This is a genomic window from Streptomyces sp. NPDC052052, from assembly GCF_040680455.1.
Classification (GTDB): domain Bacteria; phylum Actinomycetota; class Actinomycetes; order Streptomycetales; family Streptomycetaceae; genus Streptomyces.
This window is the reverse complement of sequence record NZ_JBFAWU010000013.1, coordinates 170,680-214,133: the sequence shown is the minus strand read 5'-3', so window position 1 is coordinate 214,133 and position 43,454 is coordinate 170,680. Positions and strand designations below refer to the sequence as shown.

General features: G+C 70.1%; 38 protein-coding genes, 2 pseudogenes and 3 CRISPR repeat arrays (1 of these 43 running past the window's edge). Of the genes and pseudogenes, 25 read left to right on the top strand and 15 right to left on the bottom strand.

The window, feature by feature from the left end:
* The 3 genes and pseudogenes from AB0L71_RS18165 to AB0L71_RS18155 form a co-directional block, all read left to right on the top strand.
* Nucleotides 1-127 (top strand): annotated as a pseudogene (locus tag AB0L71_RS18165) (purine nucleoside phosphorylase); the annotation flags it as partial.
* 127 nt (nt 128-254) lie between these two features.
* A complete protein-coding gene (locus AB0L71_RS18160) occupies nt 255-1,895 on the top strand; it encodes a phospho-sugar mutase (RefSeq protein ID WP_365243665.1) in 1,641 nt (546 codons plus the stop codon).
* Nucleotides 1,896-2,388: 493 nt separating this feature from the next.
* A complete protein-coding gene (locus AB0L71_RS18155; RefSeq protein ID WP_365243663.1) occupies nt 2,389-3,027 on the top strand; it encodes a hypothetical protein in 639 nt (212 codons plus the stop codon).
* Nucleotides 3,028-3,237: 210 nt separating this feature from the next.
* Here the strand turns inward: AB0L71_RS18155 and AB0L71_RS18150 are convergent, their stop codons facing one another.
* Complete coding sequence (locus AB0L71_RS18150; RefSeq protein ID WP_365243661.1) at nt 3,238-4,230, bottom strand: LacI family DNA-binding transcriptional regulator; 993 nt, start codon at nt 4,228-4,230, stop codon at nt 3,238-3,240.
* Nucleotides 4,231-4,496: 266 nt separating this feature from the next.
* Here AB0L71_RS18150 and AB0L71_RS18145 point away from each other — a divergent pair, with 266 nt between their 5' ends.
* Entirely contained in the window at nt 4,497-5,150 is a 654-nt protein-coding gene (locus tag AB0L71_RS18145) for a GNAT family N-acetyltransferase (protein ID WP_365243659.1), read from the top strand.
* A 61-nt stretch (nt 5,151-5,211) separates the two neighbouring features.
* Here AB0L71_RS18145 and AB0L71_RS18140 read toward each other — a convergent pair whose 3' ends face one another.
* Nucleotides 5,212-5,865, bottom strand: coding sequence for a PH domain-containing protein (locus AB0L71_RS18140; RefSeq protein ID WP_365243657.1), 654 nt, complete (start codon nt 5,863-5,865; stop codon nt 5,212-5,214).
* Nucleotides 5,866-5,989: 124 nt separating this feature from the next.
* On the opposite strand from AB0L71_RS18140, the gene deoC reads away from it, so the two are divergent.
* The 3 genes from deoC to AB0L71_RS18125 are packed head-to-tail and all read left to right on the top strand — an operon-like array spanning nt 5,990 to nt 9,283.
* On the top strand, nt 5,990-6,952 hold the full coding sequence (deoC, locus tag AB0L71_RS18135) for a deoxyribose-phosphate aldolase (protein ID WP_365243686.1): 963 nt from the start codon (nt 5,990-5,992) through the stop codon (nt 6,950-6,952).
* A gap of 5 nt (nt 6,953-6,957) precedes the next feature.
* Nucleotides 6,958-8,397 carry an aldehyde dehydrogenase family protein gene (locus AB0L71_RS18130; RefSeq protein WP_365243655.1) on the top strand — a complete coding sequence of 480 codons (1,440 nt, stop codon included), beginning with the start codon at nt 6,958-6,960 and terminating at the stop codon, nt 8,395-8,397.
* The gene (locus AB0L71_RS18125; protein WP_365243653.1) at nt 8,387-9,283 is read left to right on the top strand and encodes an aldehyde dehydrogenase family protein; all 897 of its coding nucleotides are present in this window, start codon (nt 8,387-8,389) and stop codon (nt 9,281-9,283) included. Before AB0L71_RS18130 ends, AB0L71_RS18125 begins: the two co-directional genes overlap by 11 nt.
* 70 nt (nt 9,284-9,353) lie before the next feature.
* On the opposite strand, the gene AB0L71_RS18120 is transcribed toward AB0L71_RS18125, so the two are convergent.
* Nucleotides 9,354-9,770: a hypothetical protein gene (locus AB0L71_RS18120; RefSeq protein WP_365243651.1), complete on the bottom strand. Its 417-nt coding sequence runs from the start codon at nt 9,768-9,770 to the stop codon at nt 9,354-9,356.
* Between the two features lie 63 nt (nt 9,771-9,833).
* Between AB0L71_RS18120 and AB0L71_RS18115 the strand changes: the two genes are divergently transcribed.
* Entirely contained in the window at nt 9,834-10,544 is a 711-nt protein-coding gene (locus AB0L71_RS18115; RefSeq protein ID WP_365243684.1) for a uridine kinase, read from the top strand.
* Nucleotides 10,545-10,618: 74 nt separating this feature from the next.
* Here AB0L71_RS18115 and AB0L71_RS18110 read toward each other — a convergent pair whose 3' ends face one another.
* A complete protein-coding gene (locus tag AB0L71_RS18110) occupies nt 10,619-11,674 on the bottom strand; it encodes a hypothetical protein (RefSeq protein ID WP_365243649.1) in 1,056 nt (351 codons plus the stop codon).
* 440 nt (nt 11,675-12,114) lie between these two features.
* The gene (locus AB0L71_RS18105) at nt 12,115-12,915 is read right to left on the bottom strand and encodes a SigE family RNA polymerase sigma factor (protein ID WP_365243647.1); all 801 of its coding nucleotides are present in this window, start codon (nt 12,913-12,915) and stop codon (nt 12,115-12,117) included.
* 192 nt (nt 12,916-13,107) lie between these two features.
* On the opposite strand from AB0L71_RS18105, the gene afsQ1 reads away from it, so the two are divergent.
* The 5 genes from afsQ1 (at nt 13,108) to AB0L71_RS18080 (ending at nt 16,863) form a co-directional block, all read left to right on the top strand.
* Nucleotides 13,108-13,785 (top strand): two-component system response regulator AfsQ1, encoded by a 678-nt coding sequence (afsQ1, locus tag AB0L71_RS18100; RefSeq protein ID WP_176729344.1) that lies wholly within the window; start codon nt 13,108-13,110, stop codon nt 13,783-13,785.
* Entirely contained in the window at nt 13,782-15,320 is a 1,539-nt protein-coding gene (locus tag AB0L71_RS18095; RefSeq protein WP_365243645.1) for a HAMP domain-containing sensor histidine kinase, read from the top strand. Before afsQ1 ends, AB0L71_RS18095 begins: the two co-directional genes overlap by 4 nt.
* Nucleotides 15,317-15,940, top strand: coding sequence for a hypothetical protein (locus AB0L71_RS18090; RefSeq protein WP_365243643.1), 624 nt, complete (start codon nt 15,317-15,319; stop codon nt 15,938-15,940). The genes AB0L71_RS18095 and AB0L71_RS18090 overlap by 4 nt, the downstream gene beginning before the upstream one ends.
* Before the next feature lie 80 nt (nt 15,941-16,020).
* A complete protein-coding gene (locus AB0L71_RS18085; protein WP_365243641.1) occupies nt 16,021-16,569 on the top strand; it encodes a VanZ family protein in 549 nt (182 codons plus the stop codon).
* A gap of 93 nt (nt 16,570-16,662) precedes the next feature.
* Nucleotides 16,663-16,863, top strand: coding sequence for a PspC domain-containing protein (locus AB0L71_RS18080; RefSeq protein ID WP_365243639.1), 201 nt, complete (start codon nt 16,663-16,665; stop codon nt 16,861-16,863).
* Between the two features lie 74 nt (nt 16,864-16,937).
* On the opposite strand, the gene AB0L71_RS18075 is transcribed toward AB0L71_RS18080, so the two are convergent.
* Nucleotides 16,938-17,255: a hypothetical protein gene (locus AB0L71_RS18075; protein ID WP_365243637.1), complete on the bottom strand. Its 318-nt coding sequence runs from the start codon at nt 17,253-17,255 to the stop codon at nt 16,938-16,940.
* A gap of 136 nt (nt 17,256-17,391) precedes the next feature.
* Nucleotides 17,392-18,546, bottom strand: coding sequence for an adenosine deaminase (locus AB0L71_RS18070; protein WP_365243635.1), 1,155 nt, complete (start codon nt 18,544-18,546; stop codon nt 17,392-17,394).
* 102 nt (nt 18,547-18,648) lie between these two features.
* On the opposite strand from AB0L71_RS18070, the gene AB0L71_RS18065 reads away from it, so the two are divergent.
* The 6 genes from AB0L71_RS18065 (at nt 18,649) to AB0L71_RS18040 (ending at nt 24,564) form a co-directional block, all read left to right on the top strand.
* Nucleotides 18,649-19,410, top strand: coding sequence for an alpha/beta hydrolase (locus AB0L71_RS18065; RefSeq protein ID WP_365243633.1), 762 nt, complete (start codon nt 18,649-18,651; stop codon nt 19,408-19,410).
* Between the two features lie 258 nt (nt 19,411-19,668).
* Complete coding sequence (locus AB0L71_RS18060; RefSeq protein WP_365243631.1) at nt 19,669-20,340, top strand: urease subunit gamma; 672 nt, start codon at nt 19,669-19,671, stop codon at nt 20,338-20,340.
* A complete protein-coding gene (locus tag AB0L71_RS18055; RefSeq protein WP_365243629.1) occupies nt 20,324-22,153 on the top strand; it encodes an urease subunit alpha in 1,830 nt (609 codons plus the stop codon). The genes AB0L71_RS18060 and AB0L71_RS18055 overlap by 17 nt, the downstream gene beginning before the upstream one ends.
* Nucleotides 22,154-22,254: 101 nt before the next feature.
* A complete protein-coding gene (locus AB0L71_RS18050; protein ID WP_365243628.1) occupies nt 22,255-22,929 on the top strand; it encodes an urease accessory UreF family protein in 675 nt (224 codons plus the stop codon).
* Between the two features lie 19 nt (nt 22,930-22,948).
* Nucleotides 22,949-23,659, top strand: a complete 711-nt coding sequence (ureG, locus tag AB0L71_RS18045) for an urease accessory protein UreG (RefSeq protein ID WP_365243626.1) — start codon at nt 22,949-22,951, stop codon at nt 23,657-23,659.
* A 284-nt stretch (nt 23,660-23,943) separates the two neighbouring features.
* The gene (locus AB0L71_RS18040) at nt 23,944-24,564 is read left to right on the top strand and encodes an urease accessory protein UreD (RefSeq protein WP_365243624.1); all 621 of its coding nucleotides are present in this window, start codon (nt 23,944-23,946) and stop codon (nt 24,562-24,564) included.
* A 167-nt stretch (nt 24,565-24,731) separates the two neighbouring features.
* Nucleotides 24,732-24,943: a CRISPR direct-repeat array (repeat unit 29 nt; unit sequence GGGACCATCCCCGCGGGCGCGGGGAGCAG).
* 92 nt (nt 24,944-25,035) lie between these two features.
* Here the strand turns inward: AB0L71_RS18040 and cas2e are convergent.
* The 3 genes and pseudogenes from cas2e to AB0L71_RS18025 all read right to left on the bottom strand — a co-directional run bounded on the left by cas2e (nt 25,036) and on the right by AB0L71_RS18025 (nt 28,840).
* Nucleotides 25,036-25,392: a type I-E CRISPR-associated endoribonuclease Cas2e gene (gene cas2e, locus AB0L71_RS18035; protein WP_365243622.1), complete on the bottom strand. Its 357-nt coding sequence runs from the start codon at nt 25,390-25,392 to the stop codon at nt 25,036-25,038.
* A 133-nt stretch (nt 25,393-25,525) separates the two neighbouring features.
* A pseudogene (locus AB0L71_RS18030) lies at nt 25,526-27,418 on the bottom strand (CRISPR-associated endonuclease Cas3''); the annotation flags it as partial.
* Between the two features lie 252 nt (nt 27,419-27,670).
* Nucleotides 27,671-28,553: direct repeats of the CRISPR family, unit length 29 nt; unit sequence CTGCTCCCCGCACACGCGGGGATGGTCCC.
* 107 nt (nt 28,554-28,660) lie between these two features.
* A complete protein-coding gene (locus AB0L71_RS18025) occupies nt 28,661-28,840 on the bottom strand; it encodes a hypothetical protein (protein ID WP_365243620.1) in 180 nt (59 codons plus the stop codon).
* A gap of 461 nt (nt 28,841-29,301) precedes the next feature.
* Between AB0L71_RS18025 and AB0L71_RS18020 the strand changes: the two genes are divergently transcribed.
* Together AB0L71_RS18020 and AB0L71_RS18015 are read left to right on the top strand one after the other, a co-directional pair.
* A complete protein-coding gene (locus AB0L71_RS18020) occupies nt 29,302-30,546 on the top strand; it encodes a Twin-arginine translocation pathway signal (protein ID WP_365243618.1) in 1,245 nt (414 codons plus the stop codon).
* Nucleotides 30,547-30,551: 5 nt separating this feature from the next.
* Nucleotides 30,552-30,866: a 4a-hydroxytetrahydrobiopterin dehydratase gene (locus AB0L71_RS18015; protein WP_365243616.1), complete on the top strand. Its 315-nt coding sequence runs from the start codon at nt 30,552-30,554 to the stop codon at nt 30,864-30,866.
* A 341-nt stretch (nt 30,867-31,207) separates the two neighbouring features.
* Nucleotides 31,208-32,090: direct repeats of the CRISPR family, unit length 29 nt; unit sequence CTGCTCCCCGCACACGCGGGGATGGTCCC.
* A 96-nt stretch (nt 32,091-32,186) separates the two neighbouring features.
* Here AB0L71_RS18015 and AB0L71_RS18010 read toward each other — a convergent pair.
* Nucleotides 32,187-33,140 (bottom strand): LysR family transcriptional regulator, encoded by a 954-nt coding sequence (locus AB0L71_RS18010; RefSeq protein WP_365243614.1) that lies wholly within the window; start codon nt 33,138-33,140, stop codon nt 32,187-32,189.
* A gap of 63 nt (nt 33,141-33,203) precedes the next feature.
* On the opposite strand from AB0L71_RS18010, the gene AB0L71_RS18005 reads away from it, so the two are divergent.
* From AB0L71_RS18005 to AB0L71_RS17990, 4 genes are all read left to right on the top strand, one after another.
* Nucleotides 33,204-34,523, top strand: coding sequence for an MFS transporter (locus tag AB0L71_RS18005; RefSeq protein ID WP_365243612.1), 1,320 nt, complete (start codon nt 33,204-33,206; stop codon nt 34,521-34,523).
* A gap of 117 nt (nt 34,524-34,640) precedes the next feature.
* Nucleotides 34,641-35,357 (top strand): L,D-transpeptidase family protein, encoded by a 717-nt coding sequence (locus tag AB0L71_RS18000; protein ID WP_365243611.1) that lies wholly within the window; start codon nt 34,641-34,643, stop codon nt 35,355-35,357.
* A gap of 106 nt (nt 35,358-35,463) precedes the next feature.
* Complete coding sequence (locus tag AB0L71_RS17995) at nt 35,464-36,483, top strand: sigma-70 family RNA polymerase sigma factor (protein ID WP_365243609.1); 1,020 nt, start codon at nt 35,464-35,466, stop codon at nt 36,481-36,483.
* A gap of 346 nt (nt 36,484-36,829) precedes the next feature.
* Complete coding sequence (locus AB0L71_RS17990) at nt 36,830-40,135, top strand: S8 family serine peptidase (RefSeq protein WP_365243608.1); 3,306 nt, start codon at nt 36,830-36,832, stop codon at nt 40,133-40,135.
* Between the two features lie 87 nt (nt 40,136-40,222).
* Here AB0L71_RS17990 and AB0L71_RS17985 read toward each other — a convergent pair whose 3' ends face one another.
* The 4 genes from AB0L71_RS17985 to AB0L71_RS17970 all read right to left on the bottom strand — a co-directional run.
* Nucleotides 40,223-40,813: a Uma2 family endonuclease gene (locus AB0L71_RS17985; protein WP_365243606.1), complete on the bottom strand. Its 591-nt coding sequence runs from the start codon at nt 40,811-40,813 to the stop codon at nt 40,223-40,225.
* Nucleotides 40,814-40,923: 110 nt separating this feature from the next.
* Nucleotides 40,924-42,201, bottom strand: coding sequence for a thymidine phosphorylase (locus AB0L71_RS17980; protein WP_365243604.1), 1,278 nt, complete (start codon nt 42,199-42,201; stop codon nt 40,924-40,926).
* 114 nt (nt 42,202-42,315) lie between these two features.
* A complete protein-coding gene (locus AB0L71_RS17975; protein ID WP_365243602.1) occupies nt 42,316-42,714 on the bottom strand; it encodes a cytidine deaminase in 399 nt (132 codons plus the stop codon).
* On the bottom strand, nt 42,711-43,454 hold the 3' portion of the coding sequence (locus tag AB0L71_RS17970; RefSeq protein WP_365243600.1) for an ABC transporter permease. 546 nt of this gene lie beyond the right edge of the window; only the last 744 of its 1,290 coding nucleotides appear in the window; the start codon falls outside the window, past its right edge; the stop codon is at nt 42,711-42,713. Before AB0L71_RS17970 ends, AB0L71_RS17975 begins: the two co-directional genes overlap by 4 nt.

Below are 43,454 nucleotides of genomic sequence, written 5' to 3'. Positions count from 1 at the left end.
GCTGGTCACCAACCTGGCGGCGGGGCTGAGCGGGGAACCGCTCAACCACGAGGAGGTGCTGCGGGCCGGCCGGGAGTCCGCCACCCGCATGGGCGCCCTGCTGGCACAGGTGCTCGAGCGGATCTGAGTCGGGGTCCGGGCCCCGCCCCTTTCGGATCGGGGCACCGGCCCGCACCCCCACACCGGCGAGGCCCCATCCCCGGGCCCCGGCCCCGCAGAGCGGTCGGGCCCGATCCCGCAGAAAGGCGGACACCGTGCAGCAGGACCTCATCACGCAGGCCAGGACATGGCTCGCGGAGGACCCCGATCCGGAGACCCGTGCCGAGCTCGCCGGGCTCATCGACGCCGAGGACCTCGACGAGCTCGCCGCACGGTTCGCCGGCACCCTCCAGTTCGGCACGGCCGGACTCCGCGGCGAGCTGGGGGCCGGGCCGATGCGGATGAACCGTGCGGTCGTCATCCGCGCCGCGGCGGGCCTCGCCGCCTATCTCAAAGCCACCGGGCACGGCGGCGGACTCGTCGTCATCGGGTACGACGCCCGGTACAAGTCCGCCGACTTCGCCCGTGACACCGCGGCCGTGATGACCGGCGCGGGCCTGCGCGCGGCGGTGCTCCCCCGCCCGCTGCCGACTCCCGTCCTGGCGTACGCCATCCGGCACCTGGGCGCCGTGGCGGGCGTGGAGGTGACCGCCAGCCACAATCCGCCGCGCGACAACGGCTACAAGGTGTACCTGGGCGACGGCTCCCAGATCGTCCCCCCGGCGGACGGCGAGATCGCCGCCGAGATCGCCGCGGTCGGCCCGCTCGACACGGTGGCCCGCCCGGACGAGGGCTGGGACGTCCTCGGCGACGAGGTCCTGGCGTCCTACCTGGCCCGTACCGACGCCGTGCTCGACGCCGGATCGCCGCGTACCGCCCGCGTCGTGTACACCGCGATGCACGGCGTCGGCACCTCCGTGCTGACCGCCGCCTTCGCCCGCGCCGGGTTCCCGGAGCCGGTACTCGTCGCCGAGCAGGCGGAGCCCGACCCGGCCTTCCCCACCGTCGCCTTCCCCAACCCGGAAGAGCCGGGCGCGATGGATCTCGCTTTCGCCACCGCACGGCGCACCGACCCGGACCTCGTCATCGCCAACGACCCGGACGCCGACCGCTGCGCCGTCGCCGTCCCGGACCCGGCCGCCGACGGCGGCTGGCGGATGCTGCGCGGCGACGAGGTCGGGGCGCTGCTGGCCGCCCATCTGGTGAACCGCGGTGCGACCGGGGTCCTCGCCGAGTCGATCGTGTCGTCCTCGCTGCTCGGCCGGATCGCAGAGAAGGCGGGCCTGGACCACCAGGAGACGCTGACCGGCTTCAAGTGGATCGCCCGCGTGGACGGCCTCCGGTACGGGTACGAGGAGGCGCTCGGCTACTGCGTGGACCCGGACGGCGTGCGCGACAAGGACGGCATCACGGCCGCGCTGCTCGTCGCCGAGCTGGCCTCCGTGCTGAAGGAGCAGGGGCGTACGCTCCTCGACCTCCTCGACGACCTCGCCCTCACCCACGGACTGCACGCCACCGACCAGTTGTCGGTCCGGGTGGAGGACCTCACGGTCATCGCGGATGCCATGCGGCGGCTGCGTGAGCACCCTCCGACCGCGCTCGCCGGGCTGGCCGTCACCTCGGCCGAGGACCTGTCCCGGGGCACCGGCCAGCTGCCGCCCACCGACGGGCTGCGCTACCACCTGCGGGGCGCCCGGGTGATCGTCCGCCCCAGCGGCACCGAGCCGAAGCTCAAGTGCTACCTGGAGGTCGTGGTGCCGGTCGGTTCGGCGGACGAACTGCCCGCCGCCCGTGCGAAGGGCGCCGAGCTGCTCGCCGGAATCAAGCATGACCTGGCGGCGGCGGCCGGGATCTGACCGGCAGCCGTCACCGGGGACATCCGGGTCCTGCCGGTCACGGCAGGACCCGCGGCCCCCGTACGACGCGGCCACGAGCCCTGCCAGGACCGTCGACCGCCTGACGGTCGGACAGCCGGTAGTCGTCAAGGACTGAGGGACGGACGCGGAGCGGACGGCTCGTGGCCGGCGTCCGCGGGCGACACGGCCGCATCCCGGCCATCGAGGACTTCCGACGCTTCAAGGAATGACACGCCTCCGCCCGGGTGAGGGCGTGTCGGAAAGTCGCCCAGTCAGCCGAACACCACGCCAATTCACCTGCTCGCGCAGGTTCTCGACGGGGCGTCAGATCGCGCGAGCGTGCCGTACGGCTGGCGTACGGGTGACTGTCGCCCCACCCGGAACCCCTGCGGTCACCTTCCCTCAGGGTCCGATATGACAGGAATGATGACCCTACGTACCTTCGGTCACGAGTCGACTGCGCAGCCGACCTCTCTGAGACAGGAGAAGTGACATGGCTACACGTACCACCGTCATTGCCGCCACCATCGCAGCTGCCGCAGCCCTGTTCGCCACCAGCAACAGCTTCACCTCGGCCGCCCCTACCGAGACGTCCCGGACCACTCCGGTCGCCCAGCCCGCCGCGCCCGCCGCCGCGCCCGCGGTGGCCGTCACCAGCGGGGGCGGCAGCGGCAAGGGCAACGACAACGGTGACCAGGGCAACGGAGGCAAGGGCAACGGCGACAACCGCGGCTACGGCGACAACGGCAACAACGGAGGCAGGGACAACGGCGAGGACCGGGACAACGGAGGAAGGGACAACGACGAAGGCCGGGACCGCGGGGACAGGGACCGCGACGAGGGCTGGATCCACTTCAACGACCGCGTGTACCCCGCCTACCCGAGCGGCTGCGTCACCGCGGCCAGCGGCCTGGGCGCGACGAGCTTCAACATCTTCAACGACAGTCGCCGGACCGTGGAGGTCTTCAGCGGGTCGACCTGTGACAACGGTGGCCCGGTGGCCGTCGTCGGACCCCACGGCGCCACCGACGGCGTGTTCCCGCAGCGTGTGGGCGGCGGCGTCTTCGTCAACGACGGAGTGGGAGCGAGTTTCCGGGTGATCGGGTACGACTACGACTACGACTACGAGTGACCGCCTGCATGGTCCGCACCGGACCTCGGCCCGCCGGAATCGGGCCGGGGTCCGGAACACCGGCACCCCCGGGAGACCGTGCGGGCAGGGTGCCGGACGCCGGCCCTCACCCCCGGAAGCGGCCGGTCGCCGAAGGCGCGCCTGCGCGCCACTTCGCCGCATCCGCCCCCGGACGGACCGGCCCCCGCGGCCGGGCCGTGACGGACCGCCTCAGGCCGACTCCCGGAGGACCAGCCTCATCGGGGTGATGACGGACGGCGCCGGGCGGTCGCCCCCGTCGTGGTCCCCTTCGGCGTGGATCTGCTTCATCAGGAGCCGCGTCATCTCCCGCCCCATCGCCTCGATGTCCTGATGGACCGTGGTGAGCCGCGGCCTCGTGGACTCCCCGACGGGCAGGTCGTCGAAGCCCACGACCGCCACCTCCTCCGGGACGCGGAGCCCTCTGGCCGTCAGCTCCCCCAGGGCGCCCGCGGCCATGAGATCGGACGCCACGAACACCGCGTCGAGATCGGGGCACCGGTCCAGCAGGGCCGCCATGGCCTGCGCTCCGCCGGGCTGGGTGAAGTCGCCCTCGGCGATCAGTGACGCCGGGCCGGCCGGAACGACGTCCCGGTAGCCGTCCAGACGGGCGACCGACGCCGTCTGGTCGAGCGGGCCCGTGATGGTCGCGATGCGGCGCCGCCCCAGGGACACCAGATGGCGGACGGCCAGCCGCGCCCCGCCACGGTTGTCGGCGTCGACAAAGACGGAGCGGTCTTCGGGGTGGTCCGTGCGACCACCGAACACCACCGGAAGGCCCATGTGTTCGAGAGCCGCCGGAAGCGGGTCGTCCGATTGCAGCGCGAAGACCAGCGCCCCATCGACGTGACCACCGCTCAGGAACTTCACGACGCGCGGGTAGTCCGTCGGCTCGTCCACCAGCAGGACCACGGGCTGCACGCCCTGCTGGGCGAGCGCCTTGCGGATCGCCCGCAGCTGGCAGTCGAAGTACGCGTCCGAGTACAGACGCTTCTGCGGCTCGGTCACGACGATCGCCACGGCGTCGTTGTGGCGGGTCACCAGGCTGCGCGCGGCCTGGTGGGGAACGTAGCCCAGTTCGCCCACGGCCCTGCGTACGCGCTCGGCGACTGCGGCACGCACCCTCGGCTCACCGTTGATCACCCGTGAGACCGTCGACTTCGAGACACCGGATCGGATCGCCACGTCGTCGAGCGTCGGGCGTCGCCCCTTGGGCCGTTGCTCCACCGTCCCCCTCTTCACTGTGCTGCGGCCACGTACACGGGCCGGCCGTACACCACCCCGCGGCGACGCTCCCGGCCTCCGGCCGACGGACCACGCGAACCGCCGCGTGCCTGCGTACACCAGGGATCAGCTGGTGCGCTCCACTATTCCACGGCCGAACAGCCGGTCAGGAAGTCGGACCGAGGACTCCGTTTGGGAGCGTTCCCACCGTGCCATGATCCGCGGTCATGGACGCTGAGCCCTTCATCCGCCCCTACCAGCCGTCGGACCGGTCGGACGTGGCGGACATCTGCGTAAGAACCGCGCACAACGGTCAGGATTCGACCTCGCTGTACCCGGACATCGAGCTGATGCCGTCGATCTTCAGCCACCCCTATCTGCACCTGGAGCCGGACCTGGCCCGGGTGCTGGACGACGGACGGGGCCGCGCGGTCGGATACATCATCGGCACCGCCGACACCGCACGCTTCGTCCGGCGGTTCCGTGCGGAGTGGCTGCCCGAGGTGGCCGACCGGTACCCGCGCCCGACGCAGGAACCGCGCGACCCGACCGAGGAGATGACCGTCCTGCTGCACGACCCGGAGCGGATGGTGCGACCCGAACTGGACCCGTTCCCCGCCCATCTGCACATCGATCTGCTTCCGCAGTGGCAGCGGCGGGGTTTCGGGCGCGCACTGATGGACTCGTTCCTCGCCGTCCTGCGCGCCAAGGACGTCCCCGCGGTGCACCTGTGCATGGTGCGGGCCAACACCAGGGCCAGGGCCTTCTACGACCGGCTGGGGTTCCGGGAGATAGCCGTGCCCGACCCCGGACCCGTCTGGTACCTGGGGCGCTCGACGGCACCCGGCGTTCCCGTCCCGGCGGCCGGGAACACACGATGAGTCCGGGGCGGCACGCTCCCTCTCCCCGGCCCGATCGCACCTCCGGCCCCCGCGGCCCGGCTCAGCCGATCGCGAACAGCACCACCAGCAGCACCAGGCCGACCACCGCCGGTGCGATCACCTCGTACGCCCAGCGCACCGAGACCGTGGTCGCCGCAGGGGACGGAGAGGACTTCCCCACACCCGCCTTCGCCCGCTCCGCCAGCTCCCGCATGTCCGCCATGGCCTGATCGGCCGCCGCCAACCGGGACTGGCTGTCGCGGACGTCGGCATGCACGGAGGTCCGGTTGTACGGGTCGTCCAGCGACTTCCGGGACTGATGCCTGGCCGCCTTCTTCCGCTGCCGCAGCGACACCGGCACCGCCCACATCTGGTACTTCGCACCGTTCTCGGCGAACAGCTCGCTCGAGTACCCGGCCCGCACATCCGCGACCGCGGTCCACGGCATGGCGATCGTCCGGAACGGGTTGCGGATCTTGATGCGCCGCTCACTGACGGACACGACGGGCCGCAGCGTGAAGGCCACGATCAGCGGCACCACGGTCAGCAGCCCGGCCAGTGCCAACCACGGCACCCGGCCCTCACCCCGGAACACGGCGTCCCCGCCGATCCAGCAGACGAGGAGGAGCAGCAGGACACCCCCGACGATCCCGGCGGACGACCGGAAGGTCCGGTCGGCGTAGGTCGGCTCGGCAGGAGGCTTAGGGCTCGTCATGAGCCCGATTCTGCCTGACGGGCCCCGGGGGTGCCGGGGCGGCCACCCGGGTCCTGGGGGACGCTCGGACGACCGGGCCCCCTGTACACGTCGCTACGCGCGTAGATATGCTGGTCTGGTGACCATGCCCACCACAGCTCCCCCGCTCTCCGACGTGACCGCGTCCGACAGCGCGCTGCGCCGCTTCCTGCACGGGCTGCCCGGCGTCGACGCCGTCGGCCTCGAAGCACGCGCCGCGTCCCTCGGAACCCGTTCGATCAAGACGACGGCCAAGGCGTACGCCATCGACCTGGCCATCTCGATGGTCGACCTGACGACACTGGAAGGCGCGGACACCCCGGGCAAGGTCCGGGCCCTCGCCGCCAAGGCCGTCCACCCCGACCCGCTCGATCGCACGGCCCCGCACACCGCGGCGGTCTGCGTCTACCCCGACATGGCGGCGACCGCCGTTGCCGCGCTGGCCGGATCCGGTGTGAAGGTGGCGTCCGTGGCGACGGCCTTCCCGGCCGGCCGTGCCGCGCTGGACGTCAAGCTCGCGGACGTCCGCGACGCCGTGGCCGCCGGGGCCGACGAGATCGACATGGTGATCGACCGGGGTGCCTTCCTCTCCGGCCGCTACCTCAAGGTCTACGAGGAGATCCTGGCCGTGAAGGCGGAGTGCGTCCGCGCCGACGGCACCGACGCCCGGCTGAAGGTGATCTTCGAAACCGGCGAGCTGTCCACGTACGACAACATCCGCCGCGCCTCCTGGCTCGGCATGCTGGCGGGCGCCGACTTCATCAAGACGTCGACCGGCAAGGTCTCCACCAACGCCACCCCCGCGAACACCCTGCTGATGCTGGAGGCGGTGCGCGACTTCCGGGCGCAGACCGGCGTACAGATCGGCGTGAAGCCTGCCGGCGGTATCCGCACCACCAAGGACGCGATCAAGTTCCTGGTCCTGGTGAACGAGACCGCGGGCGAGGACTGGCTGGACAACCACTGGTTCCGCTTCGGCGCCTCCAGCCTGCTGAACGATCTGCTGATGCAGCGTCAGAAGCTCAGCACCGGCCGTTACTCCGGCCCCGATTACGTGACGGTGGACTGATCCCCATGGCATCTGCATTCGAGTACGCACCCGCTCCCGAGTCGCGCTCGGTCGTCGACATCGCCCCCTCGTACGGCCTGTTCATCGACGGCGAGTTCGTCGACGCGGCGGACGGCAAGGTGTTCAAGACCGTCTCGCCGAGCAGCGAGGAGGTGCTCTCCGAGGTCGCGCAGGCAGGCGCGGCGGACGTCGACCGGGCGGTACGGGCGGCCCGGAAGGCCTTCGAGACGTGGTCGGCGCTGCCTGGCGCCGAGCGCGCCAAGTACCTCTTCCGGATCGCGCGGATCATCCAGGAACGCAGCCGCGAGCTGGCCGTCCTGGAAACCCTCGACAACGGCAAGCCGATCAAGGAGACCCGCGACGCGGACCTCCCGCTGGTCGCGGCGCACTTCTTCTACTACGCGGGCTGGGCCGACAAGCTCGACCACGCCGGTTACGGCGCGAACCCCCGCCCCCTCGGCGTCGCGGGCCAGATCATCCCGTGGAACTTCCCGCTGCTGATGCTGGCCTGGAAGGTCGCCCCGGCGCTCGCCACCGGCAACACGGTGGTCCTCAAGCCCGCCGAGACGACGCCGCTCTCCGCACTGTTCTTCGCGGACATCTGCCGGCAGGCCGGCCTGCCCAGGGGTGTCGTCAACATCCTCACCGGATACGGTGACGCGGGCGCCGCGCTCGTCGAGCACGAGGGCGTCGACAAGGTCGCCTTCACGGGCTCGACCGCGGTCGGCAAGGCCATCGCCCGCCAGGTCGCGGGCACGGACAAGAAGGTCACCCTCGAACTGGGCGGCAAGGGTGCCAACATCGTCTTCGACGACGCCCCGATCGACCAGGCCGTCGAGGGCATCGTCACCGGCATCTTCTTCAACCAGGGGCAGGTCTGCTGTGCGGGCTCGCGCCTGCTGGTGCAGGAGTCGATCCAGGACGAGCTGCTGGACGCGCTGAAGCGCCGGCTGTCGACGCTCCGGCTCGGTGACCCGCTGGACAAGAACACCGACATCGGCGCGATCAACTCCGCGGAGCAGCTCGCCCGGATCACCGCGCTGGCCGAGACCGGCGAGGCGGAGGGTGCCGAGCGGTGGTCCGCGCCGTGCGAACTCCCCTCCGCCGGCTACTGGTTCGCCCCGACCCTGTTCACGAACGTCACCCAGGCGCACACCATCGCCCGCGACGAGATCTTCGGCCCGGTGCTGTCGGTGCTGTCGTTCCGCACGCCCGACGAGGCGGTCGCCAAGGCCAACAACAGTCAGTACGGCCTCTCGGCGGGCATCTGGACGGAGAAGGGCTCCCGCATCCTCGCGGTAGCGAACAAGCTCCGGGCGGGCGTCGTCTGGGCCAACACGTTCAACAAGTTCGACCCGACCTCGCCCTTCGGCGGTTACAAGGAGTCGGGCTTCGGCCGCGAGGGCGGTCGTCACGGCCTGGAGGCGTACCTCGATGTCCGATAACCGTCTGAGCGTCTTCAAGACCTACAAGCTGTACATCGGGGGCAAGTTCCCCCGTTCCGAGAGCGGCCGGGTGTACGAGGTGACCAACTCCAAGGGCACGTGGCTGGCGAACGCTCCCCGGTCCTCCCGCAAGGACGCGCGGGACGCGGTCGTGGCCGCGCGCAAGGCGTTCGGCGGCTGGTCGGGCGCCACGGCGTACAACCGCGGCCAGATCCTCTACCGCATCGCGGAGATGCTGGAGGGCCGCAAGGAACAGTTCGTACGGGAAGTGGCGGACGCGGAGGGCCTGTCGAAGGCCAAGGCGGCGGCCGTCGTGGACGCGGCGATCGACCGCTGGGTCTGGTACGCGGGCTGGACCGACAAGATCGGCCAGGTCGTGGGCGGGGCGAACCCGGTCGCGGGCCCGTTCTTCAACCTGTCGACGCCCGAACCGACCGGCGTGGTCGCGGTGCTGGCACCGCAGGAGTCCTCGTTCCTGGGTCTGGTCTCGGTGATCGCCCCGGTGATCGCCACCGGCAACACGGCGGTCGTGGTGGCCTCGGCGGCCTCCCCGCTCCCGGCCCTGTCCCTGGGCGAGGTGCTGGCCACCTCCGACCTGCCGGGCGGCGTGGTGAACATCCTGTCCGGCGGGACGGCCGAGATCGCGGCCCCGCTCGCCTCCCACCAGGACGTGAACGCCATCGACCTGACGGGGGCGGACGCCGCGCTCGCGAAGGAGCTGGAGATCGCGGCGGCGGACAACCTGAAGCGGGTTCGCCGGGGCGATGGCGACGTCGGCTTCGACTGGTCGGCCGATCCGGGCACGCACCGCCTGACGGCCTTCCTGGAGACGAAGACGGTCTGGCACCCGACGGGCGCGCTCGGCGCCTCGGGGTCCTCGTACTGACGGCCCGCCCGCACGGACAGCGGCTCGCTCCTCCGGATGCCCGGAGGAGCGAGCCGCGTCCGTGTCCGTCTCAGCGCTGCAGCAGTCGTGCGGCCCGCCCCGCCACCGGCAGGTCCTCCAGCGTGCCGCCGCGGGTCACCGGGCCGGTGACGGAAGCCGTGGAGAGCGGCTTGAAGTCGGCGATCTGTGTCCCCACCGTGTTGTTCAGCGGGTCCGTACCCGTACCGGCCAGCGGGTCGAGCCGCAGATGCGTCACCGGCGCGACGCCGTTCCGGAACGAGTGCCCGAGCCCTCCGGTCACCGCACCGGTGACCTCCTCCCCCGTGTCGCCGAGGCCGGTGTCGACGTCCGTCGCCGGCGCGAGGGGCAACGGCGCCGCCTGGGCGGCCGCACCTCCCGCGCCGAGTGCGGCGCCCACCGCGATGACGGTCAGCCCTGTCCGCAGCAGGGTGCGGCGCCGGGACCTGGAAAGTGCGTGACGTGCCATGAAGTACCCACCTGAGGGAGCCGATCGAGTAATCGCTTGAGTGCGCAGAGTAGTTGAGATGTGATCCTCGATACCAACCCGACCCCCGGGGGATCCCCTGCGCGGGTCAATGCCTCAGACTCGTGTCCTGTGAATTCCCAACCGCTCCCAACCCGCGTCGTGCTGCTCGCAGGCCCTTCCGGCTCCGGCAAGTCCTCCCTCGCCGCCCGCACCGGTCTGCCGATCCTGCGTCTGGACGACTTCTACAAGGAGGGCGACGACCCCACGCTGCCGCTCGTCCCCGGAAGCACGGACATCGACTGGGACTCGGCACAGTCCTGGGACGCCGATGCAGCGGTCGCCGCGATCACGGAGCTGTGCCGCACGGGCCGGACGAACGTCCCGGTGTACGACATCGCCACGAGCTCCCGGGTCGGCCATGAGGCTCTCCATATCGACCGCACCCCCCTGTTCGTGGCCGAGGGAATCTTCGCGGCGGACATCGTCGAGCGGTGCCAGGAACTGGGCGTACTCGCGGACGCGCTGTGCCTGCGCGGCCACCCGACGACCACGTTCCGCCGTCGGCTGCTGCGGGATCTGCGGGAGGGCCGCAAGTCGGTGCCGTTCCTGCTGCGGCGCGGGTGGCGGCTGATGCGCGCGGAGCGGCGGATCGTGGCGCGGCAGACGGCGCTGGGCGCGCATCCGTGCGGCAAGGAGGAGGCATTGGGACGCCTGGCCGCTGCAGCGGCGGGGCGGTGCCGACGGGCGGCGGTGGGGACGCCGGTTCCGGAGTAGGGACGGGTGGCCGGCCACGCATTGCGCCCGGCGCGCACACGAACGTGAGCGACGCCGGGCGCACGGTCACATCCTCATCCCTTGGCTGCGCCGCAGTCGAAGGTATCGACCGCGGACTTCACAAAGGACTCGAAGTAGGCGCTCCGCTGCGGAAGTTCCGGGTGACGCTTACGCCCCTCCAGGTACTGGAGTCCCGACTTCGCCGCCAGATAGAGCTCGCCCTCGGCGCAGGACAGAACGATCCGTTGCTGATCGACGACATCGGCTTTCCGGCCGTCCGGCGCCTCACCCCTGCTCGTGCCCGGCGCCTTCCTCACCCCGGCGATCAGCAGCGGGTCCCGGGAAGCCGTGTACGTCATGAAGCCGTCGTTACGGACAATGCCACGTGAGTCGTCGTCCAGGAACAACGTGCACGACCACAGATCAGCGGGCGCCTTCTGACCGGCTTCGAGCACCTTGGTGCCCGTCGGCACCTGCCCCCGGACGGAAAAGCCCTCAAGACCGCAAACCCGTCCCTCGGACACCGGCGTGGCCGCCTCGGAGCGGGGCGGCACCAGCGTCCCGGGCTCCTCGGGCAGATCACCACACCCCGCCCGGGCCGCAACCGCGCGCGCCGTATCGGTGACCAGGGCAGCGAACCCGGCGCTGTCGGAGATCGGTTTGCTGGAGTTGCCTCTGACGATGACCGGCTTGGTCGTCCAGCACTTCTCGGGCAGCAGGACCCACCCCGTGTACGTGTCGACTCCGCCGGTCACCTTTCCGGAGAAGAACGACTCCTCCGGCAGATCGGGCCAGGCTCCGTCGCCCAAGGGAGCGTCGCCCTCCTCTTCCCAGACCCGGACCGTCAACGTGCCCTTTCCCGAGCCGAGTACGACGGACGACTTCTCGACCTCGCACACCGTGTCCTTCAAACGATCGGCCAGGCCGTCCCCTCTTGCGTCCAGACGACCGGCCCCCGGGAGAAGCGCATCCGTCTTCGCCACGGACACCAGCCCTCCGCACAGCCGGTCCTCCGTCAGCACATTGGTGTTGCGATAGACATGCAGCAGCCCCGCGACCACAACGACCAGGGTGGCAACGACAGACCAGACCTTCCATGCCGGCCTCGTCCGTCCCTCTGCTGTGCTCACTTGCTCACCTCCTGGTTCGCGGGGCCGAATAGGCTTCCTCAAGTCCGGTGACTTAACGCCGACTTGTACCCTCGGGGAACTCTCCCACCCTGTCCGTACTCGTGATCTCGCGGTAAGCGGGCATAGCCCCCGTCCACGTTGTCCGGTATGCCTGATGGCGTTGCGTGTATGGACACGGCCGTGCGTCAGCACACCCGCTTGACGTGGCCGCCTCAGATTACAAGAGCCTTCTTCCGCGCCAGGCAAAACAACGGGCCGCTCGCGCCCGGAACACCGCCGCGCACACGGCGAGTTCACGACGAACGGGGTCGGACAGGCCCCCCCGACCTGTCCGACCCCGCAGCGTTCCCCCGTGTCCCCCCGTACCCCCACAACCCGCCGCCTCCCCCGAAGCAGCGGCCCCGCTTTCCCCCGTACCCCCCGTACCCCCCCCCGTGCCCTCAGGCCACCAGCTCGCCGAAGGACTCCTCCTCGTCACGGCCGAAGCTGAGGGCCTCGTCCTCGCGCAGCCGGCGGAGCGACCGCCAGATACTCGACTTCACCGTGCCGACACTTATGCCGAGAATCGCCGCGATCTCCGGATCGGTACGGCCCTCGTAGTAGCGCAGGACCAGCATCGTGCGCTGGAGTTCCGGCAGCCGCGCCAGCGCCTGCCAGAGCACCGCACGCAGTTCCGTGCCCCGCATCGCGTCCGTCTCGCCGACCGTCTCCGGCAGCTCCTCGGTCGGGTACTCGTTGAGCTTGCGCCTGCGCCAGGCGCTGATGTGGAGGTTGGTCATGGTCCGGCGCAGATAGCCGCCGACCGCCGCCTTGTCGCTGATCCGGTCCCACGCCCGGTACGTCGAGAAGAGGGCGCTCTGCAGCAGGTCCTCGGCCTCGAACCGGTCTCCGGTCAGGTGGTAGGCGGTTGCGTACAGGGAGGCGCGGCGCTCCCGGACGTAGGCCGTGAACGCCGTTTCGGCGTCGTCGGCCTGCGCCGGGGACTTCCGCTCCCCCGTGACCTCCCCGTACGCGGCTCCCCCGCCGTTCCCCCCGGTTTCCCCCACGGACGAGTCGACGACCGTCATGAACGACGGGTGCTGACGCCCGGCGCCCCGCACACACCCCCGCGCTCCCCCGACCTCCCGGCTCCGTTCGAGCAGGGAAGCTCCCCCGGGAGCGCCGGACCTCTCGCTGCTCCGGCCGACATCGTGGAGACGCGTGACAACTGCGCTTGCGGTGATGCTGTGAGTTGCGTTCATCTCGCGCCCCCCATCGGTGGAGTCCGTCCGTTCCTTGTGCCAACGAGACTGCCGGGGCAGTTTCATCGGGCTGTCCCCCGACTGTCACAGCCCTGTCACAGGGCCTGCCGTGCACGCTTTCCGCGCACGTCGCGTGCATGAGTCCGCCACAACGGTCGAACTGGGGCTCCGCCATGGGCCAGAATGAACGACGTGCCTTTCCTGTTGCTGATCGAGGACGACGACGCCATCCGCACGGCCCTCGAACTCTCACTGTCACGCCAGGGCCACCGTGTGGCCACCGCGGCGACGGGAGAGGACGGCCTGAAGCTGCTGCGTGAGCAACGGCCGGATCTGATCGTGCTGGACGTCATGCTGCCCGGTATCGACGGTTTCGAGGTGTGCCGGCGTATCCGGCGCACCGACCAACTGCCGATCATCCTGCTGACCGCGCGCAGCGACGACATCGATGTCGTGGTCGGACTGGAGTCCGGTGCCGACGACTACGTGGTGAAACCCGTGCAGGGCCGGGTGCTCGACGCCCGGATCCGCGCGGTGCTGCGCCGCGGTGAGCGCGAGTCCACCGACTCCGCCTCCTTCGGGAACGTGGTGATCGACCGCTCCGCGATGACCGTCACCAAGAACGGTGAGGATCTGCAGCTCACCCCGACCGAACTGCGGCTGCTGCTGGAGCTGAGTCGCCGGCCGGGCCAGGCCCTGTCGCGGCAGCAACTGCTGCGGCTGGTCTGGGAGCACGACTACCTCGGCGACTCCCGGCTCGTGGACGCCTGTGTGCAGCGGCTGCGCGCCAAGGTGGAGGACGTACCGTCCTCGCCGACCCTGATCCGTACCGTTCGGGGTGTGGGCTACCGGCTGGACTCGCCTCAGTGAGCGATGCCGTCAAACGGGGCCTGCTGACCGGGCTTCGCTGGACCAGTCTGCGGCTGCGTCTCGTCGTCGTGTTCGGGCTGGTGGCGCTGACCGCCGCGGTGTCCGCCTCGGGGATCGCGTACTGGTTGAACCGCGAAGCGGTGCTGACGCGCACCCAGGACGCCGCGCTCGGGGACTTCCGTCAGGAGATGCAGAACCGGGCGGCGTCTCTGCCGGCGAGTCCCACCAAGGACGATCTGCAGAACGCCGCCGTGCAGATGGCGAGCAGTTCACCCGGCTACAGCGTGCTGCTGGTCGACGAGCGCGCCGTCGGCAAGCCGATCGTCGGCAACTCCGATCTGGACACCTTCACCCTCGACAACGTGCCGTTGTCGCTGCAGAAGGCGGTCAACGAGCAGCAGCCGGTGGATGCGGGCAACAAATACGAGTACCACCTGTTCTGGCAGCGGGTGAGCATCCGCGATACGCCGTACCTGGTGGGCGGCACGAAGATCATCGGCGGCGGTCCGGCCGGCTACATGCTGAAGTCGCTCGACCAGGAACGGCAGGACCTGAACTCCCTGGCCTGGTCGCTGGGGATCGCCACCGGGCTCGCCCTGATCGGTTCGGCACTGCTCGCGCAGGCCGCCGCGACGACCGTGCTGCGGCCGGTGCAACGGCTCGGGGATGCCGCGCGCAAGCTCGGTGAGGGCAAGCTCGACACCCGGCTCGTGGTGTCCGGCACCGATGAACTCGCCGATCTCTCCCGCACGTTCAACAAGGCCGCGCGTTCGCTGGAGAAGAGGGTCGCGGACATGAGTGCGCGCGACGAGGCGAGCCGCCGGTTCGTCGCCGACATGTCCCATGAACTGCGCACACCACTCACCGCGCTGACCGCCGTCACCGAAGTGCTGGAGGACGAGGCGGACAACCTCGACCCGATGATCGCGCCCGCGGTGCACCTGGTGGTGAGCGAGACCCGGCGCCTCAACGACCTGGTGGAGAACCTGATGGAGGTCACCCGCTTCGACGCGGGTACGGCCCGGCTGGTCCTCGACACGGTCGATGTCGCCGACCAGGTCACCGCCTGCATCGACGTCCGCGCCTGGCTGGACGCGGTGGATCTGGACGCCGAGCGCGGCACGATGGCCCGCCTCGACCCGCGCCGGCTCGATGTGATCCTGGCGAACCTGATCGGCAACGCGCTCAAGCACGGCGGTTCGCCGGTACGGGTCTCGGTACGGACCGAGGGCGAGGAACTCGTCATCGAGGTCCGTGACCACGGCCCCGGCATCCCCGAGGACGTGCTGCCACATGTCTTCGACCGGTTCTACAAGGCCAGCGCCTCCCGCCCGCGTTCCGAGGGCAGTGGACTGGGGCTGTCGATCGCCATGGAGAACGCGCACATCCACGGCGGCGACATCACGGCCGCGAACTCGCCGGACGGCGACGGAGCGGTGTTCGTCCTGCGACTGCCGCGCGACGCCGAGCCGCTCACCCGTTCCGACGGGGGACACGACACGGCGGACCGGAACGAGGAGGACGACCAGAGGTGAGCGGCAGCAGCAACCGCCGGACACACCGTCCGTCCGTGGCACTGGCCGGTGCCGTGCTCACGGCCGTACTGGCCGCAAGCTGCGGGATCAGGACCACCTCCGTGCCGGTGGACGCCGGGGCGGCACCGTCCCGGGTGCCGTGCTCGATGTCCGCGGAGAACGTCACCACCGAGACCTTCCAGGGTTTCCCCGTGCAGATCTATCTGGTCTGCGCCTCCCAGCTGGTCACGGTGGACCGCACGGTGCAGGTCGGTGAGACGAAGTCGGACCGGCTCCGGATCGCGAGGGCCCTCCTGGACGAACTGCAGCGGGTCCCGCCCGCCGATGAGCGGGAGGCCGGGTTCTCCACGGCTGTCCCGGCGGCCCTGCGGATCAGCGCGGCCCGCAGCGGCGACCCGCAGGGCACACTGCGACTGAACCAGCAGCCGGAGGACCTGCCGTCCGAGGCGCTGGCGCAGATCGTGTGCACCTACGCGGAGAGCGAGTCGCTCGCCCCCAAGGGCTCGGTGGTACTGGGCGGGCCGGGCAGCTACCCGCCGCACACCTATCTGTGCACGTCGGAGACGAAGACCAGCCCGAAGGCGACACCGAAGCCGGGCGCGACGGGCACCGGGACCTGAGAGGACGGCCGACGACCCTCGAATTCCGGGTGTGCGGACCGAGCGGAACCGATCCTGCCGCTCGGCGCGTCTTGGGATGCGTGCGTCAAGGTTCGGGCAGTCACACTGCCATCCGCATCCGCGCGGTCGGGCTCTGTCTCGTCCTCGCTCATCTGCTGTTCGTCGGGTGGCTGACGCTGCGCCCGCTCGACGTGCCCTGGATGACCGCCTCGAATTTCGAGCCGCTCGCCGGCATACGGGCGGACCTGTCCCTCGGCCCGGTCGAGGCCGCCCGCCGGATCGGGGAAGGGCTGCTGCTGCTCGCCCCGCTGGGCGTGCTCCTGCCGATGGCGGGCGGCCGGCTGTCCGTCTCCCCCTGGGCCTCACTGGCCCGTACCGTCGCGGCGGGCTCACTGATCTCGCTTGGCATCGAACTGGCCCAGACCGGTGTGCCGGGGCAGGTCGTCGACGTCGACTCGCTGCTGCTGAACACCTCGGGTGTGGCGCTCGCACATCTGCTGGTCGTCCCGATGGGCCGGGCGCGCCTGCGGCGCAGGAGCCTGCAGCGGACCGAGACGCTGCCCCGCCCCTCGGAGGAGGCGGCTCAGGGGTCGACCCCGACGATTCCCAGGGTCGGGATCGCACCGTAGAGTGATGCTTTGCCCTATTCCTTGAGCGACCATGGATGCATCGGGAGCACGACGAAGCTGCTCCCCTCGGAACGGTTCGCGAAGGAGCCCACCATGGCCGCACTTGCCCGCCCCCGTGACGGACGCATGATCGGCGGAGTGTGCGCAGCGCTGGCGAGGCGCTTCGGCACCTCCGCGGGGACCATGCGCATCATCTTCCTGCTCTCGTGTCTGCTGCCCGGACCGCAGTTCCTGCTCTACCTGGCACTGTGGGTGCTGTTCCCGAGCGAGAAGGCGTCGTCGTCCGCCTGGTGAGCCGCGTCCGCGCGTCATGCCGGTGGGGCGGGCACCCGGTCCGGGTGTCCGCCCCACCGGCATGGGTACGGGGATCAGCGGCCGAGCGGGAGACCGTTGGCCGACAGGCCGCTGGTGGTGATGCCACCAGCGGGCAGACCACCGATCAGACCCTTGGCCGGGGCGGTGGCGGAGCCGACGAGCTTCTGCTGACCGGTACCGAGCAGCTTGGTGGCGGTGTCCTGGACGGGCAGGGTCCGGGTGGCGTTCTGCAGCGCCGAACCGGCGACCGGCAGCGCGGTGGTGGCGACATCGGCCGGCAGCGCGACAGCGGAGGCGGTACCCGCGGCAGCGGCGGCGAAAGCGGCACCGAGTGCGGCGACGCCGAGAGTCCTGACAGCAGACTGCTTCATGTGACCTTCATCCTTGGGGAGAGGGAGGTGAGCGGCTCCGAAACGTAGCCAGCTCACTACCCGCCCCGCAAACACTCCGACACAGGAGAAAACGGCCGGGACTTCGCCGCCCCGGCCGTTTTCGTGAGGGTGATCGTCAGCCCTCGGAAGCGGAGGAACCGCTGGTCGTAGCGGTCTGCTCGAAGAGCCACTCGGACTTGAGCTCGGCATAACCAGGCTTGATCACGTCATTGATCATCGCCAGACGTTCATCGAAAGGAATGAACGCCGACTTCATTGCATTGACGGTGAACCATTGAATGTCATCGAGCGTGTATCCGAAGGTCTCGGCCAGTTTCTCGAACTCGCGACTCATGCTGGTACCGCTCATCAGACGGTTGTCCGTGTTCACGGTGGCCCGGAAATGCAGGCGGCGCAGCAGCCCGATGGGGTGCTCGGCGTACGAGGCGGCGGCACCCGTCTGGAGGTTGGAGGTCGGGCACAGCTCCAGCGGAATGCGCTTGTCCCGTACGTAGGAGGCGAGGCGGCCGAGCGTCACACTGCCGTCCTCGGCCACCTCGATGTCGTCGATGATGCGGACACCGTGGCCGAGCCGGTCCGCGCCGCACCACTGGAGGGCCTGCCAGATCGACGGCAGGCCGAACGCCTCGCCCGCGTGGATGGTGAAGTGGTTGTTCTCGCGCTTGAGGTACTCGAAGGCGTCGAGGTGCCGGGTGGGCGGGAAACCCGCCTCCGCACCCGCGATGTCGAAGCCGACGACGCCCTGGTCGCGGTAACGGTTGGCGAGTTCGGCGATCTCCAACGAGCGGGCGGCGTGCCGCATCGCGGTGAGGAGGGCGCCCACCCGGATGCGGTGTCCGTCCCGGCGGGCCCGCCGCTCGCCCTCACGGAAGCCCTCGTTGACCGCCTCGACGACCTCTTCGAGGGTCAGTCCGGCTTCCAGGTGCTGCTCGGGGGCGTAGCGCACCTCGGCGTACACCACCCCGTCCGCGGCCAGGTCCTCGGCGCACTCGGCGGCCACCCGGACCAGCGCCTCGCGCGTCTGCATGACCGCGCAGGTGTGGGCGAACGTCTCCAGATAGCGCTCCAGCGATCCGGAGTCGGCCGCCTCGCGGAACCAGATGCCGAGCTTGCCGGGATCGGTCTCGGGAAGTTTGTCGTAGCCGCACGCCAGGGCGAGCTCGACGATCGTTCCCGGGCGCAGGCCACCGTCGAGATGGTCATGGAGAAGGACCTTGGGGGCACGCCGGATCTGGTCCCGGCCCGGCACATGGGGGGTCTGGCTCATCATTCGGGCACTGTAGCGCCTACGCGCGTAGATGTCGCCGGTCGATGCGTAACAGTGACCGCGAATACGGGTGGCGGACACCGGACTTTCTGACACTGTTCTGCCATGGCACAGCGCGCACTCCCCCACCCCGCCCCGGGGCTGGGACGGGCCGTCGGATCGGCCGGAGCACCCTCTGCGGTCAGCGGCGTGGTGCTGCTGCTCCCGGACGGCGAGGCCGACTCGCACCGCCGCCCCTCCTCCCTCTCCTACGCCCGCCAGCTGCCGCTCGCCCGCACCCTGGCCCGAGCGGGCCGGGAGGACGGGCTCGCCGCACATGTGGTGCGCTACCGCTGCCGGGGCTGGAACGCGACCGACGCACAGCTCGCGACGGATGCCCGCTGGGCGGTGGACGAGGTCGTCCGGCGCTACGGCGACGTCCCCGTCTGCCTGGCCGGCCACGGCATGGGCGGCCGGGCCGCGCTCCGGGCGGGCGGCCATCCGGCGGTCCACTCCGTTCTGGCGCTGGCCCCCTGGCTGCCGGACGGCGCGACCGACGAACCGGAGCCGGTGAAGCATCTGCTGGGGCGGCAGGTCCTGCTCGTCCACGGCACCAACGACGCCCACACGGACCCGGAACTCTCCTTCCGCCTCGCCGAACGGGCCAAGAAGGCGAACCGCAGCACCTGCCGCTTCGAGGTCCACTCCGACGGCCACGGGCTGCGCCAACACCGTTCCGAAGTAGCGGCCCTGGCCTCGGACTTCGTCCGCGGCTCGCTCTTCGGCCGCGCCTACGCCCGCCCGGTCGCCGACGCCCTGGCGGCGCCACCGCCCCTGGGACTGCGGATGCCGCTGGCGGCGGGGTTCGGAAAGTCGTTGCGGGGGTGAGGAGACGTGGGCGCCCGGGTGCGGGGCGGGCGCCTGCGTACGTCACCGGCCACGCGCCCCCAAACACCCCACACCTGCGCCCTTTTCGCCCCTTGTGCGTCATCTTCATTCCATCAGGGACACGCGGTACCCGTCCCGTCTCCCGGCAGTTGCTCCTTCGTTGGTCTCCCTGCGGCCGCTGACGCGTGGGCAACTCCTGTCCTCCCGACACGTCTCAGCCGCACGAGCCAAGGGGGAGAACAGGAAGGAGACATTGCTGTGCACCTGACTCCACATGAGCAGGAACGGCTGATGGTCCATGTGGCGGCGGATGTCGCCCGTCGGCGCCGCGAGCGAGGACTGAAGCTGAACTACCCGGAGGCCATGGCGCTGTTGACAGCGCATGTCTACGAGGAAGCTCGTGCGGGCAAGGCCACGGTGGACGCCGTCATGGAGTCCGGGCGCCGGGTCCTCACACGTGCAGAGGTCATGGACGGCGTACCGGAGATGATCAGCCAGGTCCAGGTGGAGGCGACGTTCCCCGACGGGACGAAGCTCGTGACCATCCATGACCCGTTCGACGAGGCCACCGGCAAGGTGGACGTGCATCCCGGAAAGTTGGAACTGCTCCCCGACGGGGACGAGTACGCGGTCCACCACAACGAAGGCCACACCCCCGTGGTGCTGGAGGTGAGGAACCTCTCGGACCGCCCGGTCCAGGTCGGCTCCCACTTCCACTTCGCCGAAGTCAACGAAGGTCTCTCCTTCGACCGGGAGGCCGCACACGGCATGCGGTTGCACATCCCCGCCGGGACGTCGGTCCGCTTCGAACCCGTCGCCGAGGACGAGCACCTTGTGCATCTGGTGCCCATCTCCGGTGAGCGGATCGTCCGGGGCCTGCGGGCCGGGAAGAGCGAGCAGGAGGCACGCCTCGATGACCAGCGGAACTGAACCCACCCCGGGCCTGCTGAACCGGTCCACGTACGCGGACCTCTACGGCCCGACGAAAGACGACCGGATCCGGCTGGCCGACACCAATCTGGTGCTGCGGATCGAAGAGGACTGGTGCGGCGGCCCCGGCCACAGCGGCGACGAGATGCTGTTCGGCGGCGGCAAGGTGATCCGCGAGTCCATGGGCCAGTCACACATTCCCCGGGACGACGACAAGCGGCGGTCACCGGTGGACACGGTGATCACCGGGGCGTTGATCCTGGACCACTGGGGCGTGGTCAAGGCCGACGTCGGGCTGCGTGACGGCCGTATCCAGGCGATCGGCCGCGCCCACAACCCCGAGACGATGTCGCCACGGCCCCACACGGACCCGCGCGCCTCGGACTTCATCGTGGGGCCCGAGACCGAGGTGATCGCCGGCAACGGGCGCATCCTGACCGCGGGCGGCGTGGACACGCATGTGCACTTCCTGTGCCCCGAACAGATCCACGAGGCACTCGCCTCGGGGGTGACCACCCTGATCGGTGGCGGCACCGGTCCCGCCGAAGGCAGTACCGCCACGACCGTGACTCCCGGCAAGTGGCACATCCAGCGGATGTTCGAGGCTCTGGACTCCTACCCGGTGAACATCGGCCTGCTCGCCAAGGGCAGCACGGTCTCGGAGGAGGCACTGCGCGCCCAAGTGGCCGCCGGCGCCCTCGGTTTCAAGATCCACGAGGACTGGGGTGCCACTCCCGCGGTGATCGACGCAGCCCTGCGGGTCTGCGACGAGACCGGCGTCCAGGTCGCCCTGCACGCCGACTCACTGAACGAGTCCGGGTTCGTGCAGCACACCTTCGACGCGACCAGGGACGGCGGCGAGGGCAGGTACCGCAGCCTGCACATCTTCCATATCGAAGGCGCCGGGGGCGGACACGCTCCCGACATGATCAGTCTGGTGAGCAAGCCGAACGTACTGCCGGCGTCCACGAACCCGACCCGGCCCCTGACGGTCAACACCGTCAAGGAGCACATCGACATGATGATCGTGTGCCACCACCTCAATCCGGAGATCGAGGCGGACATGGCGTTCGCCGACTCGCGGATCCGGCCCTCCACCATGGCCGCCGAGGACCTGCTGCACGACATGGGCGCCATCTCGATGATGTCCTCCGACGCACAGGCCATGGGCCGCATCGGCGAGATGATCCTGCGGACCTGGCAGACCGCGCACGTGATGAAAGCCCGCTACGGACACCTGACCGAGGACGACGCACGGGCGGACAACTTCCGGGCCCGGCGGTACATCGCCAAGTACACGATCAACCCCGCCCTCACCCACGGCATCGACCACGAGGTCGGTTCCGTCGAAAACGGCAAGCTCGCCGACCTGGTGCTCTGGGAACCCAGGTTCTTCGGCGTGAAGCCCCACATGGTGATCAAGGGCGGACAGATCGCCTACGCGCAGGTCGGTGACGCCAACGCCTCGATCCCGACCCCGCAACCGCTCCTGCCCCGCCCGGTCTGGGGCTTCACCGGCCGGTCCTCGCGCAGCAACTCGTTCAACTTCGTGGCCGAGAAGGCCCTCGGCGGTGAACTGTCCCGGATCGGCCTGCTCAAACCGCTGCGGGCGATCAGATCCACTCGCCAGGTGACCAAGGCCGACATGATCCACAACGACGGCCTGCCGGAGATCGTCATCGACCCCGACTCCTTCGACGTCACCATCGGCGGCATCACCACCAGCGATGTGCGCGCCACCGTCGACGGGCAACTGGTCCAACGGAACTATGCCTGCGAACTTCCGCTGACACAGCGGTACTTCCTCTTCTGATCCCTTCCTGCTCCATTCCTGATCCATTCCTGATCCATCCGCCGGTACGGCCCGCCGAAGGCGCCGTACCGGCCCCATGAGAAAGGTGGTGCGCCGACCCGATGAGCCGTGCTGCCCTGCTCGTCCTGGCCGACGGCCGTTTCCCCGCAGGCGGGTACGCCCACTCAGGAGGCATCGAGGCGGCCGTCGCCTCCGGGGGCGTCCACGACACCAGAAGCCTGGAGGCGTTCTGCCGGGGCCGCCTCCACACGGCCGGACTGACGGCGGCGGGCCTCGCCGCCGCCGCGGCCGACGGCCACGATCCCGCGGAACTGGACGAGGCCGCCGATGCCCGCACACCCCTGCCGGCGCTGCGCCACATCGCCCGCAGACTCGGCCGGCAGATACTGCGGGCCGCCCGGGCAACCTGGCCCTCCCCCGCGCTGGACCGTCTCGCCGCCGACCGGCCGCAGGGCGCGCACCAGCCCGTCGTGCTCGGCGTCGCTGCCCGCGCCGCGGGCCTGAGCCCCTCCGACACCGCGCACTGCGCCGCGTACGAGAGCGTCGGCGGACCGGCAACCGCCGCGGTCCGCCTGCTGAGCCTCGACCCCTTCGACGCCACCGCGCTGCTCGCCCGGATCGCACCCGAGATCGACGACGTGGCCGCAACCGCCACCGCCGCGGCGGCCCGTGTTCCCACCGAGGGGCTCGGCGCCCTGCCGTGTGCCTCGGCTCCGCTGCTCGACATCACCGCGGAGCAGCACGCCGCCTGGACCGTCCGCCTCTTCGCCTCCTGACCTCCCGCTTGGAGCCTCCGTGCACCTCGACCACCCCGTGACGCTGCCCGAACGCCACACCCACAGCGCCGATTCCGGCCGCCCCGACGCTCTCCGCCCCGACGGCCGCCGCCGCGCGCTGCGGGTCGGCCTCGGCGGCCCCGTCGGCTCGGGCAAGACGGCAACCGTGGCCGCGTTGTGCCGTGCGCTGCGCGACACGCTGTCCATCGCCGTCGTCACCAACGACATCTACACCCGGGAGGACGCCGAGTTCCTGCGCCGGGAAGCCGTACTCCCGCCGGAACGGATCACCGCTGTGGAGACCGGCGCCTGCCCGCACACCGCGATCCGGGACGACATCTCCGCCAACCTGGAAGCCGCCGAACAACTCGAACAGGACCTGGGAGCACTGGACCTGATCCTCATCGAGTCCGGCGGCGACAACCTCACCGCGACCTTCTCGCGCGGGCTCGTCGACACCCAGGTCTTCGTCATCGACGTGGCCAGCGGCGACGACATCCCCCGCAAGGGCGGACCCGGCATCACCACCGCCGACCTCCTCGTGATCAACAAAACGGACCTCGCCCCCTACGTCGGCGCCGACCTGGCCGGCATGGCCGTGGACGCCGAGAAGCAGCGCGGCTCCCTGCCCGTCGCCTTCACCAGCCTGACCTCCGCCGACGGCATCCGGCCGGTCGCCGACTGGGTCACCGCACGCCTTGCTGCATGGCGCACCGGGGCAGCGGCGTGAAGAGCGCCACCCGGCCGCCGGGCCAAGTGGGCCCTTGCCCACCCGGGCCCACGACGCACCCGGCCGAAGAGCCCGTTGGCGTACCCGCTACTGTCCTCGCCGCCGCGCCCGCTGCCGGGACCACTGCCCCGCCCGGTCCTGCGGCCGTCCACGCCACGGCTCGCATCCGGGCCGCCCACAACGGCCACACGACGACACTGCCGCTCCTGCACTCCGACGGCCCCTTCCACCTCCGGAAGCTGCGTTCCCGCGGCGGTCGTGCCCGGGTCGGGGTGATCGGCGCGATGAGCGGGCCGCTGGGCGGGGACCGTCTCGGGTTCGACGTCGAGGTGGGGGCCGACGCGGACCTGGAGGTGACGACAGCCGCCGCCACCCTCGCCCTGCGCGGCTCCTCACCCGCACCCGCCACCTACGACGTACGGCTCACCGTCGGCGAGCGGGCCCGTCTGCACTGGCTGCCCCAGCCTCTGATCAGCGCCCGGGGCTCCACCCTGCACCAGTCTTACGTCCTGGAACTCACGCCCACCTCCCGGCTGCTCTTCCGGGACGAGCAGCTCCTCGGCCGCACCGCCGAGGAGCCCGGTCACCTCACCACCCGCCTGACGGTGCGGTGGAACGGCCGGACGCTCCTGGACCAGCAGAACGCCTACGGCGACACGGCCCCCGCCTGGGACGGCCCCGCGATGCTGGGCGGCCACCGCGCCACCGGACAGCTCCTCATCGTCCATCCGGGGATCACCGCGCCAGCAAAGCCACAACTGCTCGGCGGCGGACCGGAAGAGGGCGCCGCCGTCATCGCCCCGCTCGCCCACGGGCCGGCACTGCTCGCAACAGCCATCGCCCCGGGGCCGGCCCGGCTCCGCCGGCTGCTGGACATGGCGCTGGCGCGGGTGCCGGACGTGTAGGGGGCGTCTTGGGCGGTGAGAGGTGGGGTGGCGGTCTCCGCGGGCGTGGAGAGTAGCCGCCGAGCACGAAATGGCGGGGAGCAGGCGCGGGGAGCAGAGCCCGGGTACATCGGCCTCCAACGACGCGGGGAGCAGCGCGCTCTGCTCCATGCCGTCGTGCCCGCCCTGGGACCATCCCCGCGGGCGCGGGGAGCAGCGGTATCTCGGTCTTGACCCTGAACGGCAGCGGGGACCATCCCCGCGGGCGCGGTGAGCAGGCAATGACTTTGTACGGGGACCTTGCCATGTACGGACCATCCCCGCGGGCGCGGGGAGCAGTTCCAAGTGGACGAAGGTTGCCCAGGGTCGAGGGGACCATCCCCGCGGGCGCGGGGAGCAGACTCCGCGACCTGCGGTTTTAGTGCGAGTCCGGGCCGTTCTGAAGCACTTTTGCAGATTCCGACATATCAACCAGACAGCGCATACCGACACTCATCTCCTCCCGAAGCGCCGTCGCTTGGAGGCATTGCTCCAGCCCGCCTTCGGCCCCTCGGGACCGTTCCTTGGCGGCGCCGCAGCGTTCGGGCGACAGATCAGTGTCAGACCCTCGTGGTCAATCGGATGCCAGTTGTGGTCGTGTGTACGGAAGGTGAAACCCTGCTCATTGTTGGTTGTATAGGCGAGCAGAGCTCGGCCCTGTCCCGCGTACTGCTGCACCTCGTCCCACAGCACGTCACGGATTCTCGCCGACGGGTTGCCGATGAAGACGCCCGCGGAGATCTCGAGCAACCAGCGTGTGAGGAACCCCCTCAGCCCTACAGGGCAGTTGGTGAGGACAATCACGGTCACCAGAGCATCGCCTCATCTTCAGCGCTGCCCGCGCCTCCGCCCCCGTAATTGCGGCCGGCTGGGACCTTGTGGCCACCGTCGGTCTGGAGAGTGACGACATCCTGGTCGTCGGAGGCCGCGGAGTCTGCACGGTGGCGACCGTCACGTGCTCTTCACCGAGCCTGGTCCTGAGTGCTTGCGCGGTCTCCAGAACCCTCGCGACCGTGTTGCGGACGACCAGCGCGCAGCCGCCGCCGTCCAGTTCGACGGCGAGCCGGTCGACGAGGATGTCGAGGCCGTCGTCGATTCGTTCCAGGACGACGTCCGTGCTCCTGCCGGATGCCTCGGGACTTCTCAGGATCGGCTCCCCGCCAGGCGTCACCGCGGTCAGCAGGGGATAGCCGCGGGCCTTGCCCACTGCGTCGAACTCCGTTACACCGCGGCCCGCCGCAGCCTTGCCGCCCGCGTACGCCTCGACGAGCTCGCGGCGCCTGGCCGCAGGCAGGGTCGCGGACAGCACCACCACCGGCACCCTGTACGCACCGAGCCACGACAGGACGCGATCGAGATAGACGCTCATATACGTGTCGTAAGCATGCGCCTCGTCGATGACGATGACCTTCCCGGCGACTGCGAGGTGACGCATCGCCAGGTGGCGGCTCTTGAGCCCGGCGAACAGCAGTTGGTCGACGGTTCCCGCGACGAAGGAGGACAGCATGGCCTTCTTGCGACCCCTCAGCCAGGCGTGCGCGACCAGTTCGGCGGGAGCGGACCGTGTCGTGTCCGAGGGGTGCCACCGCGACTCGTCGGGCGCGTCCGCGTCGACGGCAACGATCCGGTGGCCGCTCGCGCGCATCAGGTCGGCGAAGTCCTCGTTCAACGCGGCCTTCGAGTGGGCAAGCAGGACCGAGTAACGGGCGTCCTGGGCCCCAGGCAGTCGCTTGAGTCAGCTCAGGAGGCGGGGGAACATCGCGTTGCCGGTGGCCATGGTGGGCAAGGCGAAGAACACCCCGCCCGCGCCCGAACGGGCGGCGAAGATCTCGGCGACCGCGAGAGCAGCCTCGGTTTTCCCCTCCCCCATCGGCGCCTCGATCACCATCAGCCCCGGTCCGTCCATCGTCCGCGCCAGCTCGACGGCAGCTTCCTGCACCGGACGGACCTTCGCACCCGGCGGCAGCCCGAAGCGGGACGCGAAAAGTTCCTGGGCGTCGCACACGGGCTCGTCCGGGCTCCAAGGCGCTGGGAGATCCAGTCCACGCCAGGCCGCGGCCACCCGCTCCTCGCTGCTGCGGGCAACATCCTGCGGGAAGTACGGAAAGAGGTCGGCGTTGCTGGCAATCCAGTCGGCGACGATCACCAGTGCCGTGAGCAACACCTGTACCGGCTGCGGCAGTTTCACCATCCGCCACGCCTCCAGCCGGGCCCGTACGCCGTACTCGTCGGCGCACGCGTCGAGCAGCTCACCCTGCACCCGCCGCCACATGTCCCGGCTCGGACCCGGAGTACGCAGCAGGTGCCCGTGCTTGTACAGGGCGGCGATCTGCCCGTGCTCCGGAGGTACCCCGTGGTGCCCTCCCACGACGACCGTGAACTGCCCGGTCTGCTTAGCCGTCCAGCCGTGCTGTTCCTGAAGCCACTCCCCGAGCAGCACCTGCCCGGCCAGCCCGTGCGGCGCGATCCTGCGATCCGGTCCCATGGCACGCGCAGAACGCATCTCCAGCCCCTGCTCGTGCATGACGTCCGCGAGTTGATCGACCTGGCAGGCGAACGCGGGCGTCGCCTTCCCGATGTCATGCACCCCCGCGAGCCACACGGCCAGCCGCCGCGCGTCCTGCTCACCACCGGGCAGCGCCGAGGCAACCAGCTTGCGCACGCTCGCGGGCAACCACATGTCCCACAACAGGTGGGCAACCGCGGCGCTGTCCTCCATGTGCCGCCACAGCGGCAACCACCCGTCGGAATCCCTGTCGTGTTTCGCCCACACCGTCAGAACCGGCCCGCCAAGCCTGCCCCGCAGGCCCGAGCGGGGCTCGCTGTCACCCGTCATGCCAGATGAATACAGGCAAACCCGTTCCCAGAACGCCTATATGACGAAAACTCAAGGGATTGGACTTCGATGTGGGCATAGCAACCCGAAAACAGGTGAGCAGGTTCTAGGATGGGCGCTTTGCGCGGCCGCCCCTCCTGACGCCGGGCGGACCAATCGAAGGGCATTATGGCCGTTATTTCTGCTATGTCGGAGTCGGCGAAAGTGTGGGAGAACCACGCGCCTCCACGATAAAGCCGCAGGTCGCGCAGTCTGCTCCCCGCACACGCGGGGATGGTCCCTGCCGCTCGTCCACCACCAACCCACCCTCTGGCTGCTCCCCGCACACGCGGGGATGGTCCCGCCATCATGACCTCGTCCGCGTTCGCCATGCGCTGCTCCCCGCACACGCGGGGATGGTCCCCCGCATCTGCCGCCCGCGTCATGGTCGATCGACTGCTCCCCGCACACGCGGGGATGGTCCCGCTCTGACCTGCATGTTTGACAAAGAAAGAGGCTGCTCCCCGCACACGCGGGGATGGTCCCACCACCGACCCGACTGCAAGACCGGTCATGATCTGCTCCCCGCACACGCGGGGATGGTCCCTGCCGACGCTGCGGGGTCGAGGTGCACGGCGTCTGCTCCCCGCACACGCGGGGATGGTCCCGGTGAGCCGGACGTAGAGCCGTTCGACATCGTCTGCTCCCCGCACACGCGGGGATGGTCCCGCCGGGTCGACCGCGGCCTCTTCCTCGATGTCCTGCTCCCCGCACACGCGGGGATGGTCCCGCGGTCATGATGGCGACCGCGGGCGCCTTTCTCTGCTCCCCGCACACGCGGGGATGGTCCCGCCTTGGCCTGGGCCCTGCGTTCCTCGGCCTCCTGCTCCCCGCACACGCGGGGATGGTCCCACCGGCAGCAGCCTTATCGACCTTCATCATGTCTGCTCCCCGCACACGCGGGGATGGTCCCCGCCAGGACCCCGATCCCGAGGAGCGTCACCCCTGCTCCCCGCACACGCGGGGATGGTCCCAGGCCGCGGCCGCTGCGGTCCGCCGGTATCTGCTGCTCCCCGCACACGCGGGGCTGGTACCCACAGCGGCAAGCCCGAGCCCGTCTTCACGGCCTGCTCCCCGCCCACTCGGGGATGGACCCGTTGCCAAGCCCGGCAGACTCCAGCGGTCGTTGGGCACGGCGGCTCCGCCCGGTCGGCGGGAACCCGCCCGCGGCTGGTGGCGTGATCAACAGCCGCGAGCGGGGGTTCACAGGCCCCGCACGCGCATCCGCTCGGTCCGGGTTTCCTGCAGCCACACCAAGTTGGTGAGAACGTCCCCGACCTCACCTCGCAGGCCGCGGATATGAGCCGGGCAGCCGTACGTCTCATGCACGGGCTCGACGCCCTGGTCGGTCCCGCAGGTGATGCAGCGGGGAGGGTGGGTCATCGTCGGGTCTCCCGCCAGGCGCGGCCGAGCCGAACAGCAGTCGAGCAAGGGCTCCCGGCCCGGCAGGTGGCACAGGTCACGGTGTGCCCGATCCAAGTGCGATACGCGGCGTCGGGCTTCGACTGGGCGGTCATCCGCGGTCCTTCACGCACCGGTCGCATGCGCAAGCCGGGTACGCCTGGGACTGTTCCACGGACTTGAGCGGGGTCACCTCAGCCTCTGGGCGGATGACTCGCGTCCTGCCGTAGCGGTCCACCTCGTACACCTTGATCGTCATCGCCATAAGTAGCCCCCGCCCTAAGTCGATTGAGGGGAACGCAGCCGATTTGCTGTACCGCCGCGCTGTCACACCCTGATGATGAGCGTGCACAGTGAGCAGCGAACAGGTCGCCGGATGGCCACGCGTGGCCACGTAGCGGCCACGGCCGGAAGCGCGCACGATGACACGTCAGACTGGGCCCGTGAGCCGAAACGACGCCCTGCGGGCCGCCCGCTTGCAGAAGGGGTGGCGAACCATCGAATCTGCCGCCACGGCCATCACGGAGCACGGGCAACGCCTCCTCGACGACCGGCAGTTCAACGTCTCTGCCCGCACATGGCGGCGCTGGGAAGGTGGCCGTCCCGGCTGGCCGGCCGAGGAGACCGCAATCGTCATTCACGACGCGCTCGGGCGCTGGCCGGAAGACCTGGGATTCACGACTCCGCCGGGCTGGATCCGGCCCGAGCACCACGAGGAGGGGCAGGTGGGCCGCCAAGCCTTCGTTTCCGTCACCGCTGCTGCGCTCGTTGCGGGACCGGTCGCGCCGCAGCACGTCGACCCCGCCCTGATCGACTACTTTCAGCAACAGTTGGAGGGGCACTACCGGGCCGACATGTTCCTGGGCCCGCACGACCTGATCGGCACCGTGTCTGCGCAGTACCAGCTCATCGACAAACTCATGAGGTCCACAAGGGGCGGGACCCGCCGAGGTCTCCTTCGCGTCGGCGCGGCCTACGCGGCGCTCGTCGGCTGGCTGTACCAGGACGCCGGCGACATGGACGGTGCCGCCTTCTGGCGTGGGGTGACGCAGGAGATCGCGATGCGGTCGCGGGATCCACACCTGATCGCGTACAGCCTCGTCAATCAGGCCCAGGTGCGTACTGACCTCGGCGACGGGCACGCTGTCATCGACCTGTGCGAAGCGGCGCTCGACGACGCTGACCAACTCGTTCCGAAGGTCAGGATCATGGCCATGCAGCAGCAGGCCCATGGCGCCAGTCTCACCGGTGACCGCGGCCTGGTCGACCACCTCATCGACAAGGCCGACCTGCTGTTACCCCGCGTTGACGACGACCTGCCGTGGGGAAACGCGTGCCGGAGGACCCCTGGTTATCTGGAGGTGCAGCGGGCCACCTGCTACGGACGACTCGGTCTCGGCGCGGAGGCCGGCGCCCTGTGGTCGCAGGTCCTCGCCATCGTCCCGGAAACCGCCCGGCGCGACCGCGGGGTGTACCTGGCCCGGCAGGCGACAGCTGCCGCCGTCGGACGGGAGCCGGATCAGGCGGTGGAGATCGCGCGCACGGTTGCGACGATCGCGGTCGAGACCAGGTCTGCCCGCATGGCCCGGGAGTTGATCGCTCTGGAGCGGGCGATGCGGCCGTGGCAGGATGCCCCGATCGGCCGGGACCTTGCCGAGGTGCTGGCGCCGGTGGCCGGGAGGGGATGACTGTGATGGGTGTACCGAAGCCGCTGACGGACGAAGAGATCGAGGCGCGGCTGGCGGGACTGCCGGAGTGGACTCGTGACGGAGACGAGATCACGCGGCGGGTGGACATTCGGTACCACGCAGGTGTCGCGATGGTCGTGCACATCGCCGACCGGGAGCGCCGCATCGGCCACCACGCAGACATCGACTTGCGGATCGACCACCTGCGCATTGCGGTGACCACGCATGATGCCGGCTACAAGCTGACCGCGGCCGACTTCGACCTTGCGGCCCGGATCGACGCCATCGCGGCGGCGCACCAGTCCACGCCGCTCGACTGACCTCGAACGCACGAAACCGCCCCCCTCTCGACGCTGGTCAGGGCCTCACCAAGCCTGCCTCGCAGGCCCTAACGGGTTCTCCGCCACCTGCCATGCCAGATGAATGCAGGCAAACCCACAGAACGCCTATATGACGAAAACTCAAGGGATTCGACTTCGATGTGGGCATAGCAACCCGAAAACAGGTGAGCAGGTTCTAGGATGGGCGCTTTGCGCAGCCGCCCCTCCTGACGCTGGGTGGACCAATCGAGGGGACTACGGTCGATATGTCCGCTATGCCGGAGTCGGCGAAAGTGTGGGAAAATCACGTGCCTTCACGATAAAGCCGCAGGTCGCGCAGTCTGCTCCCCGCACACGCGGGGATGGTCCCATCGACCTCGACGGCGGCACGTGCACCGTGGGCTGCTCCCCGCACACGCGGGGATGGTCCCCGGGTAGTCAAGCCGCTGATCGATCGCATTCCCTGCTCCCCGCACACGCGGGGATGGTCCCGTGATGTCCACTGATGCCCCGCTGTGGGCCCTCTGCTCCCCGCACACGCGGGGATGGTCCCTTCCTAGAACTCGTACAGGCTGACAACGAGTCCTGCTCCCCGCACACGCGGGGATGGTCCTCCCGGGCCGAACCCGCTCCACCGTGCGGAGCACTGCTCCCCGCACACGCGGGGATGGTCCCATCGTCGCGGTTCGCACCCGGACGCGGTCCACCTGCTCCCCGCACACGCGCGGATGGTCCCCGATCCGTGACCCTGGAGGCGGTTCCGAACCCCTGCTCCCCGCACACGCGGGGATGGTCCCAAGCTCACGCTTGCGCTCATGGCGCTACTCGGCTGCTCCCCGCACACGCGGGGATGGTCCCGAGTGCGATATTGAGTTCTCGCTCGCTTCGCTCTGCTCCCCGCACACGCGGGGATGGTCCCCGGCGTCACCGCCAAGGAAGACGCGCCGTGGACTGCTCCCCGCACACGCGGGGATGGTCCCGCCGCCCACGCAGCCCAGCCGATACAGGTCAGCTGCTCCCCGCACACGCGGGGATGATCCCTCGGCAGCGGCTGTCTTCGGACCGCGGATCCGGTGCTCCGCGCACACGCGGGGATGGTCCCTTGTCACGGCCGGGGAAGGCCGGCCGCGCGGGCTGCTCCCCGCACACGCGGGGATGGTCCCGTCGCCCGGCGCGACCCGCCCTCGGCCATGTGCCGCTCCTCGCCTTCGCGGGGATGCCCCGCAGCATCGGAGGAGGCGGAGAAGACACGGGGCACGTACGTCACCCCAGGCACGCCCACCTCACCCCACCGCATCCCACCCCACCGCCCCGCCCCCCTCAGTCCGGCAGCAGATGCCCCCGCCGCGACAGCAGGAAGCGTTTGAAGGCGGCCACCGGTGGGGTGTCCGGGTGGCCGTCCAGCCAGGCGACGCCGATCTCGCGGGCCGCTCGCGGGGCCGTGACCGTCAGCTCGACGACCCCGGGGCGGGCCACCGCGGGCGGGGGCAGCAGGGCCACGCCCAGGCCGGCCGCGACCAGGCCGCGCAGGGTCTCCGCCTCCTCGCCCTCGAAGGCGACACGGGGGGTGAAGCCCGCCTCGGCGCACAGGTCGTCGGTGATCCGGCGCAGCCCGTAACCGGGTTCGAGGGTGACGAACTTCTCGTCGGCGGCCTCCGCCAGGCGGATGCGGCGGCGGGACGCGAGAGGGTGGTCCTCGGGGACGACCAGGCGCAGCCGCTGTTCGTCGAGGCGGCGGGCGACCAGATCGGGGGCGTCGGGGACGGGTGAGGTGAGGCAGAGGTCGAGGCCGCCGGACCGGAGGCGTTCGAGCATCGCCTCGCCGTAGTTCTGTACGAGCTGGAAGCGGACCCCGGGGTGGTCGGCGCGGAAGGCCCGGATCAGGGCGGGCACGGTCTCGGAGCCCATGGTGTGCAGAAAGCCGAAGGCGACCTTGCCGGTGGCCGGATCGGCGTCGGCCCGCACCGATTCGGCGGCCTTCTCGACCTCGGCCAGGGCCCGCTCCGCGGAGCTCAGGAAGGTGCGGCCCGCGGGGGTGAGGGAGACGGTGCGGCCCTTGCGGGCGAAGAGGGTGACTCCCAGGTCCTGTTCGAGCCTGACCATCGACCGGGAGAGCGTCGACTGCGGGACGCCGAGTTCGTACGCGGCGCGGGTGACGTGCTCGTGGCGGGCCACCGCCACGAAGTGGGCCAGCCGCGGCGCGAGGACGGCGCGGATGTCTTCTTCGTAACTACTCGGTGACAGTCGAGGCTGTGAGCTGTGTTCATGCGCCATGGGAACGATTATGACGAGTTCATGCATTGGACGCATGAAACCTGGTGGTTTTAGTTTTGAGCCATGCCTCCCGCGAGTACCGAGGCGTCCACCCTCACCGTGGCCGCCTCGCCCCAGACGTCCCCCGCCGCCGCTGTCGCCCCCGCCGGCCCCGCCGCGACGGACCGCCTCGAGCCCGGCCGCCCCGGCTACCGCCGGATGAGTTTCGCGCTCTTCGCCGCAGGTGTCGCGACCTTCGCTCTCCTCTACTCCACCCAGGCCCTGCTGCCCGCCGTGTCGTCCTCCCTCGGCGTCACGGCCGGACAGGCCAGCTGGACGGTCTCCGCCGCGACGGGCGCCCTGGCCCTGTGCGTGCTGCCGATGAGTGCGCTCTCGGAACGGTTCGGGCGGCGGCAGATGATGACCGTGTCGCTGACGATCGCGGTACTGGTCGGGCTCCTCGTGCCGTTCTCGCCCTCGCTGGGCTGGCTGATCGCGCTGCGCGCCGTCCAGGGCGCGGCGCTGGCCGGACTGCCCGCCTCCGCGATGGCGTACCTGGCGGAGGAGGTACGGCCGAAGGCGCTGGTCGCCGCGATCGGACTGTTCGTGGCGGGCAACAGCATCGGCGGGATGAGCGGTCGCATCATCACCGGCTGGATCGCCCAGGCGTGGGGCTGGCGTGCGGCGCTCGGCGTGGTCGGGCTCATCGCCGTGGCCTGCGCGGTCGTCTTCCACTTCATGATCCCCAAGGCCCGGCACTTCACCCCGGGCTCGCTGAACCCGAAGGCCGTCGCCAGGACGGTGGGCGGGCATCTCGCGAACCCGCTGCTGCGGCGGCTGTACGCGATCGGCGCGCTGTTCATGACGGTGTTCGGCGCGGTCTACACGGTGATCGGCTACCGCCTGGTGGAGGCGCCGTTCAACCTGTCGCAGGGGCTCGTCGGTTCGATCTTCCTGGTCTATCTCGTCGGTACGGTCTCCTCCGCGGCGGCCGGCAAGCTGGTCGCCCGTCTCGGCCGCCGGGGTGCGCTGTACCTGGCCGTGTCCACCACGGCCGCCGGTCTGCTGCTCTCGCTCGTCGACCAGGTGGTCGCGGTACTCCTCGGCCTGGTCCTGATCACGGCGGGTTTCTTCGCCGGGCACGCGGTCGCCTCGTCAGCGGTGAGCCATACGGCGACGAAGGGCCGCGCCCAGGCGTCGGCGCTCTACCAGTCCGTGTACTACCTGGGCTCCAGCGCGGGAAGCGCGATCGGTGCGATCGCCTTCCACGCCGGCGGCTGGGCCGGGACGGCGTGCCTGGGACTGTTCGCGGTCCTCGGCGTCGTGACGATCACGCTGTTCGGTTCGCTGGCGGCGCGGGCGGAACAGCGCCGGCCGGCGCCGGTGGCGTCCGTGCAGCACTGAGACAGTTCCGAACCGAGAGAGTTCCGAACTGAGACATACGACGCACAACCAACCACTCCCCGACGCGCGTCTAGCATGCGGAAGCACCTCACCGCGCGCGAAGGGGAGTTGGCGTACATGAGAGTCACAGGGAACACGCGGGGCGTCCGGACGCGGCGGGCGCTCGCGCTGTCCGTCGCCGGTCTGACGGCGACGTCCACCCTGGTCCTGGGCACCGGCGGATCCGCGCAGGCGGCGTCCTGCACGACGTCCACCGGGCCGTACCAGAAGCAGGTCGAGAAGTATCTGCACCGGCCGGTCGACGGCAGGCAGTCGGCCGCCGACTGCAAGGCGATCCGGTCGTTCCAGCGCACCTACGGGGTCACCCCGGACATCGGTTACGCGGGCCCGATCACCTGGCGGACGATGAAGACGCTCACGGCCCAGAAGGCGGCCGGCAAGAACCCGAACAAGGCCAAGAAGTGCCCCACCAACCGCGGGCGGATCGCCTGCGTGGACCTGACCCGGCAGCTGAGCTGGATCCAGGACGGCAGCAAGCTGAAGTTCGGTCCGGTGCCGGTGCGGACGGGGCGGAACGGGTACGAGACCCGGACCGGGTCGAGCAAGATCTATCTGCGGCACATCAACCACTGGTCGACGCTCTACAACGTGCCGATGCCGTACTCCCAGTTCTTCGACGGCGGGCAGGCGTTCCACTCGGTGGGCGTGAAGATGTGGAACCCTCCGGGGTCGCACGGCTGCGTCAACATGCGCCCCGCCGATGCGAAGGCGTACTGGAATCTGCTGAAGAACGGCGACGACGTCTACGTGTACGGACGCAAGCCCGGAACGTGATCCGAAGGCGCGCCGCTCAGGCGCTCATCACCCCTGTTGTCAGTGGCCCGTTGTAGTTTCCGATGTGCCGAAGTGGGCGGGGTCACAGCACAACAGGGGTGGAGCGATGAGCGGTCTTTCTGCTGCCGAGGACATCGAGAGCAGCCTGGAAGGACACCGGGTCGAGCTGACGGGTTACTGCTACCGGATGCTCGGCTCGGCCTTCGAGGCACAGGACGCGGTGCAGGACACGATGGTGCGTGCCTGGCGCAACGTCGAGAAGTTCGAGGGGCGTTCCTCCCTGCGGTCCTGGCTGTACCGCATCGCCACCAACGTCTGCCTGGACATGCTGAAGGCGGCCGGCAAGCGGGCCCGTCCGGTCGATCTGTCGGGGCCGACGCCGCTCGCCCAGGCGGCGCTCAACCCGCTGGCGGAGCACACCTGGCTGGAGCCGATGCCGGACGGGCGGATCCTGCCGTCGGTGTCCGACCCGGCGGAGGCCGCGGTGGCGCGGGAGTCGGTGCGGCTCGCGTTCGTGGCCGCCTTGCAGCATCTGCCGCCCAGACAGCGGGCCGTGCTGATCCTGCGCGAGGTACTGGCCTGGAAGGCGAGCGAGGTCGCCGAACTCCTCGGCACCTCGGTCGCGTCGGTCAACAGCGCCCTCCAGCGGGCCCGCGCCACCCTCGCGGCGCGCGCGGAGCAGACCGCCGACACCGCCGATCCGCTCGACGAGGAGCAGCGCCGGCTGCTCGACCGGTACGTCGCGGCGTTCGAGGAGTACGACATGGCGGCGCTGACGGCGCTGCTCCGCGAGGACGCCGTGATGACCATGCCGCCGTTCGATCTCTGGCTCCAGGGGCATGACGACATCACCGGTTTCATGCTCTCCCTCGGCGCGGGCTGTGCGGGCTCGCGCCTGGTGGCGACGGCGGCGAACGGCACCCCGGCCTTCGCGCACTACAAGCCGGATCCGGACGGGCCGGAGTTCGTGCCGTGGGCCGTGCAGGTCATCGACATCTCGAAGGGCTCCATCGCCGGGATGCATTTCTTCCTGGACACGCCTCGCTGGTTTCCGCTGTTCGGCCTGCCGGATCATCTGGACACGGAGGCCGACGCCAAGGGCGGCGCCGACGCCGGCGCGAGGTGAGACGAAGTCCTGCGCGGCCCTCATCCGGCTCGTCAGGCCCCCGTCATGGCTTCCGCATCAGGGAGACCGAGGCCTCGGCCGAAACTCATCCGGCCGCTTCCTCACAGGGCCCGCGGTCTCGTACCCGGTTCACAACGGACCGAAAAGCCGGTGAATATCCGTCAGCTCTTGTCATGTGTGCGATTTCTGTGAACCTTTGTGCCCCAAACTACCTCTAGGTTAGGGACCGGTCGGCACCAACTGTCGCTCGGTGCCGGCTGACCAGTGGCCCCTCGGGGGGCCTCCTGATTCTCCAGGGGGAGAGTTGCGCAGACACGTGAAAAGCGCGTGCGTATCCACCATTGCCATGGCGGCCGCCGTGGCACTCACGGCCGGGCTCACCACCCCGGCCATGGCAGAGTCCGGCGCCTCCGCCGCGACGGGCGCCGGGCCGGTGGCCCAGCACCGGCTGACGCTCATCACCGGCGACCGTGTTCTGGTGGACGCCAAGGGCCGAGTCCTGGACTTCCGGCCCGCGAAGGGGCGGGAACACATACCCGTGCAACGGCAGATACGCGACGGGCACACCCTGCTCGTCCCGGCCGACGCGCACCGGCTGATCAGCTCCGGGAAGCTGGACCGCCGGCTGTTCGACATCACCGAGCTGAACCGTGCGGAGAACCGCCGGGCCCAGAAGGCGGGACTGAAGCTGATCGTCGCCTACCGGGGCGCACGGGCGGCGGCCGCGAAGGAGCAGGTCCGTGACGCCGGTGCCACCCGGGTCGGCCGGTCTCTGAAGTCGCTGAACGCCGAGTCGGTGACCACGCCGGACCGCGACGCCCAGGACATCTGGCAGGCGCTCACCAGCAAGCCCTCGGGCAGTGCACAGCGCACCACCGCCGCCGGCGTCGACCGGGTGTGGCTGAACGGTGTGCGCAAGGTGAGCCTCGACAAGAGCGTGTCGCAGATCGGCGCACCGACCGCGTGGCAGGCCGGTTACACCGGAAGCGGCGTCAAGATCGCCGTTCTGGACACCGGTGTGGACGCCACTCACCCCGACCTCCAGGGACAGATCCTCAGCACGAAGAACTTCACCTCGTCGCCCGACACCAAGGACCGTGTCGGGCACGGCACCCATGTGTCCTCGATCGCGGCCGGTACGGGCGCCAAGTCGGGCGGGAAGTTCAAGGGCGTCGCCCCGGACGCCAAGCTGATCGAGGGCAAGGTGCTCGACGACGAAGGCTACGGCGACGACGCGGGCATCCTGGCCGGCATGGAGTGGGCGGTCGCGGAGGGCGCCGACATCATCAATCTGAGCCTGGGTGGCATCGACACCCCCGAGGTCGATCCGCTCGAAGCGGCGGTGAACAAGCTCTCGGCCGACCACGGCGTCCTGTTCGCCATCGCGGCGGGCAACGAGGGCGACGCCGCCGGCACGGTCGGCTCCCCGGGCAGCGCGGACGCCGCCCTGACCGTCGGCGCGGTCGACGGCAACGACAAGCTGGCCGACTTCTCCAGTCGCGGCCCGCGCATCGGCGACAGCGCGATCAAGCCCGATGTCACCGCACCCGGCGTGGACATCACCGCGGCGGCCGCACCCGGCTCGGAGATCGCGCAGGAGGTCGGGCAGAACCCGTCCGGCTATCTGACGATCTCCGGTACGTCGATGGCGACCCCGCACGTCGCGGGCGCCGCGGCGCTTCTCAAGCAGGAGCACCCGGACTGGAAGTACACCGAACTCAAGGGCGCGCTCACGGCGTCCACGAAGCCGGGTGCGTACACGCCGTTCCAGCAGGGGTCGGGCCGGATCGCCGTCGACCAGGCGATCGCCCAGACCGTCGTCGCCGACCCGGTGTCGGTGAACTTCGGTGTGCAGCAGTGGCCGCACACCGACGACACCCCGGTCAGCAAGAACCTGACGTACCGCAACCTCGGTACGACGGACGTCACCCTCGATCTGGCCGTCACGGCCACCGGCCCCAAGGGCCAGGCCGCCCCGGCCGGCTTCTTCACGCTCGGCGCCGAGCAGGTGACCGTCCCCGCGGGCGGCACCGCCGACGTGCCGCTGACCGCGGACACCAGGCTCGGTGGTACGGCCGACGGCTCCTACTCCGCCTATGTCGTCGCGACCGGCGACGGCCAGACCGTCCGCACCGCGGCCGCGGTCGACCGCGAGATCGAGTCGTACGACCTCACGCTCAAGGTCATCGGCCGTGACGGGAAGCCCGCCGCGTTCTACAGTTCCAGTCTCTACGGTCTGTCCGGCACCGCGAGCGATGTCTGGATGTCGCCCACCGGCCCCGACGGAACGGCCAAGGTCCGTGCCCCCAAGGGTGGTTATGCGCTGGACGCCGCCGTCTACGCGGACCCGGAGGACACCACCAAGGGCGTCGACTGGATCGCCCAGCCGAATCTGAACGTCACCAAGGACGTCACCGTGACGTTCGACGCGCGCAAGGCGAAGCCGGTCGCCTTCACCCTGCCCGCCAGTGACACGAAGGCCCGGTTCGCCGCGCCCGATCTTCAGTGGGACAGCGAGAACAGCGCATACACCTCCGGCTGGTTCCTCAATTCGTACCAGGGCTTCCGCACTCTGCACGTCGGCCCGAAGGTGACCGACGGTTCGCTCTCCCAGCACTGGCTCGGCAGCTGGGCCAAGAGCTCCTCGACCCGGTACGACATCGCGGTCGGGGGCCCGGTGACCCAGGCCGCGACCGGATACACCAGGAAGTTCACCACCGCCCAGATGGCCAAGGTGAAGACCTCGCTCGGCGCGTCCGTCAAGGGCAAGAAGGGCGGAATCGCGGCGTGGAGCCAGCTGCCCGGTGCGTACTCCGGCTGGAGCTACTGGTCCACGCAGAACCTCCCGGGCACCAGCACCATCTATGTCTCCACCGCCAACAAGGTGAAGTGGAGCTTCGACTTCAGCCAGAACGGCGGTCTCGACGCGGACGGCTTCCCGGTGGCCGAGGCGATGTACTCCCTCGGTAACCCGAAGACCCTCACGGCAGGCAAAACCTACACGAAGAAGGGCAACACCGCGGTGTTCGGCCCCGCGGTCGGTTCCGGCTACGGGGTCTACCGTGACGGCAACGACCTCGTCGGAATACTGCCGCTGGCAGCCGACGGAAGCGGCAACATCGGCTGGTCCACGTACAGTTCGGTCAAGACGGTCCTGTACCGCAACGGTGTCAAGCTCGCGCAGAACACGGACCCGCTGGAAGGCGACCCCGCCATCCGCGTGCCGTCCGCTGCCGCCGACTACAAGCTGACGACCTCGGTGAAGCGCAGCTCCAAGGTCTCGGCCGTCTCCACCCGGATCGATGCGAGCTGGACCTTCCGGTCCAAGAAGACCTCGACCCCCACTCTGATGCCGATCTCCACGGTCCGCTTCACCCCCAACGTGACCCTGGACGGCAAGGTGACGGCGGGCAGGACCGCTTCCGTGCCGGTGAAGGTGCAGGGGGCGGCGGCCGGCAGCAACCTCAAGTCGCTGACGGTGTACATCAGTTACAACGGCGGCAAGACGTGGAAGAAGGTCGCGGTCAAGAAGGGCAAGCTCTCGGTGAAGAACCCGGCCAAGGGCAAGTCCCTCTCCTACCGGGCCAAGGTCACGGACAAGAAGGGCAACACGTCGTCGGTCACGATCTACCACGCCTACTTCGGCAAGTAGGCCCCTCGACGGCGACCGCATGAGGACGGCCCGCCGGGACGGATCACTCCGCCCCGGCGGGCCGTTCGTGCGAGGAGGGGACAGCCCTCAGCTGACCGGAAAGACGCCGGTGTCCAGTACCAGTGCGAACGGCTCGGGCAGGGTCAGCTTCTCCCCGTACTCGACCGCGTCCAGGACCCGGTACGTGCCCGCTTCGGGTTCCCCGTACAGGGTGGCCGTGGGGCGGCCGGACTGCCAGGGGTCGAGGAGCAGGAAGAGCTCGACACCGGCCTTCGCGTATCCGTGTGCCTTGCCGATGCGGTCGTGGTTGGCGTTGGCCCGCAAGGTGATCTCGACGACGAGCCGGGCCTCCTTTGCCGGTACGCGGTTGCCCGGCCCGGTCACCTCGGCCCGCGGGACGACGACGAGATCGGGGACGTAGAGCCCGGCTCGGCCCGGCACGGTGACAGCAAGGGTCTGGTAGATCCCCCAGTCCTCCGGAATCACGGAGTAGAGCCGGCGTTGCAGCAACGCGGCAGTGAGACTGTGGTCGTTGGACGGTGGTGGCGACACAGTGACGATCCCCTCGATGATCTCCACCTTGCAGCCCTCGGGAGCGTCCGTCTCCTCCCAGATCCGGACGAGGTCGTCCCAGTCCTGGCCGTGGCCCGGCACGGGGTCAACGGTGAGGGGGCACATGGCGGTCTCCTCTGTCGGTACGTCACCTGAAGGGCCGCCTCCGTCCAGCATGCCGAACGGGACCGGCGGCAGTCCACCGATCCCGTTCACCCGGACGAGTAAGCCGCAGGTCAGGCGATACGCTCTCGCACCACCGGGGTGGCCGTGAAGTCCGTGTCGGCCGGGGCGATGTCGTACGCGGAGGGCAGGGCCTTCAGCGCGTAGTCGAACTTCTCCGGGGTGTCGGTGTGCAGCGTCAGCAGCGGCTGTCCGGCCGTGACCTGGTCGCCCGGCTTGGCGTGCAGTTCGACGCCCGCGCCCGCCTGCACCGGGTCCTCCTTGCGGGCCCGGCCCGCGCCGAGGCGCCAGGCGGCGACGCCGATGTCGTACGCGTCCAGGCGGGTCAGTACGCCGCTGGCCGGGGCCGTGACCACGTGCTGCTCGCGGGCGACCGGGAGCGGGGCGTCCGGGTCGCCGCCCTGGGCGGAGATCATCCGGCGCCACACGTCCATGGCGGAGCCGTCGGCGAGGGCCTTCTCGGGGTCGGCGTCCTTGAGTCCGGCCGCGTCGAGCATCTCGCGGGCGAGGGCCAGGGTGAGCTCGACGACGTCCTTGGGTCCGCCGCCGGCCAGCACCTCGACCGACTCGCGCACCTCCAGGGCGTTGCCCGCGGTCAGGCCGAGCGGGGTGGCCATGTCGGTGAGCAGCGCGACCGTGCGCACGCCACTGTCGGTGCCCAGGGCGACCATGGTGGAGGCCAGTTCGCGGGCGTCCTCGATGGTCTTCATGAAGGCGCCCGAGCCGACCTTGACGTCCAGGACGAGCGCGCCGGTGCCCTCGGCGATCTTCTTGGACATGATCGAGCTGGCGATCAGCGGGATGGCCTCGACCGTGCCGGTGACGTCGCGGAGCGCGTACAGCTTCTTGTCGGCGGGGGCGAGACCGTCGCCGGCGGCACAGATGACCGCGCCGGTGGTGTCCAGGACGTGGAGCATCTCCTCGTTGGAGAGGTGCGCGCGCCAGCCGGGGATGGACTCCAGCTTGTCGAGCGTGCCGCCGGTGTGGCCGAGACCGCGCCCGCTGAGCTGCGGCACCGCCGCGCCGCAGGCGGCGACCAGCGGGGCGAGCGGCAGGGTGATCTTGTCGCCGACGCCTCCGGTGGAGTGCTTGTCGGTGGTGGGCCGGGAGAGCGACGCGAAGTCCATGCGCTCGCCGGAGGCGATCATCGCGGCGGTCCAGCGGGCGATCTCGGCGCGGTTCATGCCGTTCAGCAGGATCGCCATGGCCAGCGCGGACATCTGCTCGTCGGCGACCTCACCGCGGGTGTACGCGTCGACGACCCAGTCGATCTGCTCGGGGGTCAGCTCGCCTCGGTCCCGCTTGGTGCGGATGACGGAGATGGCGTCCATGTCCTGGGATTCCTTCCGGCCGGTACGTGCGTACGCGAGAGAGTCAGACTCTACGCGCATAGAGGGTGGAGAGGGGGGTGGCCCTCCCCCGTGCGAGGGAGGGCCACCGGGGTTCTACTTCAGATGGTCCGGTCCGAAGGCCTGCGGCAACATCGCGTCGAGCGTGCGCAGCCCGTCGGGCGTCTCCAGGATCAGCTCCGGCCCGCCGAACTCGTACAGCAGCTGCCGGCACCTGCCGCACGGCACCAGGACCTCGCCCGACCCGTCCACGCAGGTGAAGTGGGTCAGGCGCCCGCCGCCGGTGGCGTGGAGCTGGGAGACCAGGCCGCACTCGGCGCACAGGCCGACACCGTACGAGGCGTTCTCGACGTTGCAGCCGGAGACCGTGCGTCCGTCGTCGACCCGTGCCGCGGCGCCGACCGGGTAGTGCGAGTAGGGGACGTACGCGTGCGCCATCGCGGACCGTGCGGCGTTCCGCAGTGCCGCCCAGTCGAACTCCGCGTCGGCTGTCACTTGCCCTGCCCCTTCCGGTAGCGCATGCCGTCCGCCTTCGGCATCCGCAGTCGCTGGGCGGAGAGCGAGAGGACGAGCAGAGTGACAATGTACGGCGTGGCGCTCACGAATTCGGTGGGCACGGTGTCCGTGGCGAGGTACCAGATGAGTACCGCGGCGGCGACGACCGCGCTGACCCCGCCCTGGACGAAGCTCTTGCGGTAGAGCTTCCAGGCTGCGAGCACGGCCAGCACGACCACCAGCAGCAGGAGCAGCGCGTGGACGGACTCGCCGCCGTTGCGGAGCTGGAGCGCGTCGGCGAAGCCGAACAGGCCGGCGCCCATGGCGAGGCCGCCGGGGCGCCAGTTGCCGAAGATCATCGCGGCGAGACCGATGTATCCGCGCCCGCCGGTCTGGCCCTCGTTGTAGATGTGCGAGGTGACGAGCGAGAGGAAGGCGCCGCCGAGGCCGGCCAGGCCGCCGGAGACGATCACCGCGATGTACTTGTAGCGGTAGACGTTCACGCCGAGCGACTCGGCGGCGACCGGGTTCTCGCCGCAGGAACGCAGCCGCAGCCCGAACGAGGTCTTCCACAGCACGAAGAACGTGAGGGCGAAGAGGACCACGGCCACGATCGTCAGCAGCGACACATGGGTGACCAGGCCGCCGAGGACACCGGCGAGGTCGGAGACGAAGAACCAGTGGTGCTTCTCGATGGAGTGCAGCCAGTCGGAGAGGCCCGGGACGGTCACCGAGGTGAT

Coding starts and splice junctions, on each gene's coding strand:
- AB0L71_RS18155 (WP_365243663.1), top strand. CDS start 2,389: ATGGCTACACGTACCACCGTCATTGCCGCCACCATCGCAGCTGCCGCA.
- AB0L71_RS18145 (WP_365243659.1), top strand. CDS start 4,497: ATGGACGCTGAGCCCTTCATCCGCCCCTACCAGCCGTCGGACCGGTCG.
- AB0L71_RS18140 (WP_365243657.1), bottom strand. CDS start 5,865: ATGACGAGCCCTAAGCCTCCTGCCGAGCCGACCTACGCCGACCGGACC.
- deoC (WP_365243686.1), top strand. CDS start 5,990: ATGCCCACCACAGCTCCCCCGCTCTCCGACGTGACCGCGTCCGACAGC.
- AB0L71_RS18130 (WP_365243655.1), top strand. CDS start 6,958: ATGGCATCTGCATTCGAGTACGCACCCGCTCCCGAGTCGCGCTCGGTC.
- AB0L71_RS18125 (WP_365243653.1), top strand. CDS start 8,387: ATGTCCGATAACCGTCTGAGCGTCTTCAAGACCTACAAGCTGTACATC.
- AB0L71_RS18120 (WP_365243651.1), bottom strand. CDS start 9,770: ATGGCACGTCACGCACTTTCCAGGTCCCGGCGCCGCACCCTGCTGCGG.
- AB0L71_RS18105 (WP_365243647.1), bottom strand. CDS start 12,915: ATGAACGCAACTCACAGCATCACCGCAAGCGCAGTTGTCACGCGTCTC.
- AB0L71_RS18080 (WP_365243639.1), top strand. CDS start 16,663: ATGGCCGCACTTGCCCGCCCCCGTGACGGACGCATGATCGGCGGAGTG.
- AB0L71_RS18075 (WP_365243637.1), bottom strand. CDS start 17,255: ATGAAGCAGTCTGCTGTCAGGACTCTCGGCGTCGCCGCACTCGGTGCC.
- AB0L71_RS18070 (WP_365243635.1), bottom strand. CDS start 18,546: ATGATGAGCCAGACCCCCCATGTGCCGGGCCGGGACCAGATCCGGCGT.
- AB0L71_RS18065 (WP_365243633.1), top strand. CDS start 18,649: ATGGCACAGCGCGCACTCCCCCACCCCGCCCCGGGGCTGGGACGGGCC.
- AB0L71_RS18055 (WP_365243629.1), top strand. CDS start 20,324: ATGACCAGCGGAACTGAACCCACCCCGGGCCTGCTGAACCGGTCCACG.
- AB0L71_RS18050 (WP_365243628.1), top strand. CDS start 22,255: ATGAGCCGTGCTGCCCTGCTCGTCCTGGCCGACGGCCGTTTCCCCGCA.
- AB0L71_RS18040 (WP_365243624.1), top strand. CDS start 23,944: ATGAGCGGGCCGCTGGGCGGGGACCGTCTCGGGTTCGACGTCGAGGTG.
- AB0L71_RS18025 (WP_365243620.1), bottom strand. CDS start 28,840: ATGACCCACCCTCCCCGCTGCATCACCTGCGGGACCGACCAGGGCGTC.
- AB0L71_RS18015 (WP_365243616.1), top strand. CDS start 30,552: ATGGGTGTACCGAAGCCGCTGACGGACGAAGAGATCGAGGCGCGGCTG.
- AB0L71_RS18010 (WP_365243614.1), bottom strand. CDS start 33,140: ATGGCGCATGAACACAGCTCACAGCCTCGACTGTCACCGAGTAGTTAC.
- AB0L71_RS18005 (WP_365243612.1), top strand. CDS start 33,204: ATGCCTCCCGCGAGTACCGAGGCGTCCACCCTCACCGTGGCCGCCTCG.
- AB0L71_RS18000 (WP_365243611.1), top strand. CDS start 34,641: ATGAGAGTCACAGGGAACACGCGGGGCGTCCGGACGCGGCGGGCGCTC.
- AB0L71_RS17995 (WP_365243609.1), top strand. CDS start 35,464: ATGAGCGGTCTTTCTGCTGCCGAGGACATCGAGAGCAGCCTGGAAGGA.
- AB0L71_RS17990 (WP_365243608.1), top strand. CDS start 36,830: ATGGCGGCCGCCGTGGCACTCACGGCCGGGCTCACCACCCCGGCCATG.
- AB0L71_RS17985 (WP_365243606.1), bottom strand. CDS start 40,813: ATGTGCCCCCTCACCGTTGACCCCGTGCCGGGCCACGGCCAGGACTGG.
- AB0L71_RS17980 (WP_365243604.1), bottom strand. CDS start 42,201: ATGGACGCCATCTCCGTCATCCGCACCAAGCGGGACCGAGGCGAGCTG.